Annotated in this window: 54 protein-coding genes and 1 riboswitch (2 of these 55 cut by a window edge); of the genes, 22 read left to right on the top strand and 32 right to left on the bottom strand. The window is 71.5% G+C overall.

Annotated features, from left to right (window positions below; genetic code table 11):
- The 3 genes from V6U88_RS18500 to V6U88_RS18490 form a co-directional block, all read right to left on the bottom strand.
- Positions 1–427, bottom strand: partial view of an LLM class flavin-dependent oxidoreductase gene (locus V6U88_RS18500; RefSeq protein WP_334454613.1) — the start only. Its footprint begins 605 nt before the window's first position; only the first 427 of its 1,032 coding nucleotides appear in the window; it begins with the start codon at positions 425–427; its stop codon lies beyond the left edge, outside the window.
- Complete coding sequence (locus V6U88_RS18495) at positions 417–809, bottom strand: SCO5389 family protein (RefSeq protein WP_334454611.1); 393 nt, start codon at positions 807–809, stop codon at positions 417–419. The genes V6U88_RS18500 and V6U88_RS18495 overlap by 11 nt, the downstream gene beginning before the upstream one ends.
- A 138-nt stretch (positions 810–947) precedes the next feature.
- The gene (locus tag V6U88_RS18490) at positions 948–1,388 is read right to left on the bottom strand and encodes a Fur family transcriptional regulator (RefSeq protein WP_334454610.1); all 441 of its coding nucleotides are present in this window, start codon (positions 1,386–1,388) and stop codon (positions 948–950) included.
- Between the two features lie 297 nt (positions 1,389–1,685).
- Between V6U88_RS18490 and V6U88_RS18485 the strand changes: the two genes are divergently transcribed.
- From V6U88_RS18485 to V6U88_RS18470, 4 genes are all read left to right on the top strand, one after another.
- The gene (locus tag V6U88_RS18485; protein ID WP_334454608.1) at positions 1,686–2,756 is read left to right on the top strand and encodes a permease; all 1,071 of its coding nucleotides are present in this window, start codon (positions 1,686–1,688) and stop codon (positions 2,754–2,756) included.
- Complete coding sequence (locus V6U88_RS18480) at positions 2,753–3,553, top strand: TIGR03943 family putative permease subunit (RefSeq protein WP_334454607.1); 801 nt, start codon at positions 2,753–2,755, stop codon at positions 3,551–3,553. Before V6U88_RS18485 ends, V6U88_RS18480 begins: the two co-directional genes overlap by 4 nt.
- Positions 3,554–3,893: 340 nt before the next feature.
- On the top strand, positions 3,894–4,415 hold the full coding sequence (locus V6U88_RS18475) for a SigE family RNA polymerase sigma factor (RefSeq protein ID WP_334454606.1): 522 nt from the start codon (positions 3,894–3,896) through the stop codon (positions 4,413–4,415).
- Complete coding sequence (locus tag V6U88_RS18470; RefSeq protein ID WP_334454604.1) at positions 4,412–5,347, top strand: hypothetical protein; 936 nt, start codon at positions 4,412–4,414, stop codon at positions 5,345–5,347. The genes V6U88_RS18475 and V6U88_RS18470 overlap by 4 nt, the downstream gene beginning before the upstream one ends.
- A gap of 194 nt (positions 5,348–5,541) precedes the next feature.
- Here the strand turns inward: V6U88_RS18470 and V6U88_RS18465 are convergent, their stop codons facing one another.
- On the bottom strand, positions 5,542–6,798 hold the full coding sequence (locus V6U88_RS18465; protein WP_334454603.1) for a hypothetical protein: 1,257 nt from the start codon (positions 6,796–6,798) through the stop codon (positions 5,542–5,544).
- Positions 6,799–7,017: 219 nt separating this feature from the next.
- On the opposite strand from V6U88_RS18465, the gene V6U88_RS18460 reads away from it, so the two are divergent.
- The gene (locus V6U88_RS18460; protein WP_334454601.1) at positions 7,018–7,185 is read left to right on the top strand and encodes a hypothetical protein; all 168 of its coding nucleotides are present in this window, start codon (positions 7,018–7,020) and stop codon (positions 7,183–7,185) included.
- A 406-nt stretch (positions 7,186–7,591) separates the two neighbouring features.
- Here V6U88_RS18460 and V6U88_RS18455 read toward each other — a convergent pair whose 3' ends face one another.
- The 4 genes from V6U88_RS18455 to V6U88_RS18440 all read right to left on the bottom strand — a co-directional run bounded on the left by V6U88_RS18455 (position 7,592) and on the right by V6U88_RS18440 (position 11,571).
- Positions 7,592–8,809, bottom strand: coding sequence for an MFS transporter (locus V6U88_RS18455; protein ID WP_334454600.1), 1,218 nt, complete (start codon positions 8,807–8,809; stop codon positions 7,592–7,594).
- A gap of 496 nt (positions 8,810–9,305) precedes the next feature.
- Complete coding sequence (locus V6U88_RS18450; protein WP_334454599.1) at positions 9,306–10,283, bottom strand: ABC transporter permease subunit; 978 nt, start codon at positions 10,281–10,283, stop codon at positions 9,306–9,308.
- Complete coding sequence (locus V6U88_RS18445; RefSeq protein WP_334454598.1) at positions 10,280–11,179, bottom strand: ABC transporter ATP-binding protein; 900 nt, start codon at positions 11,177–11,179, stop codon at positions 10,280–10,282. The genes V6U88_RS18450 and V6U88_RS18445 overlap by 4 nt, the downstream gene beginning before the upstream one ends.
- Positions 11,176–11,571 carry a GntR family transcriptional regulator gene (locus tag V6U88_RS18440; protein WP_053656509.1) on the bottom strand — a complete coding sequence of 132 codons (396 nt, stop codon included), beginning with the start codon at positions 11,569–11,571 and terminating at the stop codon, positions 11,176–11,178. Before V6U88_RS18440 ends, V6U88_RS18445 begins: the two co-directional genes overlap by 4 nt.
- Positions 11,572–11,765: 194 nt before the next feature.
- Here V6U88_RS18440 and V6U88_RS18435 point away from each other — a divergent pair, with 194 nt between their 5' ends.
- On the top strand, positions 11,766–12,074 hold the full coding sequence (locus V6U88_RS18435; RefSeq protein WP_334454591.1) for a hypothetical protein: 309 nt from the start codon (positions 11,766–11,768) through the stop codon (positions 12,072–12,074).
- A 1,279-nt stretch (positions 12,075–13,353) separates the two neighbouring features.
- Here the strand turns inward: V6U88_RS18435 and V6U88_RS18430 are convergent.
- Both V6U88_RS18430 and V6U88_RS18425 read right to left on the bottom strand, forming a co-directional pair.
- Positions 13,354–14,064, bottom strand: coding sequence for a phosphotransferase (locus tag V6U88_RS18430; protein ID WP_334454590.1), 711 nt, complete (start codon positions 14,062–14,064; stop codon positions 13,354–13,356).
- A 199-nt stretch (positions 14,065–14,263) separates the two neighbouring features.
- Complete coding sequence (locus V6U88_RS18425) at positions 14,264–15,502, bottom strand: PI-PLC domain-containing protein (RefSeq protein WP_334454589.1); 1,239 nt, start codon at positions 15,500–15,502, stop codon at positions 14,264–14,266.
- A 230-nt stretch (positions 15,503–15,732) separates the two neighbouring features.
- Between V6U88_RS18425 and V6U88_RS18420 the strand changes: the two genes are divergently transcribed.
- Positions 15,733–16,725 (top strand): 1-aminocyclopropane-1-carboxylate deaminase/D-cysteine desulfhydrase, encoded by a 993-nt coding sequence (locus tag V6U88_RS18420; protein ID WP_334454587.1) that lies wholly within the window; start codon positions 15,733–15,735, stop codon positions 16,723–16,725.
- Between the two features lie 530 nt (positions 16,726–17,255).
- A complete protein-coding gene (locus tag V6U88_RS18415) occupies positions 17,256–20,273 on the top strand; it encodes a M36 family metallopeptidase (RefSeq protein WP_334454585.1) in 3,018 nt (1,005 codons plus the stop codon).
- Between the two features lie 99 nt (positions 20,274–20,372).
- Here V6U88_RS18415 and V6U88_RS18410 read toward each other — a convergent pair whose 3' ends face one another.
- Positions 20,373–21,830, bottom strand: coding sequence for a serine/threonine-protein kinase (locus tag V6U88_RS18410; RefSeq protein WP_334454583.1), 1,458 nt, complete (start codon positions 21,828–21,830; stop codon positions 20,373–20,375).
- A gap of 189 nt (positions 21,831–22,019) precedes the next feature.
- A complete protein-coding gene (locus V6U88_RS18405; RefSeq protein ID WP_334454582.1) occupies positions 22,020–25,241 on the bottom strand; it encodes a S8 family peptidase in 3,222 nt (1,073 codons plus the stop codon).
- Between the two features lie 182 nt (positions 25,242–25,423).
- Here V6U88_RS18405 and V6U88_RS18400 point away from each other — a divergent pair, with 182 nt between their 5' ends.
- Positions 25,424–25,924 (top strand): SigE family RNA polymerase sigma factor, encoded by a 501-nt coding sequence (locus V6U88_RS18400; RefSeq protein WP_334454580.1) that lies wholly within the window; start codon positions 25,424–25,426, stop codon positions 25,922–25,924.
- Positions 25,917–26,630: a hypothetical protein gene (locus tag V6U88_RS18395; RefSeq protein ID WP_334454578.1), complete on the top strand. Its 714-nt coding sequence runs from the start codon at positions 25,917–25,919 to the stop codon at positions 26,628–26,630. The genes V6U88_RS18400 and V6U88_RS18395 overlap by 8 nt, the downstream gene beginning before the upstream one ends.
- A 64-nt stretch (positions 26,631–26,694) precedes the next feature.
- On the opposite strand, the gene V6U88_RS18390 is transcribed toward V6U88_RS18395, so the two are convergent.
- The 4 genes from V6U88_RS18390 to V6U88_RS18375 all read right to left on the bottom strand — a co-directional run bounded on the left by V6U88_RS18390 (position 26,695) and on the right by V6U88_RS18375 (position 31,713).
- Positions 26,695–26,850 carry a hypothetical protein gene (locus V6U88_RS18390; protein WP_334454576.1) on the bottom strand — a complete coding sequence of 52 codons (156 nt, stop codon included), beginning with the start codon at positions 26,848–26,850 and terminating at the stop codon, positions 26,695–26,697.
- Between the two features lie 349 nt (positions 26,851–27,199).
- Positions 27,200–29,074, bottom strand: coding sequence for an adenylyl cyclase (locus V6U88_RS18385; RefSeq protein WP_334454575.1), 1,875 nt, complete (start codon positions 29,072–29,074; stop codon positions 27,200–27,202).
- Positions 29,075–29,506: 432 nt separating this feature from the next.
- Complete coding sequence (locus tag V6U88_RS18380) at positions 29,507–30,160, bottom strand: fasciclin domain-containing protein (RefSeq protein ID WP_334454573.1); 654 nt, start codon at positions 30,158–30,160, stop codon at positions 29,507–29,509.
- A gap of 89 nt (positions 30,161–30,249) precedes the next feature.
- Positions 30,250–31,713: a pyridoxal phosphate-dependent decarboxylase family protein gene (locus V6U88_RS18375; protein WP_334454571.1), complete on the bottom strand. Its 1,464-nt coding sequence runs from the start codon at positions 31,711–31,713 to the stop codon at positions 30,250–30,252.
- Between the two features lie 390 nt (positions 31,714–32,103).
- Positions 32,104–32,215: riboswitch (SAM riboswitch) on the top strand.
- A 32-nt stretch (positions 32,216–32,247) separates the two neighbouring features.
- Here V6U88_RS18375 and V6U88_RS18370 point away from each other — a divergent pair.
- The 4 genes from V6U88_RS18370 (at position 32,248) to V6U88_RS18355 (ending at position 34,942) form a co-directional block, all read left to right on the top strand.
- The gene (locus V6U88_RS18370) at positions 32,248–32,397 is read left to right on the top strand and encodes a hypothetical protein (RefSeq protein WP_334454570.1); all 150 of its coding nucleotides are present in this window, start codon (positions 32,248–32,250) and stop codon (positions 32,395–32,397) included.
- Between the two features lie 102 nt (positions 32,398–32,499).
- Positions 32,500–33,360, top strand: a complete 861-nt coding sequence (locus V6U88_RS18365) for an ABC transporter substrate-binding protein (RefSeq protein WP_334454568.1) — start codon at positions 32,500–32,502, stop codon at positions 33,358–33,360.
- A 41-nt stretch (positions 33,361–33,401) separates the two neighbouring features.
- Positions 33,402–34,199 carry an amino acid ABC transporter permease gene (locus tag V6U88_RS18360; RefSeq protein WP_334454566.1) on the top strand — a complete coding sequence of 266 codons (798 nt, stop codon included), beginning with the start codon at positions 33,402–33,404 and terminating at the stop codon, positions 34,197–34,199.
- On the top strand, positions 34,196–34,942 hold the full coding sequence (locus V6U88_RS18355; RefSeq protein WP_334454564.1) for an amino acid ABC transporter ATP-binding protein: 747 nt from the start codon (positions 34,196–34,198) through the stop codon (positions 34,940–34,942). Before V6U88_RS18360 ends, V6U88_RS18355 begins: the two co-directional genes overlap by 4 nt.
- A gap of 201 nt (positions 34,943–35,143) precedes the next feature.
- On the opposite strand, the gene tatC is transcribed toward V6U88_RS18355, so the two are convergent.
- The 5 genes from tatC to V6U88_RS18330 all read right to left on the bottom strand — a co-directional run bounded on the left by tatC (position 35,144) and on the right by V6U88_RS18330 (position 38,920).
- On the bottom strand, positions 35,144–36,097 hold the full coding sequence (gene tatC / locus V6U88_RS18350; RefSeq protein WP_334454563.1) for a twin-arginine translocase subunit TatC: 954 nt from the start codon (positions 36,095–36,097) through the stop codon (positions 35,144–35,146).
- Between the two features lie 18 nt (positions 36,098–36,115).
- The gene (gene tatA / locus V6U88_RS18345; RefSeq protein WP_334454562.1) at positions 36,116–36,427 is read right to left on the bottom strand and encodes a Sec-independent protein translocase subunit TatA; all 312 of its coding nucleotides are present in this window, start codon (positions 36,425–36,427) and stop codon (positions 36,116–36,118) included.
- A 213-nt stretch (positions 36,428–36,640) separates the two neighbouring features.
- Positions 36,641–36,889 carry a hypothetical protein gene (locus tag V6U88_RS18340; RefSeq protein WP_334454561.1) on the bottom strand — a complete coding sequence of 83 codons (249 nt, stop codon included), beginning with the start codon at positions 36,887–36,889 and terminating at the stop codon, positions 36,641–36,643.
- A 10-nt stretch (positions 36,890–36,899) separates the two neighbouring features.
- Positions 36,900–37,925 (bottom strand): helix-turn-helix transcriptional regulator, encoded by a 1,026-nt coding sequence (locus V6U88_RS18335; RefSeq protein ID WP_334454559.1) that lies wholly within the window; start codon positions 37,923–37,925, stop codon positions 36,900–36,902.
- Positions 37,922–38,920 carry a helix-turn-helix transcriptional regulator gene (locus tag V6U88_RS18330; RefSeq protein WP_334454557.1) on the bottom strand — a complete coding sequence of 333 codons (999 nt, stop codon included), beginning with the start codon at positions 38,918–38,920 and terminating at the stop codon, positions 37,922–37,924. Before V6U88_RS18330 ends, V6U88_RS18335 begins: the two co-directional genes overlap by 4 nt.
- Before the next feature lie 120 nt (positions 38,921–39,040).
- Between V6U88_RS18330 and V6U88_RS18325 the strand changes: the two genes are divergently transcribed.
- The gene (locus V6U88_RS18325; protein WP_334454556.1) at positions 39,041–40,126 is read left to right on the top strand and encodes a DUF3866 family protein; all 1,086 of its coding nucleotides are present in this window, start codon (positions 39,041–39,043) and stop codon (positions 40,124–40,126) included.
- A gap of 24 nt (positions 40,127–40,150) precedes the next feature.
- Here the strand turns inward: V6U88_RS18325 and V6U88_RS18320 are convergent, their stop codons facing one another.
- From V6U88_RS18320 to rfbA, 4 genes are all read right to left on the bottom strand, one after another.
- On the bottom strand, positions 40,151–40,342 hold the full coding sequence (locus V6U88_RS18320) for a hypothetical protein (protein WP_334454554.1): 192 nt from the start codon (positions 40,340–40,342) through the stop codon (positions 40,151–40,153).
- A 59-nt stretch (positions 40,343–40,401) separates the two neighbouring features.
- Entirely contained in the window at positions 40,402–41,760 is a 1,359-nt protein-coding gene (pafA, locus tag V6U88_RS18315) for a Pup--protein ligase (protein ID WP_334454553.1), read from the bottom strand.
- 68 nt (positions 41,761–41,828) lie between these two features.
- Positions 41,829–42,452 (bottom strand): dTDP-4-dehydrorhamnose 3,5-epimerase family protein, encoded by a 624-nt coding sequence (locus V6U88_RS18310; RefSeq protein WP_334454551.1) that lies wholly within the window; start codon positions 42,450–42,452, stop codon positions 41,829–41,831.
- Positions 42,449–43,339, bottom strand: coding sequence for a glucose-1-phosphate thymidylyltransferase RfbA (gene rfbA / locus V6U88_RS18305; protein ID WP_334454549.1), 891 nt, complete (start codon positions 43,337–43,339; stop codon positions 42,449–42,451). The genes V6U88_RS18310 and rfbA overlap by 4 nt, the downstream gene beginning before the upstream one ends.
- Positions 43,340–43,427: 88 nt before the next feature.
- Between rfbA and rfbB the strand changes: the two genes are divergently transcribed.
- The 6 genes from rfbB to V6U88_RS18275 are packed head-to-tail and all read left to right on the top strand — an operon-like array spanning position 43,428 to position 48,722.
- Positions 43,428–44,429, top strand: coding sequence for a dTDP-glucose 4,6-dehydratase (gene rfbB / locus V6U88_RS18300; RefSeq protein ID WP_334454546.1), 1,002 nt, complete (start codon positions 43,428–43,430; stop codon positions 44,427–44,429).
- Positions 44,426–45,313 carry a dTDP-4-dehydrorhamnose reductase gene (rfbD, locus tag V6U88_RS18295; RefSeq protein ID WP_334454544.1) on the top strand — a complete coding sequence of 296 codons (888 nt, stop codon included), beginning with the start codon at positions 44,426–44,428 and terminating at the stop codon, positions 45,311–45,313. The genes rfbB and rfbD overlap by 4 nt, the downstream gene beginning before the upstream one ends.
- On the top strand, positions 45,310–45,696 hold the full coding sequence (locus tag V6U88_RS18290; RefSeq protein ID WP_334454542.1) for a DUF2304 domain-containing protein: 387 nt from the start codon (positions 45,310–45,312) through the stop codon (positions 45,694–45,696). The genes rfbD and V6U88_RS18290 overlap by 4 nt, the downstream gene beginning before the upstream one ends.
- On the top strand, positions 45,689–46,390 hold the full coding sequence (locus V6U88_RS18285; protein ID WP_088962295.1) for a glycosyltransferase family 2 protein: 702 nt from the start codon (positions 45,689–45,691) through the stop codon (positions 46,388–46,390). The genes V6U88_RS18290 and V6U88_RS18285 overlap by 8 nt, the downstream gene beginning before the upstream one ends.
- A complete protein-coding gene (locus V6U88_RS18280; protein WP_334454541.1) occupies positions 46,387–47,697 on the top strand; it encodes a polysaccharide biosynthesis protein in 1,311 nt (436 codons plus the stop codon). Before V6U88_RS18285 ends, V6U88_RS18280 begins: the two co-directional genes overlap by 4 nt.
- A complete protein-coding gene (locus tag V6U88_RS18275) occupies positions 47,694–48,722 on the top strand; it encodes a glycosyltransferase family 2 protein (protein ID WP_334454539.1) in 1,029 nt (342 codons plus the stop codon). The genes V6U88_RS18280 and V6U88_RS18275 overlap by 4 nt, the downstream gene beginning before the upstream one ends.
- A gap of 90 nt (positions 48,723–48,812) precedes the next feature.
- Here V6U88_RS18275 and V6U88_RS18270 read toward each other — a convergent pair whose 3' ends face one another.
- Positions 48,813–50,087, bottom strand: a complete 1,275-nt coding sequence (locus V6U88_RS18270) for an ArgE/DapE family deacylase (protein ID WP_334454538.1) — start codon at positions 50,085–50,087, stop codon at positions 48,813–48,815.
- 173 nt (positions 50,088–50,260) lie between these two features.
- On the opposite strand from V6U88_RS18270, the gene V6U88_RS18265 reads away from it, so the two are divergent.
- Positions 50,261–50,698, top strand: coding sequence for an Lrp/AsnC family transcriptional regulator (locus V6U88_RS18265; RefSeq protein ID WP_334454536.1), 438 nt, complete (start codon positions 50,261–50,263; stop codon positions 50,696–50,698).
- 82 nt (positions 50,699–50,780) lie between these two features.
- Here the strand turns inward: V6U88_RS18265 and prcA are convergent, their stop codons facing one another.
- From prcA to V6U88_RS18235, 6 genes are all read right to left on the bottom strand, one after another.
- Positions 50,781–51,614 carry a proteasome subunit alpha gene (gene prcA, locus V6U88_RS18260; RefSeq protein ID WP_334454535.1) on the bottom strand — a complete coding sequence of 278 codons (834 nt, stop codon included), beginning with the start codon at positions 51,612–51,614 and terminating at the stop codon, positions 50,781–50,783.
- A gap of 62 nt (positions 51,615–51,676) precedes the next feature.
- The gene (prcB, locus tag V6U88_RS18255) at positions 51,677–52,516 is read right to left on the bottom strand and encodes a proteasome subunit beta (RefSeq protein WP_334454534.1); all 840 of its coding nucleotides are present in this window, start codon (positions 52,514–52,516) and stop codon (positions 51,677–51,679) included.
- Complete coding sequence (locus V6U88_RS18250) at positions 52,435–52,671, bottom strand: endonuclease domain-containing protein (RefSeq protein ID WP_334454722.1); 237 nt, start codon at positions 52,669–52,671, stop codon at positions 52,435–52,437. Before V6U88_RS18250 ends, prcB begins: the two co-directional genes overlap by 82 nt.
- Positions 52,672–52,891: 220 nt before the next feature.
- On the bottom strand, positions 52,892–53,107 hold the full coding sequence (locus V6U88_RS18245; protein ID WP_238448154.1) for a ubiquitin-like protein Pup: 216 nt from the start codon (positions 53,105–53,107) through the stop codon (positions 52,892–52,894).
- 106 nt (positions 53,108–53,213) lie between these two features.
- Positions 53,214–54,731: a depupylase/deamidase Dop gene (dop, locus tag V6U88_RS18240; RefSeq protein WP_442934652.1), complete on the bottom strand. Its 1,518-nt coding sequence runs from the start codon at positions 54,729–54,731 to the stop codon at positions 53,214–53,216.
- Between the two features lie 58 nt (positions 54,732–54,789).
- Positions 54,790–56,639, bottom strand: the 3' portion of a protein-coding gene (locus tag V6U88_RS18235) for a hypothetical protein (RefSeq protein ID WP_334454530.1). 223 nt of this gene lie beyond the right edge of the window; 1,850 of the gene's 2,073 nt are visible here — the last part of the coding sequence; the start codon falls outside the window, past its right edge; the stop codon is at positions 54,790–54,792.

The raw sequence follows: 56,639 nt of genomic DNA, 5'->3' as shown, positions 1-56,639 counted from the left end.
GGAAGCCGTTGTCGAAGCGGTCCAGGCCGGTGCCGAACACCTCCAGGTCCACCCACGGGCCGCCCCGGCCGACACCGAGCCGGAACCGGCCGCCGGACAACTCGTCGAGCAGCGCGGCCTCCTCACCGAGGGCGACGGGGTGGCGGTTCGACAGGATGCAGGCGGCGGTGCCGACCGTGATGCTCCGGGTGGCGCCGAGCAGGTGCGCGGCGAAGGTGATCACCGAGGGACACACGCCGTAGGAGATGAAGTGGTGCTCGGCGATCCAGACTCCGGCGTACCCGGCGGCTTCCGCGGCGCGGCCGTACCGGTGGGCGTCGGCGATAGCCGTGGCATGAGTTGCGCCCAGCCGGTGCCCGGCGAGCAGGAACAGATGGACGTCCGTGTCCGGGCCTGCTCGCCGGGCGGTGACCGGGTCAGCAGTCACGCAGCTCGGGAGACTGGTTGAGCAGTTGACCACGGACGGACACGAAGCGGCGGTAGGTGTCGGAGTCGACGGCGGAGAGGCGGAACGCCGCGACGCGGTGGCAGTTCTGGAAGGCCAGCTTGACGCCGAAGTGGCGCTCGAGGCCGGCCCGGATGGCGTCGCTGGCCAGGGCGCGCAGGAGCTGACCCCGCTCGGCCTCGCTCGGCGGTGGGATGACGTTGTCGGCGAACTCGGCGTCGGACGACTCCAGGTCCGCCGCCACGCGGCCGACGACCTGCCAGGCGTACGGCAGCGAATCGCGGATGCAGGACACGAAGGCCTCGTCGTCGACGGGGCCCGACTCGGCGGCCTGCAACAGGCTCGGCGGCACGGTGAGAGACATGCTCCTCCTCATAGACGGCAACGATCACGGTTGTCGTTAGCGTTGCGCCATGAGCACACCACGCACGCTCAGTGGCGTCAATGGCACAGCCCGTGTTCGATTGAGACCGGGAAGGCTTACCCGCGGTGCACCGTGGGCCTATCGGGTGGTGCAGTCCGCGCACGTCCCCGTGATCTCGAGCGTGTGGTCGACGGCGGTGAAGCCGTGCTGGGCCGCTGTCCGGCTCGCCCATGACTCCACGGCGGGGCCGACGATCTCCACCGTACGGCCGCAGTGCCGGCAGACGAGGTGGTGATGGTGGCTGCGGCTGCACCGGCGGAACATCTGCTCACCCGACGGCAGGCGCATCATGTCGACCTCACCGGCGTCCACGAGAGCCTGCAGGGTGCGGTAGACGGTGGTGAGACCGACCGCGGCGCCCCGGTCGCGCAGCTGGGCGTGCAGGCCTTGCGCGCTGCGGAACTCGTCGGACTCCTCGAGCAGCGTGATGACCTCGGCGCGCTGCCGGGTGTTGCGAGCAGCGCCGGGGATCGACTTCACCACCGGACCCCTCTCGTCGACGGTGCGCCGCGCGGTCACGGCAGCAACGGGGACGGTCCGCCGGGTCGAACTGTCCCTGTTGTACTGCGGCTCGTCGCGGCGTTCATGGTAGCGGCAGCGCCGGTCGGGCCGGGCGAGCTGTCGTGGCGGTCGACGGTCGGCCCGCTCCCCCGCTCTACCGCACCGCCACGGCCACACGCCAGAAACGGGTATGCCTGCAGCCACCCCGACGAACGGCGCACTTCAATACACTCATCCGCACCAGCAGCCCGGAAGGCGCCCGGAGCGGGCCATGCTGTCAATCGCTGACACTGAGAAGACTGAAACGGAGTCGGTGTGACCGCACCCGAGCGCATCGCCCCAACAGGTGAAGAGCCGCCCGGCGGGTTTCCCGCCAGCCCCGATGCGCCGCACGAGCCGCCACACTCTCGCGGTGCTGCCGTCCGGGCAGCGATCGCCGACCGGATCAGCAGCGTCGAGGTGCTCGCCGCGCTGCTGATCCTCCTGATCGTTCTGCGGGACCCGCTCGCCGGCCTGTTGTCCGCGCCGTCCCTGACGACCTGGACGACGGTCTTCGTCTCGGTGATGGTGCAGGCGGTCCCGTTCCTGGTGTTCGGCGTGCTGCTGTCGGCCGTGATCGCGGTTTTCGTACCGCGGTCCTTCTGGGCGCGTGCCCTGCCGAAGCATCCGGCCCTCGCCGTGCCGGTGGCCGGCGCCGCCGGTGTCGTCCTGCCCGGATGTGAGTGCGGTGCCGTACCGATCGCCGGGTCCCTGATCCGCCGTGGCGTCACCCCCGCGGCGGCGCTGGCGTTCCTGCTCGCCGCACCGGCGATCAACCCGATCGTGCTCGTCGCCACCGCGGTCGCCTTCCCCAACAACCCCGAGATGGTCCCCGCCCGCGCCGTCGCGAGTCTCGTCGTCGCCGTGGTGATGGGCTGGCTGTGGCTACGCCTGGGACGCGCGGACTGGATCCGGCTACCACGCCGCCCCGAGCTCGACGGCCTTCGACGGGGTGAGGCGTTCTGGTCCGCCGTCCGGCACGACGTGGTGCACGCCGGTGGCTTCCTCGTCGTCGGCGCAATGGCCGCGGCCAGCATCAACGTCCTGGTTCCGGAACGGTGGCTGCAGACCCTCGCCGACCATCAGGTGCTCTCCGTGCTGGCGCTTGCCGTGCTGGCCGTCCTGCTGTCCATCTGTTCGGAGGCAGACGCGTTCGTCGCCGCCTCGCTGTCGCAGTTCTCCCTCACCTCCCGGCTCGCCTTCCTCGTGGTGGGTCCCATGGTCGACCTCAAGCTCATCTCCATGCAGGCCGGAGTCTTCGGCCGCCGCTTCGCCGCCCGGTTCGCACCCGCCACGTTCACGGTCGCGGTCACGGTCGCCGTCGTCACCGGGGCGGTGCTGCTGTGAACCGCCAAGCCCAGGCCTGCATCATGATCCTCCTCGGCGGCGCGGTCCTGCGGGCCAGCCTCACCGACCTGTATCTGCGCTACGTCAAGGAAGAGCTTCGCCCCTTCCTCATCGGCGCCAGCCTGCTGCTGGTCGTCACCGCCGTGATGACCCTCTGGTACGAACTACGACCGGCAGCCGCCGCCGCACCCGGCGCAGCGAACGCGCAACAGCCACCCGCCCCGGCCCATCCTGACGGCACGGTGAGCCTGCCTGCGGCCATCGCGCCCGAGCACGACGACCATGGACACCACGACCATCACGGACCGCGCGTGGCCTGGCTGCTCCTCCTGCCCGTCCTCGGGCTTCTCCTGGTCGCCCCGCCCGCGCTCGGCTCGTACGCCGCCGGCCAAGCCGGCACCGCGCTCAGCGCCGAGCAGGACTACGACTATTCCCCGCTGCCCGCCGGTGATCCGGCGCCGATCTCGGTCATCGACTATGCCGCCCTGGCCCTGTTCGACAAGGGCCGGTCGCTTGATGGCCGTCGCGTCCAGCTGACCGGCTTCATCACTTCCGGCGCCGGCGGCGAGCCGATCCTCGCCCGGATGATCATGTCGTGCTGCGCGGCGGACGGCCGACCGGTCAAGGTCGGCATGACCGGCGATGCGCCCACCGGCCTGGCCGACGACACCTGGATCGAGGTCACCGGCCGATACACCGACCGCCTCGGCCGCGATCCGGTCAACGACGAGGAGATCCCCTTCCTCAATGTCGAGTCCTGGCGGCAGGTAAACCCGCCTGCCAACCCCTACGGATAGCCCGGTCGAGGCCGCCTGCGCCTCGACCGGCGCCAGGCCTGGAACATCCCGTCCGCCGGATCTCAAGTATCGATGTCCGGCGATTGCAACGCCTCAACGTCGGGTGGCGGCAACCGGTGATGAGCGGCGAAGTGACAAGCCCAGTTCGGGTGCTCGGTCATCTCCGGGAAGCACAACTGGCTCGGCGGCGATCGGGTGAAGTCGCGGTTGACCAGATCGCTGGTGGTGGGGGTCGCGACCGCGACCGTGGGTGCGCGAGGTCGGGGGCCCGAGAAAAGTCGCTGGCCAGTCAACCTTCGGGCTGCACCCGTCGTCCTTGGTGGGGACGGAAGGAGATCGGGTGCGGCGGAAGAAACGCTTCGACGGGTTGGACGTCCTCGTCGCCGAACGCGGCGGTGCCCTCCTCGCGACGGCGGTACTGCTGACCGGCAGCCGGGTCGCTGGGGAGGACCTGTTGCAGGTGGCGCTGGAGCGGCTGATGCGCAACTGGAGCCGGGTACAGGGCGACAAGGAGGGGTACCTGCGTCGCACGCTGTACCACCTTGCGGTTGACCGGTGGCGGCTCCGCAGGCGCCGGCCGGAGGTGTTGGCCGAGATTGAGCCGCCGGGCCAGGCGGATGGTACCGAGGCGCTGCACCTTCGGCAGGCACTCATCCAGGCGCTGGCCCTGCTGCCGCCGCGGCAGCGGGCCGTGCTGGTGCTCCGCTACTGGGAGCAGTTCAGCGAATCCGAAGCCGCCGAGATGCTCGGCTGCTCGGTCGGCACCGTCAAGTCGACCGCCTCCCGGGGGCTCGCCCGGCTACGCGAGCTCACGGCCGCCTGGGCGCTCGAAGGCGCAGGAATGAACGGAGTAGGTAGATGACCACCGACCTGGAAGAACAGCTGACCGTCGGGATGCGGGATGAGGTCGCCGGCTTGACGTTCACCCGTGACGTACTGGGGGAGGCCGCTCGACGGCACCGGCGGCGCACCGCCTTGCACCGCACCGCGTTCGCCGCCGGCGTCGTCGGCATGGTCGGGGCGCTGGCCGCGGCCATGACGGTGAGCACAGGCGGCGCGGCAGTCTCGCCCGGGCCGGTTGCCGAGCGGCCCACGGCGACGACGGCCGACACGCCGCAGCTACGTCTTGCCGCAGCTGCCGCGGCCAGCGAGAACATCAGTTACCGGGTGAAGGTCACGACAACCGTGAAGGACAAGCTCCCGCCGAAGGATGAACTCCCCGAGCCGGTGAGCGCGAGTTGGGTCACGGAAGGAGCGTTCGATCCGGCGACGGCCACCGGGTACCTGGACTCGCCGTACACGGGTCTGCGTCCCGTGGTCGCCGCGGGTTTCGAACATGAGCGGCTGGTCAACGGCGTCCGGTACATCGGCGGCCGGGACGGCTCCGCGCCCGACAACGGTAAGATCGTTTGGAGTCGATACCCGGGCCGCCAGGACAACCTGGACTACGACCTCGCGTTGCGCGGTGGCCTGACCGCTTCGGCGAATCCCCAGGAGCTGTTCGGTGCCCTGCGGCGGGCCGGGGCCAAGGTCACCGAGACCCGCGGTGGCGCCTACCACTTCGAGGTCGAGGTGAAGGACGATCCCTCGCGGGGCGTCGTCGACCGTCTCGTGGGCGAGGTGACGCTCGGCGCGGACAAGCGGATCGCGAAGGTGGCCTACGACCGTACGGCGTCCGTCACCAGGGGTGAGGTCTACACCTACCACCTGCACGTGGTCACCGAACTGTCCGACTACGGCACGCCAGTGAAGGTCAAACCGCCGGCCCACGCCCATACGTGGCCGTCCAAGTAACCAATTCGGAACGAAGCGCCTCGGCGGCGACGACGGCCGTACCCGCGGCGAGCGACCGAGCGCCCTGAGATGCGGTCGTCACGGTGCGCCCGGCGACTGGCGGTGGCGGGACCCGTACTGCCCGGTTGGTGGCCGATGTAGTCATCAGAATTTCACGTCGGTGTGGGCCGTGCTGCGGCCCACACCGACGCGCTCTACTCGATGGTGTGGAGCGCGCCTTCGGCGAGCACGTGCGCCGCCTTGATGCCGTCCGGCACACCGGGAGCCTTCAGCCACTCCGGCTCCAGCCGATCTGCCCAGCCGACGATCTCCGTCGCGAGTGCAAGCGCCCGCTCGTCGCGGCCGTGCACGATTTCTAGGGCGAGCCGCAGGTACGCGCCCTGCTGCGTCCCGTCGAGCTCGGCGGCCAGGGCGGCGATCCCGTCGGCGGCCCGCACCCCGTGGCCAGGATGTTGTGCGGCGAGGACGGCGAGCACGAATCGGATCCCCTGCGGCTCGGCGTCCCACCGGTCCAGCAGCACTGGAACCTGGTCGCCGACGGTCCGGAAGACCTCCTCCGTCCAGGCGCCCGGCTGGAGCGGCTCCCCCTCGTCCTGGGCAAGCTCGGCGAACCCGACCAGGTTGTCGTTGCGGCGGCCACCGGCGACCATCAGCCACAGATAGAGATCGCGCCGCTGCGGCGCCGGCACCACGTCAGCGACGATCAGCTCCGTCAGGAACGGCAGCGCCGGGGCAGTGGCCTCGTAGCAGTCGCCCTGGTGCAGTAGGTTGTCGCCGAACAGCTCGTCGAGGACCCCGTCCCATTCCTGCGTCCCGCCCGCCAACTCGCGCAGCAGGTCGGGCACGTCGTCGGCGGAGCCGTGCGCGTGCTCCAGATCGGCCCACGGCACGTCGTCGAGCCCGGTCAGCTCCGCGGTCCCGGGCGCGGAGAAGTCCGGCGTGAGCGCCAAGGGCTCCAGGGGCGGCGCCGGGACGACGGTGACCTCCGGGACCGGTGGACGCGCCTTGGCGCCGATCACCTCGATCGGGGCGGTCCAGGTGCGATACTCGGCGATCCGGCTGACGTCGAACCGGCTGCCACCACTGGGCCGTCCGCAGTGCGCTCGCGCGATCGCCGCCGCTTCACGGCTCACCGCCTCGATCTGTCGGTGGCCCACGGTGTCGACCGGATAGGGGCCCTCGTCGAGCGCCATCACCAGCCAGCCGCCGTCCGGGTGCGGGCGGGCGAGGACGCGCGGGAACCCGTACGCCGCGAGCTCCTCAGCCGACGCCTGTGCGGCTGCCTCGTCCGGCACGACGAAGTCGTGCATTCCCGCCATCGCGCTCCAGCCCGCCACGTGCGCGTCTCCGTCCTGCCGCCGTTGCTTCTCCCTGCCAGCCTGCCAGTTCGGCCGTCCCGGTACGCCCGGCGGTCCCCGATTACAAGCCTCGGCGGTCGCGTTCAGAGCCATCAAGATCGATCTTTGAGCTACCCCACCCCAGTTGACGAGCTGCTCGACCGCAGACGTCCGTCTCCGCTCGCCTCGGTCGTCACCCGGTCAGTCACTCAGTCGACAGACAGGCGTCCGCCTCTCCTTGTCTGCGTAGGTTCTAATGGCCTCGTGCCTAAGCCCTCCGCCCCTTCACTTCTCTACTACCTGCGGTTCCCCTTGTGGCTCTTCATGTTGCCCGTGCTGCTGTTCGCCGGTCTTCCTGCCTTGATGTTGGCTGGTCAGGGCGACTTTGGCGCAGCTGCACTGATCTTGGCCAGCAACGTCTACGCGGTCATCCTCGGCCGCCTGCTCCTCGCTAAAACCCTTCTCGCGAAGGGGAGGGTGAAGCCCGAGGACTTGGCCTGACGGCTTCACCAGTTCGTCCCCCGCGTGCGCTTGCTAGCCATCCCGGAGTGCCCGAGGACCTCGCCGGAGGCACCGCCCTTGCAAGGAGGAACTCCCAAGCCCCGGATCTGCCAGCAACTGAGGCGGCCCGGGGCTTCTTCGCATGTCGCGCCGCCGACGGGGCGCTACCGCTGGCCGCCGGGAGCAAAGCGGCAAGGCATTCGTGGCTTCACTTGATGCGTGACACGATGCCCTGGCTCGTTGGCTACCCGCTGTCGCGGGGCGGCCGGAGAGACTGGCGCATCCGCTTCTGCGAGAAGCGGACGCGGGGACTGCGCACGAGGGCGTCTTGGCGGGTTCGACTCCGGAGCGCTACGAGCGCCACGTGCGAATGTCGCGCGGTTGAGGGAGGTTTCGCTGCGGTCCGTTACAGCGCCGTCCGTCCCGGCGAAGCGATCACGAGTGGGCCCCGACGTCCCAGCGCCCACACCGTGAGCGCGAAGCAGCAGAGCGCCGTTCCCGCGATCGTGACAGCTGTCCAGCCGCCCGCGGACCAGAGCGCGGCCGCGGCGGCGGAGCCGATAGCAGCGCCGATGAAGTTGCCGGTGCCCAGCGCCGTGTTGAGCCGGCTGCGGGCCTCGTGGGAAAGAGCGAACAGCCGCGCCCGGTTGAGGAGGGCCTGCGTCTGGAGAGCAACATCGATCATGATGATCACGATGATGATAAGTGCGACGGACCGGCCGGCGAACGCCGCGACGACGAAGGCGCCGAGGGCCAGTACCCAGGCCGCGCCGGTGGCCGGGAGCGACCAACCGCGGTCGTGCAGACGACCGCCGTGCAGTCCGGAAAGGACACTAGCGAGGCCAGCCAACCCGAACAACCCGATCACCGCTACCGGGTACCGGAACGGTGGGCCGCTGAGCAGGAACGTCAGCGCCGTCCAGAACAGCGAGAACGCGGCGAACCCTGTGGCGGCCAGGACCAGCGTCCATCGGGCCGCCCGCTCGCGCATGACCACCGCGCCGACCGAGGCGATAAGCTGCGGGTACGGCATGCGCGTCCGCGGTGCCATCGGTGGAATAGCGCGATAGAGCAGGACCGCGAGCAGGACGGCGACGACCGCGGCGAGGGCAAAGATCGCACGCCACCCGGCGGCATCGGCGACGAACCCGCTGATCGTGCGGGAGGCCAGGATACCGGTGAGGGTCCCGGACCCGACGGCGCCGACAACCCGGCCACGGTGGGCGTCGCCAGCCAGGTCCCCGGCGAGCGGTGTGAGGACCTGCCCGGAAATCGTCGTCACGCCGAGCACGCCGAGTGCGAGGAGGAGTACGCCGATCGACGGCGCCAGCGCGCACAGCAGCAGTGCGGCGGCCGAGGTCAGCAGCATCACCGGAACGAACCGGCGGCGGTCGAGGACGTCGCCGAGCGGCACGAGCAGCAGCACGCCGACGGCGTACCCGACCTGCGTCGCTGTGACGAGCCAGCCGGCCGTCGCGGTCGCGGCGCGCAGGTCGCCTGCAATGAAGCTGAGTAGCGGCTGCGCCCAGTACAGGTTGCCGATGGCCACTCCCGCCGCCACTGCGAACAGGAACGTCAGCCGGCGGCTCATCTCCGACGGCGGTGCCATGCGGTCTGCTGCCATCCCTGCCACGCTAAGGCGCCGGATCAAGGCGCGGGGCCCAGCGAGGGCCTTCGCGTGGCGGGGTCGCACCCGCCGAGATGTCCACATCTCGGCCGGCACCCCCCTTCAGGCGTGCCCGGACGGGTCAACACGGCAGGCAACGACATTCCCGCTGGGTCGCAGTAGGGCACCACGCTGTCTTGGCGATCGCGCGGGTATGGCTCGTCGCGTTCGCCGGCCAGCGGGCGACGCCGTTGCCTTGGCATGATCGGGTGCGCACATCTGCCGCTGACCGCGCGCCTCTGACGGGCCGTCGAGTCCGCCCGGCTGAGTAGCACTCGATGTAACAACGGCAGCACATCGCGCGGAAACCCGTAACGCGTCAAGTGGAACCAATGTGTCACGCATCAAGCGCAGCCCAGCTCTGCCATCCGCACAGCGTGGACGTCGACACGCCGCCCGGCCGACAAGCCGAACAGCGTGTCAACCAACACCGTGAACGTTTGTGGTCAGGGCACTAGATCATACGGCGCCGTACCCGCCACACCAACACACCGATCAGGACCGCCGCGACGGCGATGAACAGGGCCGCCTCGATGAGCTGGAAGGTCCAGAACCGGTCGGCCGGGTGGTAGACCCCGAACTGCTGGATGCCCCGCGCGTGCAGGAACTGGTTGAGGTTGGTGCCGGCCCGGTTGGCGGCGCCCTCGAGCTCGTAGTACTCGGTCCAGCTCAGCCTGCGCCCGGTGGCGTCTGCGTAGCCGTGTTCGATCATCCAGTCAGCGAAGCTGGGCACGGGCCGGTGCCCCGCCTGGTCCTTCGAGCCGCCGACGGGGACCGGCTCCATGGTGGTGAGCGGCGTGGCGTACGCGGGACGGGCCAACAGCGCCACCGGCATCCGGGCGGCGAGGAACGCCCCGAACGCGACGCCGAACGCGGGCAGGCTGCGCCGCAGGATCGCCCCCGCGGCGGTGGCGACGCCGAACGCGAACAGCGCGTACGCCACCGGAACAAGTCCCTCCACGTCGAAGGCGTCGTACTGGAACCGCCCTTCCCACGCGTCGAATGGCTGACGGAACCAGGTGAGCACCGCGGTGAACATCCCGGTGAGCGTGACGGTGACGCTGGCCAGTGCCGCGAGCTTGGCCGCCAGCCAGCGCATCCGCGGCACGGCCTGCGTCCAGGCGAGCTGCCAGGTGCCGTCCTCCAGTTCGCGCGCGAGCAGCGGCGCACCGAGGAACGCACCGATGACGACGGGGACCAGATAGAAGCCCGCCAGGAGGTTCTCGACGTACCCGTACTCCTCGTCGAGCCGGCGGAAGGAGGCCGCGCAGGCCGCGTTGATACCGGCCTCTCCCGCACACCGGGCGGGACCGCCGGGGAACAGGTCGTGGGCCTGCGTCCCGAGCACGAGCAGGGCAATGCCGAACATGCCGACAAGCAAACCCAGGACGCAGACCTCGGTCCGGTGCTGGCGCCAGATCAACCACGTCATGCCGCCACCCCCGACGTGACTGCGGCGCTCGGCTCGGACGGCCGGCGCAGGTACGCCAGCACCAGGTCCTCCAGCGCGACCGGCTGGGCCTGCCACCCAGGCGCGGCCGGGATCGCGCCGTCGCGTACCAGCAGGGTCGTGTGCCGGTCGCTGTGGACGGCCTCCACGACGGCGCCGGCCCGGTCGAGGTCGGTGGCCGTGCGCGGGCCGACGAGCAGCCGGTGCTCGGCGAGGAGGGTGTCGATGTCACCGGTGAGCGTGACCCGGCCGTGGTTAAGCACGACCAGGTGGTCGCAGACGCGCTCCAGCTCGTGCACGACGTGGGAGGAGAACAGGACGGTCACCCCGCCTTCGGCCACCGCGCCCATGAGGACCTGCAGGAACTCGTGCCGGGCCAGCGGGTCGAGGCTGGCCACCGGCTCGTCGAGGACAAGCAGGTCCGGCCGCTTCGCCAGGGCCAGAGCCAACGCGACCTGGGCCTGCTGCCCGCCGGAGAGCGTACCGGCCTTGCGGTCGAGCGGGATGCCCAGCTTCGCCAGCCGGCGCTCGGCCAGCCCCTGGTCGAACCGCAGGTTGCAGGCCCGGCCGAAGCGGAGCATCTCGGCGACGGTGAAGCGCTTGTACAGCGGGTGGTCCTGGGCCAGGAACCCGACCCGGGACAGAGTTTGCGGGGTGCTCGCGGTGACGTCGTGGCCGAGGACCTCCACCGTGCCGGTGCTCGGTGCCAGCAACCCGACGACCAGGCGCAGCAGCGTGGTCTTGCCCGCGCCGTTCGGCCCGACCAGGGCGATCACGCCGCCCGCCGGCAGGGCCAGGGTGCAGTCGCGCAGCGCCCAGCCCCTCCGGTACCGCTTGCCCACACCGTCGGTGCGCAGCGCGAACTCGGTCCCTGTCACGCCACGTCCTCATTCCTCGTCTGCTGGTGGACGGAAGTAAAAAGCGCGTTGACCGCCTGCTCGTCGAGGCCGGCCGCGTAGGCGCGGCGCAACCAGGTCGCCAGGCCGCGGCGCAGCGACGTGTACGTCGATGCCGACATCGCGGCCGACTGCTGTTCATTGACGAACGTGCCCTGGCCGGGCCGGCCGGTGACCAGGTTCTCCTGCTCCATCTGCCGGTACGCCTTGGCGACGGTGTTCGGATTGATCGCCAGGTCCTCGACCACCTCGCGGATGAGCGGGAGGCGGTCACCGGGTTGGAGGAAGCCCAGCAGCACCGCCTGGCGGACCTGCTGGACGAGTTGCAGGTACGGCGGCACGCCGGAGTGGGTGTCGAGCCGGAAGACGAACACGGTAGCCCCTTGCTGCTTTACTAGTGCCATAGTAAAGCAGCAAGTTGGCGGTCAAGAGAGCCGACGCGCCCGCACGACCGCAGCCAGGGCAGCCGGCTGCGAGCGTCGTACGGTCCTGGCACCCTCGGTTCATGATTCGAGGGACGTTGATTTGCGAGAGCCTGCGCCCGGATGCTGATCTCAGGGTGACGGGGGTGAGCATCACCCGGGTCAGGCGGGAGGACGTATCGGGCTCGGCGTCGGAAGTACAGCCACCGGTATGGACCCTTCTCGACTTTGAAGCGGCGGATGAGGTGGCCGATGAGCTTTCTCAGGCTCTCGCCCAGTCGCTGGCGAGCGATGGCGGCTGGTACACGGACTTCACCGTCGGCGGTGACCGTGTGGTGGTTTTCGCTAACCGGATCTTCCGGTACCGCCGAGACGACCACGCAAGTCGGGATGAGGCCACCGAATATGGCAGGACAGTGGGTGTTCCCGAGCACCAGTTGGACTGGGGCGACTGAGCGTGGACGGGGTTACGGCGGGTTGACGTGCCGGCACCCGGTGCTACTTGGCGAGTCGCGTACGCCAGCGCGGCCTTCGCGCCGGATCGCTGGACTCGGCTTCGAGAAGCTGACGGTCTTCCTGCCGCTGATGTGGGTCAGCCCACCGGCCCTCGATCGCGCCGGGCCGCTGTGCCGGTCACCCCGAATCCGCTGAGCGGCACAGCACGGCCTTTGCCGTCCACGATGGCCCGGATTCGCTGACTCCAACGGGTGGCGGAAGCCTGCGGCGATCCCGCCGGAGGCCGACGAGCAGGCTCCTCCATCCCCACCGGCCTCCCCACCAGGCCGTCAAAAACAGCCAGGGGCCATCAGTTCCCTTGGGCGGAAGTGGCACGCAGAGCTTCCGCCTCCGGCATGAGTCGCCGTCCTCGGCGGTGCCAGGAGACACCACGAGCGTCACCAGCGGACGGCGCTCCGCGAGCTGTGGCGGATCGTTCCCGTCCCTGTCACCCCTTGAGGAGAGAAAGGCATGCCCACCGCTCGACCTGCATCGGCCCGGCGGCGCCGTCGGCCGCGACGCCCAGGCCATGTTCCGCCCCGCCGCCCCGTTCTTCTTCGGCTGGCTGGAGCACACCCGATCCGCCTCATGGACGTTGACACGAGCAGCGAGACTGACGGCGTGGATGCCTGGGTGACCCTTATCGCGGCCGTTTCTGGTGCTGGGATTGCGATCTTGGGACAACACGTGATTCGGCGAGGTGAGAGCAACGCTAGGCTGGCCGAGCTCATGCTCGAGCAGTGCGCTCGACTCTTGTCAATGTCCGAGGATTTCCGGAATCGAGTGTGGGAGGAACGAGAGCTAGGGCTTCCCGGACGTGTGGACGGCTGGGACCTCGGCGAGTTTCGGCTAGCCGCAGCACGGCTGCGCATCCTCAGCACCGAGTATTCTCGTCCGTGACCGTCCGCCCCTGCTCGCCAGCTTGGCTGCTTGGATGGCTGCTCCTCCCGCTAAGCCATGAGCCGCCTCGACCGCCACGGAGAATCAGCAGCTGGGAACCAGGCGTCGTTAGCGAGCCTCACCCACGCCGTCGAGACCGTCGCCGGTCGCGGTAGGGCCGGTCCTTGATCATCCGCCCTGACGGTTCGATGCAGTGTACGCCAACTTGGGCACCCTCAAGGCAGTGGCCAACTTCGCTCCCCCGGCCCTCAGGGTAAGGGCTGGCGTGAGCTAGGGCCGCCAACTCGATCAGAACCTCGGCCAGGTCGGAGGGCTCCGCCTGTCCGCAGAACTCTTCGATCAGCGGCCAGGCCGCCTACCGGCGGATTGTGCGTGTGCCGCCCGTCGTCTTCCCTCTATCTGACCGGTGATGAGGACGGCAGCGGCGTCGAGCCGCTCCCGCTCATTGGGGGTGAGTGCCGGATCGTTGCGCCGCATCGCTACGGCTTGGTCCAGCACGGTCAGCAGGTTGCCGCCGACGCAGTCGATGAAGGCGTCCAGCAGCATTGCGGCTGGCGATGCCAGAGGGTGCGCCTGCTCGACGGCCACTTGGGCAAGGATGACCGCGGAGAGCGCGACATCGAGGTCTGCTGGTCCCTCGGTGGCGTTGCGCCAGTCGATGACGACCGGCCCCCGCGACGTCAGCATGACGTTCTCCGGGTGCAGGTCGAGGTGCAGGATCCGGACGTCCTCGCACTCGCTGAGCCGGGGCGGCAATGCGTGGAGTCGGTGATGCAGATCTGCCAGACAGCTGGCGGCTTGCCTGGCATGGAGCTCACCGGCGAGGAGCGCCGACAGCATGGTTGGCCCGTCCAGTCGTTCCATGACGAGATCGGCCCCGCGCGCCTGATACACCCTGGGCACAGGGAAACCATGACTCGCCACGTAGGCCATGACTGCCGCCTCAGCCGTCACGTCTCCACCCTCGCGGTAGCGGCGCAGGACACGCCGATCGTCGAGGGCGAAGACGTCAGCATCTCGGCCCGACGCCAGAGGAGCCGGATCCACCACGCCGCGACAGTAACGGAAGCAGCCACCCGCGTAGTGCCCGCCGCCGGCGCTCTTGAGCTTCTGCCGCCTCCGGTCCCGGCCGCGCCCGGCGGCCAGTCGGACCACCTATGCGACTACGGGTTACGTACCACCCGGCACGGGCAGCGGAGCCCGAGCGGCCTCACCGATGTCGTGGGCATCTTCCACCAGGACCGGCCGGTCACCAGTAGTTGTTGAGGGCGGCGACGGCGGCGGTGGCGTCGCCGAGGTCGTAGCGGTCGACCGCCACGAAGTTCGGCTTCTTGCGAGCCGCCGGCTGGCAGAATCGCTGCGCCCGGTTGAGCAGTCGGCTGTTGTCCGCCGCAGCGGTAACCGGCACCGGGGCGTCCCGGAAGTGGTTCATCACGAACAACGGTCGGAACGCGGAGCCGTCGCCGAGGGTGAGCGGCAACTCGGGCCACCGGCTCACGCAGGTCCAGTCGCTCTGGCCGATTCCCGCTCCCATGGACCAGTAGTTCTCCACCGTCCACTCGCGCTGGTAGAGCACCCCGAAGGTGTCCCGGGTAAGGCCACCCGCCTGGTCGTCCTCCCGCCGACGGTCGGAGAAGATCAGCAGTCGCCGGTCGCGATCACGCAGTTCGCGCAGCCGTGGCCAGCCGGCGGCGTGGACGCCCTCCAGGTCCGGCCGGTACAGCAGGTCGGTCAAGCCGGATACGCGGGCCAGCTCGGCTCGGAGCACCGGGGCGTTGACGTAGTCCTCGAGGAACACGGTCACGAATTCACGCGGGTTGCGTCGCAGGAAGTCCACGATCCGTTGCAGGTCGACCCAGAGCGCCACTGGCCGGGACACCAGAAAGCAGCTGTTGTGGCAGAGGATGGCGCCGTCGCGGGTCTGGTGGATGTCGAGCTGGAAGCCGCGTACCCCGTCGGCGAGCTGCCGCTCGATGCCTCGCGCCTGGTTCGGAAGGAGGTTGACCAGCGGTGGGGCGAAGCCGCCGTCGAGCCCGTTGGCGTACGCGTTGTGTGCGGTCAAGAAGGTCACCTGGTCGAGGCGACGCTCGTCCTCGGGCGGCAGCGGGCGGGTCACCGGCTCGACCGGGGTGAGGTACCAGCTCGCCCCGGGCGGCTCCAGGGTCAGCCCCGCCCGCCCCGGAACAGCGGTAAGGACACGGCCGGTCCCGGGCTCGCCGATGGCGTACCTCTCGGGTCCGGTGGCGGTGACGATCCACCGGGCGGCCGGTTCGGCGCAGCCGACTGCCACGGCTGCGGCGTCCCGACGGCCCAGGCACCATCCCGGGGCGACGGTGTTCTCCAGCAGGTGCCCCTCGGCCGTGGTGCGCAGTCGCCATTGCTGCCGATCCTCGTCGCCGCGCGGGGACCGCTGCACGACGACGCCGGCGTGCTCCGCCGCGTTCAGCCCGGTGACGACGCTCTGCACGTAGTACTGCCCATCGGGCACGGGCACGGCGTCTGTGGCCGCGGCGGGTGCCGCTGCGCCGATGACGCAGCCAAGGACGACCGCTGTCGTAGTCGCCAGGTTTCGACGTCCTGCCATCTGGGCCTCCCGCAGCGCGCCGAAACCGACATCGATCGCTCGGCGTCTATGCTAAGAGAGGCTTGTGAACAGATGTCAATCCGCTATGGCCGGACCGGACGGTCCTGGCGAACGCGGCGAGTAGGACGGATGAGATGGCCCTGCCCCGCGTGCATGCCCGCTATCCGTCGATTGTGCCGCGGCTGCCCTTCCTGCCGCTGGGTGCCGGCCCGACCGGCGTGCGTCGGATCGACCAGAACGATCTGTGGATCAAGGATGACAGCCGGTACGGCCATCTGTACGGCGGGAACAAGGTGCGCAAGCTCGAATGGAGTCTGGCGGATCTCTTGCGGCGGCGGTGCCGTGTAGTGGTGACCGGGGGCGGTACGGGTAGCCACCATGCGGTAGCGGTGGCCCGCTACGCCACCGCCGCCGGAATACCAGCCCACATCGTCGCGGTCGAGCAGCCCTACGACCAACATGTCGAAGCGCAGATGGCGGCGGTGCGGGCGGCCGGCGCGACGATGTACCGCGTCGACAGCGTGGCGGCGGCGTACGCGACGGCAGGTCGTCTCCTGGTCGGCGCGGCCGTGACCGGGCGGCGTCCGGGCCTGTTACCGGTTGGCGGATCCAACCCACACGGCTGCCTGGGCTTCGTCGAGGCGGCCTTCGAACTCGCCGAGCAGGTCGCCGCCGGAACGCTGCCTGCTCCGCGGCGGATCGTCGTGCCGGTCGGCTCGGGTGGCACCGCCGCCGGCCTGATCCTCGGGGTGGCGCTGGCCGGGCTACCCACCGAGGTGGTGGGAATCCTCGTCAACGACAAGACTCGCGTGGGCCCGACGCAGGTTCGCCGGATGGCCACGGCGACGGCTGCACTGCTGCGCCGCCACGGTGCGCCCGTTCCGGACCCGGTTTCCCTCGCGCCCTTGCAGGTGCGCCGCGAGTGGCTGGGGCCCGGGTACGGGACACCCTCGGCGGCCAGCGTCGACGCGGCACAATGGCTCCAGCACCACACCGGTCTGGTCGCCGACCCGGTGTACACCGCCAAGGCGGCAGCGGCTCTTCGTGAGTTGTGCCGTGGACGTGTGGTGGAGGGGCCGACGCTCTACTGGCACACCGCACCCGCCGCTACCCGATCTCCTGCCTGACAGGCCGGAAACGGGCGACGGGTCACGCAGGCGGCACGCAGAGCCGACACGCCCTAGGTAGGCGAAGCCGACGCGGCTGGCGGTGCAGGTACGACGGTGCTCGAGCTCTCGCGCCGAGAAGCTTCAGTGGCCGCGCCGGGGAGCGGCCGAGCTACTCGGCCGAGCAACGCCGGGCCTGACCGCTACGGGTCTGCAGCAACCGAGGGGCGGGACCGCGGCGGCAAGACGCCGGAACTGGTTTCGCCAGCTGGCGGCTACCTCGAAGCTTCGGCGAAACGCGCCGGCGGAAGTGCTGGTTGTTGCGCGTCGGCCGGTCGCGGCGATGTCCATTGCAAGGGCTACCACCTCCGGCATGACGCAGGCATGATCCAACCCCCAGAGGAGCTTCCATGCGTATCCGTCCACCTCTCGCGGTCGGGGCGGCCTTCGCCCTCGTGTTGACGCTCAGTCCGTCGGTTGCTTCGGCCGTCGTGGATGTCGGGTCGCCTCCGGGCGTTGATCGGATCGACGTGCGCCGTGCGCCGGGATCAGTGCGGCCCACCGACGCGCAACTCGCCGCGGTGCGCGAGTTGGTCGCGGCTGCGGGCGCGGGCACGCGGGTCAGCTGGGACGGGCGGTTCGGCACGCCCCGCACGATCCGCAAGGACGGCGGATGGCTCACCGGCCCGCGCTCGGGCAAGCCGGTCGAGGTGGCGCGGTCCTTCATCGACGCCAACCGGGAGACGTTCGGCCTGTCCACGACGGACGTCGCGGAGCTGACGGTCGTTCGTGACCACGAGCTAGTCGGCACTGGCACCCACGTGGTCAACTTCGCGCAGACGTACGCCGGCCTGCCGGCGGTGCGCGGCGGTCGGCTGGGAGTGACGGTCGCCAAGGACGGACGAGTTCTCTCCTACGCCGGCACGTCGGCCCGCAGCGGCGGGCTGGTCGCCGCGCACACGCGGTCAGCGGGCCAGGCGTTGCAGGGGGTGGTCGGCCGGCTCGCCGCCGGTATCGGCTACACCGCGCAGCCGACCGGGCAACGCGCCGGCTTCCAGGTCTTCGCGAAGGGGCCCTTCGCGGGTGACTCCTACGTGCAGAAGGGTGCCTTCCCGACCCGTGACGGCGTCCGACCGGCCTACCGGGTGCTCTTCGTCAAGGCGCTGGACCAGGCGTGGGACGTCGTTGTCGACGCGGCGACCGGTGAGACGCTGTACCAGGCCTCCCTGGTAGCGCACGACGCCGAAGGCACCGTCTACGAGAACCACCCCGGCGCTCCGGCCGGCGGTACCCCGGTCATCAAGTCGTTCGGGCCGACCGCCCAGTCACCGTCGGGATACGTCGACCCCAGCGGGCTGGCCGGCGTCCCCGGGCCGACGACCGTCGGCAACAACGCGAACACGTACGCCAACTACTCGAACTTCCTGGTCCCCGCCGACCAGGCACCGCGCCCGGTAAGCCCGACCGCCCAGTTCAACTACGCGTACGCGGCCAACTGGGCGCGCAGCAACGGGCAGACGGTGCCGCCGAGCTACGCCCAGGACCTCGATCCGGCGGCGACCAACCTGTTCTGGCACCACAACCGCATCCACGACGAGTTCCGAGCCCTCGGCTTTACCGAATCGGGCGGGAACTTCCAGACCACCAACGGCGCCAACGGCGGTCAGGGCGGCGACCCCATCCTCGGGCTGGTCCACGCCGGCGCGGTGACCGGCGGCGCACCCACCTACACCGGCCGGGACAACGCCTACATGCTCACCCTGCCCGACGGCATCCCGGCGTGGAGCGGCATGTTCCTGTGGGAGCCGATCAACGACACGTTCGAGGGGCCGTACGCCGACGGCAACTTCGACGCCTCCGTCATCGAGCACGAGTACGCGCACGGGCTGTCCAACCGCTACGTCAGCGCCGAGGACAACGCCCTGACCACCCACCAGGCCGGTTCCATGGGCGAGGGCTGGGGCGACTGGTACGCGCTGAACTACCTCTACGGCAAGAAGCTCGCCACCACCGCCGTGGTCGGGCAGCACGTCACCGGCAACAGCCAGCGTGGCATCCGGAACTGGAGCTACGACCAGAACCCCACCGGCTTCGGTGACATCGGCTACGACCTCGGCGGCGCCGAGGTCCACTCCGACGGCGAGATCTGGACGACGATCCTGTGGGCCATGCGCAAGGGTCTCGTCGCCCGCTACGGCGAAGCTGCCGGCGGTGACATGGCCGCACGGCTCGTCACCGACGCGATGCCGCTGTCCCCGGCCGACCCCTCCTTCATCGACATGCGCGACGCGATCCGCACCGCGCTGGACAACCGCTACCACAGCAGGTCGGACTACACCGCGATCGTGGACGTGGTCTACGGCGCCTTCGCCAAGCGCGGCCTGGGCCTGCACGCCGCCAGCAACGGCAGCGACGACATCGACCCCATCCCGTCCTACGAGCACGTCAACCCGGCCCGCAACGGCACCCTGACCGGCACCGTCGTCAACGCCGCCACCGGCAAACCTGTCCCCGGCGCCCGCATCATCATCGGCGTCTTCGAAGCGCGGGTCACTGCGCTGCGGACGTCGTCCACGGACGGCGGTTTCTCCGCACCGGTGACCGCCGGCACCTACCCGGTGACGATCGCCGCCGAGGGATTCGGCTCCCGAACTTTCCCAGCCGTGAAGATCACCGCCGGTAAGACCTCCGCCCTGCGATTCGCGCTGGCACCCAACCTGGCGTCCGCCGCCAACGGCGCCACCGTCGTCTCGGCCACGGCGACCGGTGCCGCACGGCTGATCGACGACACCGAGGCAAGTAGCTGGAAGGCCCCTGCGGACACCGGCAACGCCGTGATCAAACTAGCCGCACCGGCGCAGATCTCCTCGGTCCAGGTCAGCGCGTTCACCACCTCCCGATTCGAGGGCCTGCGCGGGTTCACCCTGCAGACCTCCACCGACGGGACGAACTGGCAGACCGTCCTGACCCGGGCGGACGCATTCGGCTACCAGACGCCCCGCCCCACCGCACCCGACCTGCACTACAAGCAGTTCACGCTGTCGAAGCCGGTGCAGGCCCAGTACGTGCGGTTCTGGACCGACACCGCGCTCGGCGAGACGAAGAGCGACGTGCAGACCGCTGAGCTGCAGGTCTTCTCGCAGACCGCCACCGGGGTGGAGCCGCTGCCCCCGTCGCCGCCGGACGCCCCGGTGACCGAAACCGGGTTGATCGTCACCGGCAACCCGACCACCGGCACGGCCGACGACACCACCGGTGTGACCGCCACCGCGTTCAAGTCCACCTGCGCGGTGCCCGCGGCACCAGCGCAGGGCGCGGACGGCTGGGTCACGAAACTGCCGGACAGCTTCGGCGACGGAGCCCACCGGGTACAGGTACGCGGCGACACCGTCACCCCGTACGACTTCGACCTGTACTTCTACGACGAGTCGTGCACCCTGCTCGGCTCCGCGGCGTCGGAGGCCGCCGACGAGTCCGGCACGATCCCGAGCGGGACACGCTACGTCCTCACCCATCTGTGGCTAGGCGCCGCGGTGCCGTTCACCCTCACCGCGACGGACACGAGGTGATGCAGACCCACCGACCGCCGGTGTCCCGAAGCCGGCCGTAACGCATCCCAGGGTGGTGGCTGCCGTACCCGGCAGCCACCACCCTGGCCTGTACGTCGGCTAGACGCGACGCCCTGCGGTCACCCCGGCTGCCGACTCCTCCGCCGTTGGTTCCCCGGTCGGGTCCGTCGTCGGTTCCTCGGTTGGTTCCTCGGTCGGGTCCGCCGTTGGTTCCTCCGTCGGCTGCACGGTCGGTGCTGCCGTCGTTCCGCCCGTCGGCGCTGCCGTCGGTGCCTGGGTGGCGCTTTCGGAGATGGTGGGGCGGGGTGCACCCACACTGCTCCCACCTGAAGGCGCAGATTTGCCCGCCGTCCTCTCGGCTGCTGGACGGGTGGCCGTCGGGGTAGCGGATCCGGGCGCTCGAACCGGCATGCCGGCAGAATCGCGGGTGGCCGGTTCGCCGCCACCGGCGCCAGGGCTAGGTCCCCCCTGCGGTGACGGCACCGATGACGGCGCCGCGGGAGGCACCGACGGTCGCCCGGTCGGGCCCGACATCACCCCGGTGGGATCAGCGAGCACCAGGACGGCAGCCACGGCGGCCAGCGATCCGAGAAGCACCGCGTGCGTCGTTTTTCCACGACTGACGGCCCGGCTCGACGCACCACCGAGGGCCGGCTGCCGGGCGGCCAGGTGCACGGTTTGCCGCCCCGCCCAGGCCGCCCCGGCAGCGGCCTGCACCTGCCGGCCGGACGCGTCCGCGAGGTCCTGCGCCGCGGTGGCCATGGCCGCCGCCGTCGGAAACCGGTGAGTCGGCTCCTTGGCCATCGCGGTGGCCACCAGCTGCCGAACCTCCGCCGGGACGTCCTCAGGCAGCGGCGGCGGTTCGTCCTCGATATGCCGCAGGGCCACCGCGACGGCGTTGTCACCCTGGTACGGGGGTCCACCGGCGAGGCAGTGATAGACGACGGCGCCCAGCGCGTAGATGTCGATCGCCGGGGTGGTCTCGTTCTTGGACACCTGCTCGGGCGCCATGTACAGGGCAGTGCCGACGACCTCGTTCGCTCCAGTCAGGCTCGCCGCTTCCTGCGTGACGGCAACGCCGAAATCAACGAGTACGACGTGCCCGTCGGGCTCGATGATCAGATTGTTGGGCTTGACGTCACGGTGGACGACGCCAGCGTCATGCGCGGCCTGCAGGGCCCGGGCGGTCTGCGCGGCGACCGACATCGTCTCGGCCGTGCCCAGCCGGCCGACCTCGGCGATCCGCTCCGACAAGGGCTGTCCCTGCACACATTCCATCACTATGTAGGCGAGGACCGGCGCTCCGGGCCGGGACATTTCGCCGTAGTCGTAGACCTGGGCGACACCCGGGTGACGCAGGGCCGCCATCGCGCGTGCCTCGCGGCGGAACCGTTCGCCGAAGCCGGCGTCGGTGACCAGGCCGGACTGCAGCATCTTGACCGCCACGCAGCGGTCCAGAGTTTCGTCGACGGCCCGCCACACGTCGCCCATACCGCCGCTGGCGATCTTTTCGACCAGGCGGTAACGGTCTCCGACGAGTTGCCCCACATTCGGCATAAGCTCCCGATACCCCGGACTCGCGGACCTCAAGCACCGCAGCACCGACGGGGTCCTGCGCACCTTTCGCGACTTTCGCCGGGCCCTGCGTCCAGGAGACGACGCGTACGTGGAATGCGGCTGATCGGCGACGCGGCGGTCCGGGGGCGGCGCCGACGCGCAGGCGCCGCCCCCGAACTCGGCCGTTGGTCAGGCGATCCGGTAGGCCCGCTGGATCGTCTGCGTCACCGTGTTGCCGGCGGTGTCGGTGGCCGTCAGGCGCAGCGACACGAAGCCGGGCTGCCGCGGATGGGTGATGCGGGCGACGCCCCGGGCGACCGGCAACGCCACCCACGTCCGGCCGTCGTCGAAGGACGCGGAGACACCGAGCGTGCGGTTCGGCCCGGCCGACGAGCCCGCCTGCCGGTCCAGCGCCACGGGGATGGTCATCGTCCGACCCGCCCGTGCCGTGTTGGTGTCGTCGAGTACGGGCATCGGCCGGGCCGTCGTCAGGGGCAGCCGCTGCGGCGTCGACGTGTGCGCCGAGGTGAAGGTCCAGGCCACCGAGACCGACGTCGACAGGGTGTCCGGTGCGCCGCGGGTGGCGGTCGCCTCCAGGGTGTAGGTGGCTTCGGCCGCCGGCACCTGGAACTCGGCGAACGGGCCGTCCGCGGTGGCGATCTCCTCACCGTTTCGCGACAACCGGAAGTGGACCGGCACGTCGTAACGGCTGCCGGGGCGGCCGGTCGCGTCGCCGAACAGGGGCGGCTCGACGGAGATGATGTCGCCGTCGCGGCCCGCGTACCCCAGCGACGCCAAGGCCGGGGCCCCGCCCATGGTGGGCCCGAAGGGAGCCGCGTTCCAGGTCTGGGTGTACGTCCGGCCCGGCTGGAAGGTGAACTCCTGCGTGGTGAGGTTCTCGCCCTCCAGGAACGTGGACGTCCAGACGAGTCCACCGTCGGTGTTGTAGTACTCGGTGGCGTGGAACGGCAGGTCGAACGACGTGCTCGAACCGATCGGGCCGCCGGCGGGGGACGCCGCCCGGTGGAAGCGGACGGCGGTCGCGGTGGTCGACTGGCTCCGGTAGGTCGCCTTGACGGTGGCGAGGTTCTCCGGTGAGAGCATCCTGGTCAGGCCCGTGAACATGTCGCCCTGGCGCACGTACGCCAGGTCGTAGGTGTAGGGGCTGTTCCGGAAGGTCCGGTCGGGGCCGGGGCGGGCGAGCCCGATGCCCAGCATCGAGGTGAACTCGGGGGCCGCGACGGCGGGCCCGATCCGGCCGAAGAAGACGTCCGCGAACGACGCTCCGCTGAGCTGAACGCCGGGGTAGCGGAAGCCGTCGTCCCAGTTCGCGCTCACGTTGATCGACAGCGGTGCGGCGTCGGGGTGGGGCACGGTCAGCGAGACCGGCCGGGCCGTACGGGCGTCCAGCGCCTCGGTGACCGGGCCGCGTACGTCCAGAACCGGCTGCACGAGCAGGGTGGAGGCGGCGCCGTCGTGGATGGTGCTGTACAGCGCGTAGCGGCCCTTGGGCAGCCGCATCGTGCCGCCGCCCGGTTGCCCGGCCAGTTTGGTGAACTCGCCGGTGCTCAGGTTCGCCGCCGTGGTCTCGTACTCGGTGGCCGGTGCGCCGTCGCGCCCGGTGTGGTCGAGCCGGACGTCGTAGCTCTCGATCTCCCGGTTGAGCGCGAACGGCGTCCGCACCCGCAGGTCCCCGGCGCCGGTCGCGGTGAGCGCGCCCTGGTAGACGCCGTCGGGGGCGTCCACCCGGGTGTCCACGGTGATCGTCGCCTCGGCGTTGCCGCCGGCCGGAACCACCAGCGTGGTCGGGCTGACGGTGATCATGCCGGCCGGGGTCGGGCCGACGGCCAGCGACAGGGTGACCGGCGTGGTGCCGGTGTTGCGGTAGCCGACGACCTGCGTGATCGGGGTGTCGTCGGCGTGGGGCCAGCGCTGCACCGGGAAGTCGATGGCGGCGGTGTCGGAGACGATCGGCTGGGCGGCCGCGCGGCCGATGTCCAGCCGGCCCGCGCCCTGCTCGTAGAGGCTGTCGTCGCCGGCCGGCTTGGCCGAGTTCATCAGGGCGGCCTTGAGCTGCCGGCCGGACCAGTCCGGGTGCTGCCCGGCGAGGATCGCGGCGGAGCCCGCCACGTGCGGGGTCGCCATCGACGTGCCGGACAGGGTGGTGTAGCCACCGCCGGGAGCGGCCGCCTCGATGTCCACACCCGGCGCGCTGATCTCGGGCTTGATGTGGTTGTCGCCGACGCGGGGACCCCGGCTGGAGAAGTACGCCCGCTGGTCGTCGGCGTCGACCGCGGCGACGGCGAGGGCGTCGTCCGCGGAGGCCGGCGAGGAGACCGACTTCGGCTTGCCCTCGTTGCCGGCGGCGGCCACGAAGAGCGTGCCGTAGCGGCGGCTCAGGTCCTGGACCGCGGTCTCCAGCGGGTCCAGACCCGGCGTGTCGACGCCGCCCACGCTCATGTTGACCACCCGGGCCTGCGACGCGGCCCACTCCATCCCGGCGATGATGTCCGAGTCCAGGCAGTCGTAGGTGGCGCAGACCTTGCCGACGACCAGCTTCGCGCCCGGCGCCACGCCGCGGTTCCTGCCGCCGGAGGCGGCGCCGCTGCCCATGATGGTCGACGCCACATGGGTGCCGTGGCCGACGGCGTCCCCGGGGTCGCCTCCGCCGGTGAAGTCCTTGACCGCGGTGAGGTGACCGGCGAAGTCGGGGTGGCCGGCGTCGATCCCGGTGTCCAGCACGCCGACCGTGACGCCGCTGCCGTCGAAGCCGGCCTGCCAGGCCGCCGGGGCGCCGATGTGCGGCACGCTGTGCTCCAGGGCGACCCGGCGCTTGCCGTCCAGCCAGACCCGGGTGATCCCGGCGGCGAGCGTGCGCTGCGACGGCGTACCGCGGGTCAGGGACGACCAGAGCGCGGCCCGTTCGTCCAGGCCCGCCCGCACGGCCAGCGCATCGGCGGCGGGCAGGTCGGCCCGCACCCGGGCGGCGTCGTCGGCGGCGGACCGCGCCTGCGCCGGCTTGTTCTCCGGGTACGCGACCAGCAGCGGCAGCTCCGCCGTCCGGTCGTCGTAGCCGAACTCGCCGAGCGTGGTGAGGTCGAACAGCCGCCGGTCGAGTCGCCCGTCGCGCAGCAGCGGCACCGCGTCGACCGGGATCACGTACCGGTGTCCCCCCTCCCGGCTGGTCACGAACCGCATGCCGGCCCGTCCCGGTGCCCGCTGGATGTCCAGGTGACCGCCGGCGTCGAGCGACACCCGATCTCCCGTGATCAACGTGAAGGTGCCGCGCGGCCCGGAGACCGCCGCCTCCGGCCGCTCCTGCGCGTCCGCTCGGGAGGCCGTCAGGCCGGCCGCCGCCAGCGCGGTCGCGAGCACACCGGCTGTCAGGGCGCGTCGTTGCCGTCGTCGCACATCGTCCTCTCCGCCACGGGCCTCTCCCGGGACGGCACGATGACGCCTGGACCAGTCGGCCGGTTGATCAATCTTTGTGTGACGCCAGTCACAACTCTGCCCCGCGCTGCTGCTACCAGCAATCCCGGCCGGGTTGCATGCGGCGGTGATCACGGGACGACACGTCAGGGGGCACCGGTCAGATGCGTGACGCCGAGGAGTTCGACGCCCTCTACGCGGCCTGCGCGGGACGGGTCGTGGGTCACGTCTATGCACTGACCGGTAACCGCGGCGAGGCGGAGGACGCCGTCGCCGAGGCTTTCATGCGGGCCTGGCAGCGCTGGCAGACGGTGCGGGAGGCCGACAGCCCGGAGGCGTGGGTCCGCCGGGTCGCCTCCCGCATCGCGGTGAGCAGCTGGCGCAAGACGTTCAACCGGATACGCGCACACCACCGGGCCGCCGTCGACCAGAGCGTGCCTGGACTCAACGAGGACCACGTCGCCCTGCTACAGGCGCTGCAACGGCTGAGCGCCAACGAGCGCCGCGCCGTCGTGCTGCACCACCTGAACGATCTCAGCGTCGCCCAGGTGGCAGCCGAGATGCAGGCGCCCATCGGGACCGTCAAGACCTACCTTGCCCGCGGCCGGAGAGCGATGGCCGGGATGCTGACCGACGCGCACCAGGAGGAAACCTCCCATGGCTGATCCGCACGATGACCTCACGGCCATCGCCGACGCGGTCCGGCAAGTCACGAAACTCCCCGCAGCACAGACGTTGCGCCGCCGCAGCGATCAGCGCCGGCGGCGCCGGGCGGCCGTCACTGGCGCGGGGCTGGCCGTGCTGGTCGTGACCGCTGGCGCCACCCTGCTGCAGGCACGGGACCACATCGAGACGCCGGACGGGGCAATCAGCCCGGCGGGCGAGGTCCCGCCGTCGGTCGTCGCGTCCGTGACCGCGTCTGCGGGACCGCAGGAGATCCTCGGCGGCCGGCGGCAGGTACTCATCGTGGTGCCCGGCATGGGTGGAGCCGCGCTGGCAATGGGCCGTGACGACGACCGGGTGCGAGCCACCACCGAACGGGGCGTCAACGACCGGACCCTGTGGGTCCTCCACCCCGAGGGGGGCAAATTCCGGATCATGCTGGCCGCGCCGCGCGGCGCCAGCCGGCTCTGCATGACCGTCGTGCACGACGCCCCGCCGGGCAGCGTCCGCGGCCAGGTGTGCGACCGGACCGCGCAGACACAGCTCTTCAAGATCGAGCAGGTGGCCAGCGGGAGCTATTCGATCTTTCAGGGTAAGCGCTACGTCCAGGTGGTGGACGGCACGAATGCCCTGGTCCCTGATCTGCCCGAGGGCCTGACCACCACCTACGAGTTCGAGGACCGGGGTCCGGCCGCCGGGAGCGGTTAGACGCCGTCCCGACGAGCACGTCTCGGTGTCGCCATCGGGCGGGCGGCGACCAGTGGCGCCTTGTTCAGGCGGCCGACTTCACCTCGTCGGGCAGTTTGACGCTCGGCTGCCCGGCCGCCACGGCGGCCCGGCGTACCGCGAGCGTCTCCCGGATCCGCCGCCGGGCCGCCCGGCATCGTTGCTCGTCGCCGTAGCTGCGGTGAGCTCCCCGAAAAATCATGGCCGACTCCTGAACGACACGGGGCGCGGTAGGCATCCGGACTTGCGGAACGGCAACGGAGCCCGGTCCGGCTGCGCGGAGATTCACTCGCACGACGGCCGGAGCCAAGCCCGCAACGATTCCTAGATACCCTTGCTTGACGAAGCAAAATTAGCCCCGATCGCGCCGCCGAGCAAGCATCCCCCGTATGGCCACGGTCACAGACCGTAGGCACCCGCCGAACACCACGGCAGCGTCGGACCCCAATCCTGCGTGCCCGCACCGAACGGAGACGGCCGCAGGATCCTTCCTGCGGCCGTCTCCTGGTCCCCATCCCCCGGCGACGGGTGCGCCGGGCGCGTCGGTGCCGTTACGGGGTCGGGTACTCCGTGACGTAGACCGGGGCGCCGACCCGGGTCGTGTCGGCCGGGTCACCCACGCCGTTGACCACGTGGTCGATCGTGCCGGCGCTGAGGTTGACGGTCATGATGTGGCGCAGCTTGACGCCCGGCGTCACCGGGACCTCGAAGCCGTTCTCGGTGTGGATCGACGGGTTGTTCTGGTTGAAGACGTACACGCCGCCGCCGTGGAGGGTGTGGTGCTTCACCCGGTCGTCGACCTTGTAGCCGGCCCACCCCTCGACGTCGCCGTTCATCCAGTCGGCCTGCGTCGGCGGGTCGTACGGCAGCTCGTTCTGGTACAGGACCGTCGTGCCGTGCTCGCCGTTCCAGACCGTGTTGTACCGCTGGAAGTGCTCGACGAACAGCCCGGTCGCCGTCACGTGGTCGCCGTTGATGACGGCACCGTAGCGACCGGTGTTGGTCCGCCAGCGCTCGGTGTCACCGTTGACGCCCTCGGTGAAGCCCTCGACGCCGTGGTCGCCGCGCCAGACCCAGGTGTGGTCGATGAGGACGTGGTCGCTGTTCACCTCGAGCGCGATGTTCGTCCGGCCGATGTGCGGCCCGCCGACCCGGAAGTACACGTCGGACAGCGTCGTCGGGTTGTGCGGGGTGCTGGCGTTGTGGCCGTGCTTCCGGCCCACCCGCAGCAGGACCGGCGACTCCGTGGGGCCGGCGTCGATCGTGACGCCGGCCACGACGACGCCGGGGACGCCGGCGACGTCCAACGGGACGGCGCCGTTCACGGCGGTGAGGGTGGCGTGGCCCAGGCCCAGGACCACCGTGTCGGGACGCCTGACCTCGATGCTGCGTGCGATGTCGTACACGCCGGGCGTGAGCAGCAGGTGCTTGCCCCGCGCGAGCTGGCTGTTGATGACGTGCACCGGGTCGGACGGCTTGGCGATGAAGAAGTCGTGGATCGGAATGGTCCGGCCCGGCGTCATGCCGCCGGCCCAGGAGACGCCGCGGCTGTCGCGCTGCACGGCGGGCACGCGGACGTTGTACCGGCCCCTCGCGTCGACGTACAGGTAGGGCTTCTCCCGGCTGAGCGGGGTGGTGTCGAGCGTGGTGTACGGCGGGTTCGGGAACCCGGCGTCGTCCGGAGCGCCCACGACGCCGGCGAAGACCTGGTTCCACACGGCGTTGGACCAGTTGGCGACCTCACTGTTGCGGGTCAGCCACTGCTGCTGGGAGCCGTTGACGGTGGCGGGCAGCCGCGAGTCGGCGATGAAGCCGCCGCTGGCGTACTGGGGGCCGGCGGTGCAGTAGTCCATCAGCGACAGCCCGCCGCCGCTGATGTCGAGCCGACGCATCGACACGGCCTGGGACACCGCCCAGAAGTTCGCCGACGACCGGCAGCCGTCCTGGCCGGTCGCGTTGATGTTGATCGACAGGTTGGACAGGGTGCGCCAGAAGTTGACCAGCGCGAGGCAGTTGCTCGTGCCGCCGCCCTCGAGGCAGCGGTTGTAGACCTCGACCTTGCCGTTGATGTCCACGTCCGTGGGTGAGGCCCCGAGACCGGAGATCTCGGTGTAGTAGCCGACCTTGACCTGCAGCGGCTGCTCGGCGGTGCCGTAGCTACCCGGCTTGAAAAGGTAGGCGTACCGCTCGGTGCCCATCTCGTTGCCGACCTGCCGGGCGTGCGTCGCGTCCAGCGTGGCCTGGATCTCGTCGATCGGGGTGCTCGGGTCGAAGATCTTGACGTTGGGCCCGAAGTCCGGCGTACCGTACCGCGGCGGACCCGCGGCTGCCGCCGTGTTCGTCGCGGTGGCAGCCACGGTCAGCACGAGACCGAACGCGAGCGCCCGGCCGATTCGCCGCCGCACACCAGGGGACTGCGTCGTCATGTGATTCGTCCTCTCCGCTGGCCGGAACGCGTTCCGGACGCAGCGAGGCGGGGTGGGAACATGCGTTCGACGAGGACAGGGGCGCCTCGCGCCACACTGCGTGAGAGCGCTCTCTGGCCCGGTCGACTTCTATCACGCTGTGAAAGAAGGGTTTACATGTTTCTACCCTCTAAGCGGCCGACGCGCTACGGCCGGGACGGTGATTCTTCGCCGGCCGGGTTCGGCTCACCATGAAGGACGGTCCCAGGCCACGGCTGTCTCGACCGTGAGCGGCTCAGGGCGGGCCGATGCAGCAGGACGTCAAGATGCCGTGCAGGGAACAGATGTCAGCAGACCAGGGTGGCGAATCTTTCCTCACGCCGCGCTCCCGGCGGGCACGCACGCGCACGGCGCCCGGCAGGAGCCGGGCGCCGTGGCGTCGTCAGTGCCGGGTCAGGGCAGGTCGATCGGGCGCAGCACCCGGTCGACGGCGTGCGCGATCTGCCGGTTGCCCTTGTTGATGTCGTACGCGACGACCCGCGCGTCGCGGTCGCTGGTGTCGGCGTCGATCAGCCGTACCTGGCGGAAGTGCCACCAGCGCCGCACGTCCACCTCGACGGTGGCGCCCAGCGCGTTGGTCAGCTCCGCGCCGTCGGCCTTGACCGCCGCGCGCCGGTCGATGGTCGCGCCCGGCACCACGTGGTAGAGCAGCACGTTCTCCACGGTGTCGATGCCGAGCCCGGCGACGGCCGTGAACGCCGCCTGCTCGCTGGGGAGCCGGTGGGCGTGCGTGATGTCCCGGACCAGTTCCCGGAACGCGGCGTCGGTGGGGACGAACGCGGTCAGCGCGACCGTGCCGTCGGCGAGCACCTTCACCGGGGAGTTCGGCTTGGCCTCCAGCACGGCGAGCACGGCCGCGGTGAGCACGTCGAAGTCCCGCGAGTTGTGGTCGAAGCCGCTGGTGTCCTTGGTGAGCACCTCGGCCAGGCTGCGAGTGCCCGGCTGCTTGCCGGAGGCCTGGGCGGCGGGCACCGCGACGGCGGCGGTGGCCAGCACGGTGGCCATGGTGCCCACGGCCAGGCGGGCGGCGAGTCGTGCGATCTTCATCGGCGAACCCTTCATCGGTGCGACCAGATCCGTGACTGTCGTCACGACCATTGCTTCGCCCCGACGCCTGCTGGTGGATGCACCTCTCCTCAACCCAGTTCGGCGACCACCTTCGCGGCGAGTTCACGGACCACGTCCACCAGCAGGTCGACGTCGGCCTCGGTGGTGCGCCAGTTGACGATCGCCGGGCGCAGCGCCACCCGTCCGTCGTGGACGGTGGTGCCGGCGTACACCCGGCCGTCGGCGAGCAGGGCCGCGCCGAGCCGCCGGTTGACCTCGTCGAGCGCCGCTTCGGGTACGCCCGCCGGGCGGGCCCGGAAGCAGACGATGCAGAGCGGCACCTCGGCGAGGCGTTCCAGCTCGGGCGTCTCGTCGACCCGGCGGGCGAGGCGCTGGGCCAGGTCGAGGTGGCGTTCCACCATGGCCCGGTAGCCGTCGCGCCCGTACGCGGCCAGCGTCGCCCAGATCGGCAGGGACCGGGCCCGGCGCGAGGAGTCCGGCCCGAGCAGGGCGTAGTCCGCGCCCTCGCCGGGTGTCGGCAGGGCGCTGCCCTCCCCCGGCAGGTACGCCGCGCCCGGCATCCCGAACGCGGCCGGCAGCCGGGACGGGTCCCTGAGGAAGGCGAAGCCGTTCTCGTACGGCACGTTGAGCCACTTGTGCCCGTCACCGGCGATCGAGTCGGCCCGCCCGATCCCGGCGACCAGCCCGGCAGTACGCGGGGAGAGCGCGGCGAAGATCCCGAACGCGCCGTCGACGTGCAGCCAGGCGCCGTGCCGTTCCGCGATGTCCGCGAGGTCGGCCAGCGGGTCGAAGTCGCCGGTGTCCACCTCGCCGGCGCTGGCGATGACCACCGCCGGGGCGGCCAGCTCGGCCAGGCGCCGGTCGAGGGCGACGAGGTCGACCCGGCCCGCGCCGTCGCGGGCGTGGATCTCGACCGTGTTGCGGCCGTGGCCGAGCAGTTGCAGCGCCTTGCGGTCGCTGGGGTGCAGGTACCCGCCGGAAAGCACCGGCATCCGGGGCAGCCCGGCCAGCCCGTCGGCGGCGACGTCGACGCCGTGTCGTTCGCCCCACCAGTGGGTGGCGGCGGCGAGGCCGGTGACGTTGGCGAAGGTGGCGCTGGTGACCAGCGCGCCGCCGAACGTCGCGGGCAGCCCGAACAGCTCCCGCAGCCAGGTCAACGCGATCGTCTCGACCTCGCTGGCCAGCCGCGACGAGGCGCGGAACGCGGCGTTCTGATCCAGCAGGGCGGCGGTCCAGTCGGCGGCGAGAGCGGCCGGGGTCGTCCCACCGATGATGAAGTGGAAGAAGCGCGGACCCGCCGAGTGGGTGGCCGCGGCCGTGCCGACCCGCAGCAACCGCTCCAGCGCGGCGACCGCGCCCTCGCCCCGCTCGGGCAGCCCGCCGCCGGCCGGCGACCAGAGCTGGCCGAGCAGCGCCAGGCTGTCCGGGTCGTGCACCGGCCGGTCCGCCAGCGACGACAGGTACGGCCCGGACGCCTCGTACACCCGGCGTAGCGCCTCGGTCCCGTCGGCGTCCCCCAGCGGATCGGTCATCGCGGTGCCCTCCTCGGCGACTCGGTGGCGGTCGGAGCAACGGCCGTCAGAACGGCACCCAGTGGAGTCGCAGCCCGGGTGACGCGGTGCGGCTGGGCGCGCCGGTGTCCCCCACCCTGGCACCGGCTGGCGCGGCGCGCTCCGGCCAATTCCGCCGTGGTGGCCTGCGCCGCCGAGGGCGGTGGTGGTGTGCGCGGCGGTAGCGAGCTCGGTGGCCCCGAACGCGGGCGGCGCCGAACGCGGGGGTGGCGAGGGCGACGGTGGTGCACTCCCCCACCGACGCGCCGGCTGACGACGCCGGGTGCCCTGTCGACGCCGGTAAGGGGCGGACGTGAGGGCCGTCATAACGGCTGGACGATCTGCCCGGCGGTGCTGCTAGCCTTCTGGGCAGGTCATGAGCGCCAGCGTCAAGCCCCGGCTCGCTGGCCGGCAACCCTCCTCCACGGTGGGGTGCTCCGGGTGAGGACCAGGCACCGGTGTGGCACCGGTGCAAGCGTGGCCTGGTTCCCAGGTCAACACGGACCCAGGAGAACCATGTCTGCACACCTTCTCGCCCCGCCCGTCGGCGGCGCCGCGCCCGCGGCCCTGCCGGACGTACCGGTGACCGCCCCGATGCTGGTCAAGCGGCGACACGTCGACCTGATGCGGGTCTGCAGCGACGGCTGTCGCCGCCCGACCGCGTAGTCGACGACCCCTTTCCTCGTACCACCGCAGCGGTGTGCCGGTCGGGCACGCCGTCTCCCGGCGTGCCCGTGTGCCCGCCGACCGATCAATCCGGAGACACCTGTGCGATTCCTTCCCGCTCTGTCCAAGGTGGCCGCGCTCGGCACCGCCGCCGTCCTCGCCGCAACCGCGCTGACCGCCTGCGGCGGCGACTCGTCCGAGGCCGCCGAGAACCCGTACGGCCTGATCCAGCCGGGCGTGCTGCGCGCCGGCACGCTGACCGACGCGCCGCCGAACGTGTACCTGAAGGACGGCCGGTTCACCGGCTTCGACAACGACCTGCTCGCCGCGGCGGCCGCGAAGGTCGGCCTGAAGGTGGAGTTCGTCGGCACCGACTTCTCCGCGCTGCTCTCCCAGGTCAACAACCGCAAGTTCGACGTCGGCAGCTCCTCGATCACGATCACCGAGGCGCGCAAGAAGACTGTGGACTTCGGCAACGGCTACGACTTCGGCTACTTCGGTCTCGACGTGCCCGCCGGTTCCCCGATCACCAGCTTCGACCAGCTCTCCGGCAAGCGGGTCGTGGTCGTGCAGGGCACGGTGCAGGACGACTATGCCACCGGCAGGAACCTCGACCCGGTGCGGGTGCCCGACTACAACGGCGCGATCAACCAGCTCAAGGCCGGCACCGCCGACGCGTGGATCGCCCCCGCCGAGATCGGCGAGAAGTCCGCCGCGGACAGCAACGGCAAGATCACGGTGGCGGCCAAGCAGCTCAGCCCCGCCCCGACCGCGTACGCGTTCGCCAAGGGCAACGACAAGCTGCGCGAGGCGCTGAACAAGGCCCTCGACGAGGTCATCGCCGACGGCACCTGGACCCGGCTCCAGGCGCAGTACTACCCGGGCCGGCCGATCCCGGCCGACTTCAGGCCCGGTAGCGGCACCGTCGCGGCGCCGTCGGCGTCAGCGTCGACCTCTTCCTGAGTACGGATGACGAGCGAGCGGGGCGGACGGGGACGAGACTGATGGACACCTGGAGCACCCTGTGGGAGACCTTCTTCGACGGGGACTCGATGCGCGAGGCGCTGCCCGAGATGCTGACCGTCGGGCTGCCCAACACGCTGATCCTGGCGATCTCCGCCGCCCTGCTCGGCTCCGTGCTCGGCATGGCGCTGGCTGTCGCGGGCATCTCGCCTACCCGATGGTTGCGGTGGCCGGCGCGGGTCTACACGGACATCTTCCGCGGCCTGCCGGCCGCGGCGACCATCCTGCTGATCGGGGTCGGCCTGGCCCCACTGGGCATGGAGGTCTGGGGACCGAACCCCTACCCGCTGGGCATCCTGGCGCTGTCGCTGATCGCCGGCGCCTACATCGGCGAGATCTTCCGGTCCGGCATCCAGAGCGTCGAGGCCGCGCAGCTGGAGGGGGCGCGGGCGCTCGGCTTCTCCTGGGGTGAGGCGATGCGGCTGGTGATCATCCCGCAGGGGGTGCGCCGGGTGCTGCCGGCCTGGGTCAACCAGCTGATCGCGCTGATCAAGGACTCCAGCCTGGTCTACTTCCTCGGCCTGGTGGCCAGCCAGCGGGAACTGTTCCGGATCGGCCAGGACTACGCCGCCACCACCGGCAACGAGTCGGCGCTGCTGCTGGCCGGCCTCTTCTATCTGGCGCTGACCGTGCCGCTGACCCACGCGGTCAACTGGATCGACCGGCGCCTGCGCCAGGGCCGGTCGGTGACCGTCGACCCCGACGACGACGGCGGCCTGGCCCTGGCCGGCGAGACCGCCCTGCCCCCGAGCCCCACCGCCGGAAGGGACCAGCGATGACCGACACCGCCACCACCACCTCGGTCAGCCTCACCGTCCGGGACGTCCACCTCGCCTTCGGGGCGAACAAGGTGCTGCGCGGCGCCGACCTGGACGTCGCGCGCGGCGGCACCGCCTGTGTGATCGGCCCCTCCGGCTCCGGCAAGTCCACGCTGCTGCGCACCATCAACCGGCTCATCGAGCCGGACCGGGGCGACGTGCTGCTCGACGGGCGCAGCGTGCTACGCGACGACCCGGACGCGCTGCGCCAGCGGGTCGGCATGGTCTTCCAGCAGTTCAACCTCTTCCCGCACATGAGCGTGCTGCGCAACATCACCCTGGCGCTGCGCCGGATCAGGAAGCTCTCCGAGGACGAGGCGACCTCGGTCGCCCGCGCCCAGCTGGAGCTGGTCGGGCTGGCCGCCAAGGCGGACTCCCGGCCGGCGCACCTGTCCGGCGGTCAGCAGCAGCGGGTGGCCATCGCCCGGGCGCTGGCGCTGCAACCGCAGGTGATGCTCTTCGACGAGGCCACCTCGGCGCTCGACCCGGAACTGGTCAAGGGCGTCCTCGCGGTGATGGCCGACCTGTCCGCCGGCGGCATGACCATGGTGGTGGTCACCCACGAGATGGGCTTCGCCCGCGAGGTCGCCGACACCGTCGCCTTCATGGACCACGGCGTGGTCCTGGAGGCCGGCGAGCCGGCCGCGATCTTCGAGGCGCCGGAGCATCCCCGGCTGCGCCGCTTCCTGTCGCAGGTGCTCTGATCCGCTGATCGCCTGCATCTCCCAGCGGGGTGACCGGCGGGCCGCACATGATCCAGTCGCATTCTCCGACACTGCCGTCGGCGTGTCGCGTCGGTAGCTGCGACCCGATCATCGGGTTCGCCGGGGCGAGGCCGGGAACGAGGCGACGCCGCCCCCGGCTGGCGGGAGCGGCGTCGTCGAGACCCGGGGCGCGGACGCCCGTCAGGTCATGTCGTCGAAGCGGCGGTCGATCGGGGCGGGCGCGGCCACCGGCTCCGGGGCCCCGACCGGCCCGGAGAAGTCGACCCGCGGGGTCGCCTCGACCGGCTCGTTGTCCAGTTGCAGCGGCGACACCTCGTCGTCGCTGAGGTCGGAGTAGATCTCCTTGCCCCGACCCCGGCGCTTGTCGTTGATGAAGGCCACCCCCACCGCGGCGAAGTAGAGCGCCGAGAGGCAGAGCGCCAACGCGGTCATGCCGAACGGGTCGGGGGTCGGCGTGACCACCGCCGCGAAGGCGAAGAACACGAAGACCGCCACCCGCCACCAGCTCAGCAGCTTCTTGGCGCTGGCCAGGCCGGCGAAGTTGAGCATCAGCACGACCAGCGGGAACTCGAACGCCACCCCGAACAGCAGGATCAGGTTGGTGACGAACGAGATGTACCGGGTGATGTCGAGCGTGGTGGTGATGTCGCCGCCGCCGGAGACGTTGAGCAGGAACTCCAGTCCCTTGGCGGTGACGAAGTACGCCAGCACCGCACCGGCGGCGAACAGCGGTGCCGCCAGGGCGGTGAAGAAGTAGGCGTACCGCCGCTCGTGCCGGTGCAGGCCCGGGGCGATGAACGCCCACAGCTGGTAGAGCCAGACCGGCGCGGCGATGATCAGACCCACCCAGAGGCCGACCTTCAGCTGGAGCAGGAACAGGTCGGCCGGACCGAGCTGGACGAAGTTGCACGACCCGTTGACCAGGCGCGCCTTCGGCAGATCGCAGTACGGCTGCTGCAACAGGTGCAGCACCGGACCGGAGAGCCAGATGCCGAACCCGAAGCCGACCAGGATCGCCAGCGAGGCGCGGAAGAGACGGTTACGCAGCTCACGAATGTGCTCGATGAGCGTCATCGACCCGTCGGCGGCCCGTTGGAAGTCGCTCGGACCGCGCTTACGAAGCGCGAAGGCCACGGTGGTCGGGCCCTTCGATCAGTTGTCGCGGACGCGCTGCACCGGGTCGACCGGCGGGGCGACCGGCTGCTGCGGAGCCTGCTGCGGGGCGAACTGCTGCTGCGCGTACGGCTGCTGACCGGTGTGCGGCGGCAGCGGCTGGTAGCCGGCCTGCGCGTCGGCCTTCTCGGCCAGGTCGCGGTCGTCGTCCTGCAGGCTCTTGGTCTCCGCCTTGATGATCCGCAGCGAGCGGCCCAGCGAGCGGGCCGCGTCGGGGAGCCGCTTCGCGCCGAAGAGCAGGATCAGCACGACCACGAGTACGGCGATGTGCCACGGCTTGAGGGCACCCATGGGAAGCTCCAGTCGCTCTGTGTCGAAGGGTGTGTCGCAGCCCATCGTACGTGCGTCGAGAGCCGTTGCCACCCGCCGGGCCGCTGGTGACGCGTCCGGCCGGTGAAGTCTTGACCACCCTCGCGGGTCCCGTCAACCACCTACCGGCGTTCATCGGTGCGCGAAAGGGGCACCGATCGCGCAGCCAGCGTGCGGTTCACCGACCGAGGTCGATCACTTACCCCGCTTGGCCTTGATCAGTTCCACCCGCTGCGTGGTGGTCTCGACCTGCTGCTGGAGCGTCTCGGCCCGCTCGGAGAGCGCCTCGGCGGCCTCGCGCAGCGCCTCCGCGTCGGCTTGGCGCCGCTGCAGCGCCAGCGCCGCCCGACGCAGCCGGGGCAGCCGCGCCAGCACCGGCCGGACCGCCAGGGCCAGCACGACGAGCGCGAACAGCACCACCGCGAGAACGATCCACTTCACCACGGCGGTCAGCCTACTGGGTGACGGCCCCCACCGCCGGGTCGGCCGACGTCGCCGCGCCGAGCACCGGTGTGCCGTACGCCTCCAGCGCCGCGAGCGCCTGCGCGCGCACCTGGTCGGCCAGTTCGGCGGGGGCGACCACGCTGACCTCCGGCCCCAGCCCGAGCACGAACCGGCGGGCCCAGCCCAGGTCGGTCACCCGCAGCGAGACCAGCCACTGGTCGCCGTCGCCGGCCTCCACCCGCTCGCACGGGTAGTACTCGGTGATCCACCGCTCGCCCCGGCCGATGCGCAGGGTGATCAGCGGCAGGTCCGGCGAGGGGCGGAACACCCCGTCGGTGAGGTCGTGCGGGCGCGCCTGCGGCGGCACCACGGCCGGCTCGTCCAGCTCGGTGACCGCGTCGATCCGGTCGGCCCGGAACAGCCGGACCGCCTCGGCCCGGCGGCACCACGCCTCCACGTACGCCCGGCCGCCGACCATCAGCATCCGCAGCGGGTCGATGGTGCGCTCGGTGGTCTCGTCCCGCGCCGCCGTGTAGTAGGTGATCCGCAGCGCCCGGCCGCCCTCGACCGCCGAGCGCAGCGCCTCGACCTGCCGGGTGTCGCCGGGCAGCCGCACCGCCACCGGCGCGCCGACCAGGTCGCCGGCCGCGTTCTCGATCTTCGCCAGGGCCCGCTCCACGGCCTCCCGGTTGGCCACCCCGGGCGTTTCCGCGAGCATCCGCAGCGCCACCACCAGGGCCAGCGCCTCGTCGGGGGTGAGCCGCAGCGGCCGGTCGATGCCGGCGTCGTAGGTGATGGTCACCCGGTCGCCGTCGAAGGCCATGTCGATCAGGTCACCCGGGCCGTACCCGGGCAGCCCGCAGACCCAGAGCAGCTCCAGGTCCTCGCGCAGCTGCCGCTCGGTGACGCCCAGGTCACCGGCCGCCTCGGCGATCTCGATGCCGGGGCGGGCCAGCAGGTAGGGCACGAGGTTGAGCAGCCGGGCCAGCCGGTCGGCGGAGGTGCGGGAGCCGCCCCGGGCGGCGGGACGGGTCACCGGGGACCTCCGGCCACGGCCAGGTCGTCCTGCCGGACGGCGATCTCCTTGAGCCGCTGGATCACCGCGTCGCGTACCTCCGGCGGCTCCAGCACCCGCACGTCCGGGCCGTAGCCGACGAGGTGCCCGGCGAGGGAGTCCGGGTCGGCGTACGGCAGGACCAGCCGGTCGCCGTCGGGACCCGGCACGGTCTGCACGGCCCAGCGCCGCAGGCCGGCGGCCCGGCCCGGGGCGGCCAGCACGGTGGCCCGCCCGGTGCGCTCGACCGGCCCGGACCAGCGGGCCACGTGGCTGATCAGGTCGACCCCGGCCGGCGGCTCGTAGCCGCCCGGCTCGCCGGTCACCCGGACCGCGCCCACCACCCGGGACAGCCGGAAGCAGCGGGTCGCCGCCCGGTCCAGGTCGTGGCCGACGACGTACCACCGGCCGCGCCAGCAGACCACGCCCCACGGCTGCAACCGGCGGCGCGTCGGCGCGTCGCGGTCGGGTACCCGGTAGTCGAAGCCCACCTCGCGCCGGTCCCGCGCGGCGGCGGTCAGCGGCGCGAACGCCGGGTCGACCGTGACCATCGGCTCCAGGCCCAGCGTGGCCTGCGGGTCCACGTCGACACCGGCCGCGCGCAGCTTCGCCAGCCCGGAGGAGGCAGCGGCGGCCAGCCCGGCGTGCTGCCAGAGCCGCGCGGCGATGCCCACCGCGGCGGCCTCGTCGGGTTCCAGGGGAATCTCCGGCAGCGCGTACTCCCGGTGGGCGATCCGGTAGCCGGGCTCGGCGTCGAAGACGCTCGCCGTGCCGGTCTCCAGCGGCACGCCCAGCTCACGCAGCTCGGCCTTGTCCCGCTCGAACTTGCGCTGGAACGCCTCGTGCTCCTTGGCGTCGTCCGGATCGTGCTCGTAACCGGGCACGGTCGCGGCGATCTGCGCGGCGGTCAGGAACCGTCGCGTGGAGAGGAGACAGATCACCAGGTTGACCAGGCGTTCGGTACGGCTCCGCGACACGTGTGAACGCTAGCAGCCCGCGCGCCGCCGCCGTGCACCCGCGCGGGCGCGGCGCGGCACACCTGCGACCGCCCCGACCCCGGCGCGGCGCCGCGGCCGGGCGCGGATAGCGTGCCCGGCATGGTGCGATGGCGGTCGGGAACGGTCACGACGGTACGACGGCGCTGGGCCGGCGCGGCGGAACTCGACGTCGCCCTGCCCGACGGCACGACCATGCGCGCCCTCGCCTACCCGGAGCTGGTCGGCGACCCGGTGCCCGGCGACCGGGTGCTGCTCAACGCCGGGGCCCTGCTGATGGGGCTCGGCACCGGGGGTTATGCCCTGGTCGTGGCGCTGCCCGACCGGCTGCCGCCGGACCCGCCGCAGGCCGGTGACACCCGCGACGCCGGGCACCTGGTCAAGGCCCGCTACACCCCGCTGCAGGCGATCATGCTGGGGGTGGACGAGGAGGCGTCGGAGCACCACGAGCTGCTGGCCGGGGCGGAGAGCGTGGACGGGCTGCCCGTGGTCACCGCCGACCTGCACTCGGCGCTGCCCGCGATCCTGGCCGGCGTACGCGCCGACGCGCCCGACGCCCGGGTGGCGTACCTGCTCACCGACGGCGGCGCGCTGCCGGCCTGGTTCTCCCGCACCCTCGCCGGGCTGCGCGGGCAGCTGGTGGGCACGGTCACGGTCGGGCAGGCGTTCGGCGGCGACCTGGAGGCCACCACCCTGCACAGCGGTCTGCTGGCCGCCCGGCACGTGCTCCGCGCCGACGTGGCGATCGTCGCCCAGGGGCCGGGGAACCTGGGCACCGGGACCACCTGGGGCTTCTCCGGGGTCGCCGTCGGCGAGGCGGTCAACGCGGTGGCCGTCCTCGGCGGCCGTCCGGTCGGCTCACTGCGGATCTCCGACGCCGACCCGCGCCCCCGGCACCGTGGCGTATCGCACCACAGCCTCACCGCGTACGGCCGGGTGGCGCTGGCCCCGGCGGACCTCGTCGTGCCGGACGGCCTGGAGGCCGCGCTGGCCGGCGAGGTGGACGCCGCCCTGGCACCGCTGGCGTCGCGGCACCGGATCGTCCGGGTGGCCACCGACGGTCTGGACGCGGCGCTGCGCGCCCTGCCGGTGGGGCTGTCCACCATGGGCCGCGGCCTGGACGCCGACCACGCCTACTTCCTGGCGGCGGCCGCCGCCGGCCGCCACGCGGCCCGCCTGATCACCTGAGCGCCCGAGGTCGGCGGCGCGGGCTCAGCCGACCAGGAAGATCAACGCGAGCCAGCCGCCGACGATGGCCACCAGCGCGACCGCCAGCACCCAGGTGGGCACGGTGTACTCGCCCCGGCGGTTGCGCTCGATCTCGGCGCGGATCTTCTCCCGGCGGCGCTCGATCCAGTTCAGCTTCTCGGTGCCGCGGTCGCGGTCGGAGGGTGACGTATTCATCGCGACGCCAGCGTACCGGTGGGTCGGCGGCCGGTGCCCGGCACCGGCCGCCGATCCGCTCACATGCTGGCGATCAGGCGTTCCACCCGCTCGTCGTACGCCCGGAACGGGTCCTTGCAGAGCACGGTGCGCTGCGCCTGGTCGTTGAGCTTCAGGTGCACCCAGTCGACGGTGAAGTCGCGCCGCTTCTCCTGGGCGTGCCGGATGAACTCGCCGCGCAGCCGGGCCCGGGTGGTCTGCGGCGGGGTCTCCTTCGCCTCGAAGATCTCCGGGTCGGTGGCGACCCGGTCGACCTGCCCGCGCCGCTCCAGCAGCCCGTAGAGGCCCCGGCCGCGACGCAGGTCGTGGTAGGCGAGGTCCATCTGGGCGACTCGCGGGTGCGACAGCGGCAGGTCGTGCTTGCGCTGGTAACGCTCGATCAGCCGCAGCTTGGTCACCCAGTCGATCTCGCGGGCCACCGGCTCCAGGTCGCCGGACTCCACGGCGCTGAGCACCCGGCCCCACAGCTCCACCACCCGCTTGGCGGTCTGGTCACCGCCCCGGCGCTCCACGAACTCGGTCGCCTTGGCCAGGTATTCCTGCTGGATCTCCAGCGCGCTGACCTCCTTGCCGTTGGCCAGCCGCACCTTGCGCCGGCCGGTGATGTCGTGCGACACCTCCCGGATGGCCCGGATCGGGTTCTCCAGCGTCAGGTCGCGCATCACCACCCCGGCCTCGATCATCCGCAGCACGATGTCGGCGCTGCCGACCTTCAGCAGCGTGGTGACCTCGTTCATGTTCGAGTCGCCGACGATCACGTGCAGCCGCCGGTAGCGCTCGGCGTCGGCGTGCGGCTCGTCGCGGGTGTTGATGATCGGACGGCTGCGGGTGGTCGCCGAGGAGACGCCCTCCCAGATGTGCTCCGCCCGCTGCGACAGGCAGTACACCGCGCCGCGCGGGGTCTGCAGCACCTTGCCGGCGCCGCAGATCAACTGGCGGGTGACCAGGAACGGGATGAGCACGTCGGCCAGCCGGCCGAACTCCCCGTGCCGGGAGACCAGGTAGTTCTCGTGGCAGCCGTAGGAGTTGCCCGCCGAGTCGGTGTTGTTCTTGAACAGGTAGATCTCACCGGCGATGCCCTCGTCGTGCAGCCGCTTCTCGGCGTCGACGAGCAGACCCTCCAGGATCCGCTCGCCGGCCCGGTCGTGGGCCACCAGGTCCACCACCGAGTCGCACTCCGGCGTGGCGTACTCCGGGTGCGAGCCGACGTCCAGGTAGAGCCGGGCTCCGTTGCGCAGGAACACGTTGCTCGACCGGCCCCACGACACGACGCGGCGGAAGAGGTACCGGGCGACCTCGTCAGGGGACAGCCGACGCTGCCCGCGGTAGGTACAGGTGACGCCGTACTCGGTCTCGAGGCCGAAGATTCGCCGCTCCATGATGTGACATTAGCCGCCCGGAGGCCCCGTTCGTCACTGTCACGGCCCAGGCGGTGCTCCCCGGTCGATCACAAACCGTCCGAGTACGACATTCCGTCCGGCCGCAGACTCGCCGTGAACTCCCGGCAGGCGTCGTAGCGCGGCAGCAGACCGGACTCGCGGGCCTGCGCCAAGGTGGGCGCGGCGGCGTCGCGGGCCGAGAGCTGCGGGGCCTCGGCCGGCCACTCGATACCCAGGTCCGCGTCGAGCGGGTGCACCGCGTGCTCGCCGGTGGGGTTGTAGGTGGTCGAGCAGAGGTAGCTCAGCGTCGCGTCGTCGGTCAGCGCGCAGAAGCCGTGCCCCAGCCCCTCGCTCAGGTAGACCGCGCGCCGGTCCACGTCGTCGAGGCGCACGCCCTCCCACCGGCCGAACGTCGGCGAGCCGACCCGCAGGTCCACGATCAGGTCCAGCACCGCGCCGCGTACGCAGGTGACGTACTTGGCCTGGCCGGGCGGCACGTCGGCGAAGTGGATGCCGCGCACCACGCCGCGCGCGGAGACCGACAGGTTCGCCTGGGCCAGCCGCAGCGGATGCCCGACCGCCTCGGCCAGCCGGTCGAAGCGGTACCACTCCATGAACAGCCCGCGCGGGTCGCCGTGCTGCTGCGGGCTGATCTCCCAGGCGCCCTCGATGCCCAGCTGCCGGATCTTCACGAGCGGGGAACCACCTCTCCGTGCTTCTCCGCCAGCAGGCCGAGCAGGTAGTCGCCGTAGCCGCTCTTGGTCAGCGGCTCGGCCAGCGTGCGCAGCTGCTCGTCGTCGATCAGGCCGGCCCGCCAGGCCACCTCCTCGACACAGCCGATCTTCATGCCCTGGCGCTCCTCGATCACCCGGACGAACTCGCCGGCCTGCATCATCGAGGCGAAGGTGCCGGTGTCCAGCCAGGCGGTGCCCCGGTCCAGCACGGTCACCGACAGCTCCCCGGCCTCCCGGTACGCCTCGTTGACCGCGGTGATCTCCAGCTCGCCCCGGGCGCTGGGCTTGAGGTCGCGGGCGATGCCCACCACCCGGTTGTCGTAGAAGTACAGCCCCGGCACCGCGTACCGGGACTTCGGCTTCTCCGGCTTCTCCTCGATCGAGAGCACCTTGCCGTCGTCGTCGAAGTCGACCACGCCGTACGCCTCCGGATTGGCCACCGGGTACGCGAACACCCGCCCGCCGACCGGGTCGCCGTCCGCGGCGAGCTGCCGGCCCAGGCCGGCGCCGTGGAAGATGTTGTCGCCCAGGATCAGCGCCACCGACTCGTCGCCGATGAAGTCCGCGCCGAGCACGAACGCCTGCGCGATGCCCTCCGGGCGGGCCTGGGTGACGTACTCCAGCCGCAGGCCCCACTGGCTGCCGTCGCCGAGCAGCCGCTCGAACTGGGACTGGTCCTCCGGCGTCGTGATCACCAGGATCTCCCGCACGCCGGACATCACCAGCGTCGACAGCGGGTAGTAGACCATCGGCTTGTCGAAGATCGGCATCAGCTGCTTGGAGACCGCCCGGGTGATCGGCCAGAGCCGGGAACCGGTGCCACCAGCGAGAAGGATTCCACGCACCCGGGGAGACTACCTGCACCGGCGCCAACCGGACAGCGGGGTCGCCGTCCCCCGGTGCTCGGAAGGATTCGCGTACACTTCCGGACCCGTGAGGATTCTCGTCACCGGCGGAGCCGGATTCATCGGGTCGGAGTACGTACGGATGCTGCTGGGCGTGCCCGGCGGCGACGCTGCCGGGGTGCCCGCCGTCGAGCCCACCGCGGTGACGGTGCTGGACAAGCTGACCTACTCAGGCAACCTGAACAACCTGGCGCCCGTGCGCGAGGACGCCCGGCTGCGCTTCGTGCAGGGCGACATCTGCGACCCGGCCCTGGTCGACGAGGTCGTCGCCGGTCACGACGTGATCGTGCACTTCGCCGCCGAGTCGCACGTCGACCGTTCGATCGCCGGCGCCGCGCCGTTCGTCACCACCAACGTGCTGGGCACCCAGACCCTGCTGGACGCCGCGCTGCGCCACGGCACCGGCCGGTTCGTGCACGTCTCCACCGACGAGGTGTACGGCTCGATCGACGAGGGCTCCTGGACGGAGACCTGGCCGCTGGCCCCGAACTCCCCGTACTCGGCCTCCAAGGCCGGCTCGGACCTGCTCGCCCTGGCCTACCACCGCACCCACGGCATGGACGTGGTGGTCACCCGCTGCTCCAACAACTACGGGCCGTACCAGTTCCCGGAGAAGGTCATCCCGCTGTTCGTGACCAACCTGCTCGACGGCGGCACCGTTCCGCTCTACGGCGACGGCGGCAACGTCCGCGACTGGCTGCACGTGCACGACCACTGCCGGGGCATCGCCCTGGTGCAGCAGAAGGGCCGCGCCGGCGAGGTCTACAACATCGGCGGCGGCACCGAGCTGAGCAACAAGGAGCTCACCGGCCGGCTGCTCGAGGCCTGCGGCGCCGACTGGGACCGGGTCGTCCCGGTCGCCGACCGCAAGGGCCACGACCGCCGCTACTCGCTGGACATCAGCAAGATCAGCGCCGAGCTGGGGTACGCCCCGAGCATTGACCTGGACCGCGGCCTGGCCGAGACGGTCCAGTGGTACCGGGACAACCGGGCCTGGTGGGAGCCGCTGAAGGCGACCAAGGCCGCATGAGCCGCGTGCTCGTCACCGGCGCGGGCGGCATGCTCGGCCGGGACCTGCTGGCCGTGCTGGCCACCCGGCCGGACCTGAAGGTGACCGCTGTCACCCGCGCCGAGCTCGATATCACCGACGCCGAGGCGGTCCACGCCGCCGTCGCCGGGCACGACGTGGTGTTCAACACCGCCGCGTGGACCGACGTCGACGGCGCGGAGCGGGACGAGGCGGCCGCCACCGCGGTCAACGGCGACGCCGTCGCGCACCTCGCGCGGGCCTGCGCCGCCACCGGCGCCCGGCTGGTGCACATCTCCACCGACTACGTCTTCCCCGGCGACGCCACCCAGCCGTACGCCGAGGACGCGCCGACCGACCCGGTCAACGCGTACGGCCGCAGCAAGCTGGCCGGGGAGCGGGCGGTGGTCCGATTCCTCCCCGAAACCGGTTACGTCGTGCGCACCGCGTGGCTCTACGGCGCGCACGGGTCGAACTTCGTGGCCACCATGCTGCGCCTCGCCGAGCAGCGCGAACAGCTCGACGTGGTCGACGACCAGCAGGGCCAGCCCACCTGGTCGTACGCGCTGGCCACCCAACTGGTGGCGCTGGCCGACGCGGCGCTGGCCGGCCGCGCCCCGGCCGGGATCTACCACGGCACCTGCTCCGGCAGGACCACCTGGTGCGGCCTGGCCCGCGCCACCTTCACCCTGGCCGGGCTCGACCCGGAACGGGTCCGACCCACCACCAGCGACCGGTTCCCCCGTCCGGCCGCGCGACCGGCGTACAGTGTGCTAGGGCACGACCGCTGGGCGGCCGCTGGACTACCGCCGCTGCCGAACTGGCGTGACACACTGTCCGACGCCTTCGCCTCCCCCACTCCACCCGCCCCGTGGAAGGTCGTATGAAGCTCACCCTGGTCACCGGTCTGACCGGCCTGATCCTGCTGGTCACCATCGTCGAGCTGCTGCGCCGCCGGCAGCTCCGCGAGAAGTACGGCATGCTCTGGCTGGCGGTCCTGCTGATCGTCATCCCGCTGTCGCTGTTCCCCCGCCTGCTGGACAACGTGGCCGGCTTCTTCGGAGTGGTCTCCGGCGTCAGCCTCGTACTCTTCCTCGGCATCGTCTTCCTGCTGCTGGTGTGCGTGCACCTCAGCTGGGAGGTCAGCGCCCTGGAGGAAGAGACCCGCACCCTGGCCGAAGACTTCGCCCTGCTCCGTGCCCAGGTCGACGCCGACCGCGCGGCCCGCATCGAATCAGCCCGAGACGAACTGGTGTCCCACGATGGTTAACGGCAAGCGCGTCCTGATCATCATCCCCGCGCTCAACGAGTCCGGCTCGATCGCCGACGTCGTCGGCGAGGTCCGCGGCGAACTGCCCGGCGTCGACGTGCTGGTCGTCGACGACGGCTCCACCGACCGCACCGCCGCGGTGGCCGCCGCCGCCGGCGCCCGGGTCGCGAAGCTGCCGTACAACCTCGGCGTCGGCGGGGCCATGCGGCTCGGCTACCGCTACGCGCGCGACAACGACTACGACGTCGCCATCCAGATCGACGCCGACGGCCAGCACGACCCGCGCTACGTGCCGAAGCTGGTCGACCTGCTCGACGACACCGACCTGGTCATCGGCGCCCGGTTCGCCGGCGAGGGCGACTACACCGTCCGCGGCCCCCGCCGCTGGGCCATGGTCATGCTCTCCGCCGTGCTCTCCAAGGTCGCGAAGACCAAGCTCACCGACACCACCTCCGGCTTCCGCGCCGCCAACCGGCGGGTCATCGAGATGTTCGCCGGCTGGTACCCGGCCGAGTACCTCGGCGACACCGTGGAGACGCTGGTGCACACCGCCCGCCGCGGCTACAAGATCCGGCAGGTGCCGGTGGCCATGCGCAAGCGGATGGCCGGCACCCCCAGCCACTCCCCCGCCAAGGCGATGATCTACCTGGGTCGCGCGTTCGCGGTGCTCACGCTGGCGCTCATCCGCAGGTGATCCGGCGCCTGCTCCAACTCGTCCCGCCCGGCACCCTCGCCGTGGGTGCCGGGCTGGCCCTGCTCGGGCTGGCCTCCTACGTCCACCTCGCGGTGGCCGGGCACAGCCTCACCGAAGCCGACTACTCCTCCCTGTCGGTGCTCTGGTCGATCGTCTTCACCCTGGGCATCGGTGTGTTCATGCCCGTCGAGCAGGAGGTCGCCCGGGTCGTCGCGGCCCGGCGCAGCCAGGGGCTGCCGCCCGGTCCCGTGCTGGCCCGGGGCGCCGTCCTCGCCGCCGGGGTGCTCGCCGCCATGGTCGTGGTGATCCTCGCCGCGCGGGGACCGCTCACCGACCGGCTCTTCGCCGGCGACGCCGCCATGGTCAGCGTGCTGATCGGCGCGCTCGTCGCGATGGCCGTCGCCTACACCACCCGCGGCGTCCTCTCCGGCCTGCAGCTCTTCCCCTGGTACGGCACCCAGCTCGGCGTCGACGGCGGACTGCGCATCGCCATGGTCGCCCTGCTCGGGCTCACCGGGGTCACCTCACCGCTGTGGTACGGCCTGGTGCTGGTGATCGCCCCGCTGGCCAGCGTCCTGCTCACCCTCCCGCCGGTGCTGCGCGCCGCCGGGGGCGGCGTACCGGTGGCCTGGGCGGCGCTGCTGCGCGGCCTCGGCCTGCTCACCGTCTCCAGCCTGCTCTCCCAGGTCGTGGTGAACGTCGGCGTGATCAACGTGCGGCTGCTCGACCCGTCCGACGTCACCACCGCCGGCGCGCTGCTCTCCGCGCTGGTGCTGGTACGCATCCCGCTGTTCGTCTTCGCCTCCCTGCAGGCGTCGCTGCTGCCCGGCCTGGCCACCTCCGCCACCACCGGCGACCTGCGCGGCTTCCACAGCCTGCTGCGCCGGGCGCTCGGCATCGTCACCGCGCTCGGTGTCCTCGGCGCGATCGGCGCGATCGCCCTGGGCCCCTGGCTGGTCGGCACCCTCTTCGACGCCGCCGGCGTGCTCGGCCACGGCGACTTCGCCTGGCTGGCCGTGGCCACCCTGGCCTACCTGTGGGCCATGGTCCTCGGTCAGGCGCTGCTGGCCCTCGACCGGCACCGCGCCCAAGCGCTCGCCTGGGCTGTCGGCGTGGCCGCCCTGATCGCCGTGACGCTCACCCCGGCGTCGGTCGCGCTCCGCGTCGAGCTGGCCTACACGGTCGGCTCCGTCGTGGTGGCCGCCGCCATGGCGCTGCTGCTGCGGCGCCGCTCCCGCCCCACCCCCACCCCCACCCGGTCCCTCGACGACGCCCTGGCGACCGGAGTATCCGGAGGCATCCGATGAACCGCCCGCAGGTGACCGCGGTGATGCTGGCCTACGGCGCCGAGCCGTACCTGGTCGACGCCGCCCGGGCCGTGCTGGACAGCACCGACGTCGACATCGAGCTGATCGTGGTCGACAACGGCTGCACCGGCGACGGCATCGACGTCGTCAAGGGCTTCCCCGGCGTCCGGGTGATCCGCCCCGAGGAGAACACCGGCTACTCCGGCGGCTGCCGCGTCGGCGCCGCCGAGGCCACCGGCGAATGGCTGGCCTTCGTCAACTCCGACGCGATCGTCGCCCCCGACGCCCTCGCCAAGGTCGTCGCCGTGGCCGGCGAACCGGGAGTCGGCGCGGCCATGGCCTCCATCCGGCTCGCCGACAACCCCGAGCTGATCAACACCTCCGGCAACCCGCTGCACTTCACCGGCCTGTCCTGGGCCGGCGGCAACGGCGAGCCGGCCAGCGCCCACGCCGTCCGCACCACCGTGCCGTCGCTCAGCGGCTGCTGCTTCGTGATCAACCGGGCGCTGTGGCGGGAGCTGGACGGGTTCGCCGCCGAGTACTTCGCCTACCACGAGGACACCGAGCTCAGCCTGCGCCTCTGGCAGCGCGGGCTGCGGCTGGAGTACGTCCCGGACGCCGTCGTGCGGCACCACTACGAGTTCTCCCGCAACGCCCTCAAGCTCTACCTGGTCGAACGCAACCGGCTGGTCACGCTGCTCACCGCGTACGAGACCCGCACGCTGGTGGTGCTCGCCCCGGTCCTGCTGCTCACCGAGGCGGCCATGCTCGCCGCCGCGCTCGCGGGCGGCTGGACGAAGCAGAAGTTCCGTGGCTGGGGCTGGCTCTGGACCAACCGGGCCTGGCTGAAGTCCCGCCGTCGGCAGTTGCAGAGCGAGCGGTCCGTGCCCGACGGGGTCGTCGCCGAGCTGATGACCGCCCGGGTCGCCCCGTCGAACGTCGACTCGCCCCCCGGCATGGGCGTCTTCAACGCCATCGCCGCCGGCTACTGGGCCCTGGCCAAGCCGCTGCTGCGCAAGCGCTGACGCCACCGCGGGTGACACGGCCGTCCGGCAACGCCGGGCGGCCGTCGCCGTATCCGGGCCCGGGCTGTCATTCCCGAGCCCTGCCGGCTGCTACCTGACACCGGCCGCGCGCAGCGTCGCGAGCACGAGCACGCGGGTCGCGGCGACGACCTCGCTCACACTGACCTGCTCGCGTGGTCCATGCGCAAGGCGTACGTCGCCGGGCCCGAAGTGCAGGGTCGGCACTCCGGCCCCGCTGTACAGCCTGAGGTCGCTTCCGTACGGCGCGCCGCGTTCGGCCAGCCGCGGGCCGCCGACGGCATCGGCGTGCGCGTCGCGCACCAGATCCCGCAGCGGGCTGCCGGGCGCCAGGCGGCCACTGGCGAACTGACCCCCCGGCCAGGTCACGGTGGGCGGATGCTCGCGTAGCCACGCGTTGGCGGCGGCGGCCTCGGCGACGCAGGCTTCGAGCGCGGCCCGCGCCTGCGCCGGGTCCTCGTCCAGCCGTACCCCCAACCTGCCCTCGGCCACGAGCAGGTCGGGCACGCTACTGGCCCAGTCGCCCGAACGGAGCCTGCCCACCGACAACGCGTACGGGATCGCGTGGTCGCGCATCAGCGGGTCGGGCGCGGTGTTGCGCCGCGCCTCCAGGCGGGCCAGCGCCGCGTGGATCGGCAGGTACGCGTCGATCGCGCTGATCCCCGCGTCACGGGTGCTGGCGTGGGTCGCCTTGCCGGCCACCTCGATCCGGAAGGTCAACGCACCGGCGTTGGCGGTGACCAGGGCGCCGCTGGTCGGCTCGGTGATGATGCAGGCGTCGCCGGTGTGGCCGCGCCGTAGCGTGCCGAACGCTCCGAGCCCGCCGTCCTCCTCGCTGACGGCGAAGTGGGCCGCGATCCGGCCGCGCAGCCTGGCGCCGCTGGCGCGGATCGCGGCGAGCGCGGCGAGGTTGGCGACCAGTCCGGCCTTCATGTCACAGGCGCCCCGAGCATGGACCACGTCCCCGACGACTCTCGGGACGAACGGGTCCCCACGCCACTGGGCTGGGTCGCCGGGCGGCACGACGTCCACGTGACCCTGCAGGACCAGAGTCGGCCCGTCGCCCCCGCCCGGGGTGACGGCGGCCAGCCCCCACGCCTCATCCCGCGGCGCCTCGGTACCCGGAAACTCGGGATCGGCGCGTAGCGCGGGCAAATCCATCGCCCACAGGTCGACCTCAAGCCCCAGCGCGTCCAGGCGCCGGGCCAGGACGTGCTGCAGCTCGGATTCGGCGGCGCTGCCGGTGACGCTCGGGACAGCCAGCAGTTCCAGCAGCGTACGGGCGATGCCCGCTTCGTCGACCGCGGCCAGGGCGTCGGCCTCCGTGGCAGTGAGCGTGCTGGTCATGTGCGCCCGCCTCTTCCGTGATCAGCGACGATGTGGCGCAGTGAATCTATACAGGGCGCCACTGCGCAAACAATCGCCAAAACTTGCTGGTCACGTACGATCCTTTGCATAGATCGCCAGGCATAGACGATTTTTTGCACAGCAGTGCCGCATCACGGGAGGAGGTCGGTGCCGTGGACCGTATCGACGAGGAGATCATCCGCTGCGTCGTCGCCAACGCACGCAGCACGTACGCCGAGATCGGCAAGGCGGCCGGGCTGTCCCCGTCGGCGGCCAAACGACGGCTCGACCGCCTGGTCGCCGTCGGCGCCATCCGTGGGTTCACCGCAGTCATCGACCCACAGGCGCTGGCCTGGCGCACCGAGGCGTATGTCCAGATCCACTGTGCCGGCAGCCCGACTCCCGCTGAGCTCCGGCATGAGCTCGAGAAGATCCCCGAAGTGATCGAGGCGTGCACGATCTCCGGCGCGGCCGACGCGATGGTCCACCTACAGGCCGAGGACATCGCTCACCTCGAGCAGGCCATCCAACGAATGCGGACCTCCGCCGTCATCGGGGGCACCGAGAGCGTCATCGCGCTCTCCCGACTCATCAGCCGCCCCCGGATGTGAGGGCGCCGCCCGGCGGCCCGCCCGTACCCGGAGACGCCGCGGGGGCCGGGGAAGCTCCCCGACCCCCGCGACACACGAACCGCTACGCCTCCGGCGTCTGCTCCGGGTGACCCTCCAGGTCCGCCGAGCCGGCCGAGGTGGTCGGCTTGTGCGCCTCCTCGGTCGGCACCGTCGGCGTCTTCGCCCGGCCACCGGCCGGGGCGGCGTCGCCCGCCGCGTCCCCGTCGAGCAGCGCGGTCAGCGCCGCCCCGGTGACCCGCCGGAAGGTACGCCCCATCCGGCGCCGGTCCAGGACCGCCACCTCCAGCTGGTTGGCGGCGATCGTCCGGGCCGCCCCGCCCTCACCGCCGACGGTGCTGAGCGCCTGCACGGCCACCCGCACCGCCTCGCTCAGCGACATGTCCGGCCGGTGCTGCGCCTTGAGCACCCCGGTGATCGCCTCGGCCTGACCGCCCATGGCCATCCGGCCCGGCTCGTCGTTGACCGAACCGTCGTAGGTGATCCGGTACAGCTCGTCGTCCTCGGCGGTGCCGCCGACCTGCGCGACGCAGATCTCCACCTCGAACGGCTTGGACTGCTCGGTGAAGATGGAGCCCAGGGTCTGCGCGAACGCGTTCGCCAGGGCCCGCCCGGTGACGTCGCGCCGGTCGTAGCTCAGGCCGTTCAGGTCGGCCATCCGCACCCCGGCCCGGCGCAGGTTCTCGAACTCGTTGTAACGGCCGACGGCGGCGAAGCCGATCCGGTCGTAGATCTCGCTGACCTTGTGCAGGGCGCTGGAGAGGTTCTCCGCGACGAAGAGCACCCCGCCCTCATAGCTCAGGACCACCGCGCTGCGGCCCCGAGCGACGCCCTTGCGGGCCAGCTCGGAGCGGTCGCGCATGATCTGCTCGGGCGAGGCGTAGAACTGCATGGCCACGGCGGCGGTTCTCCTTCGGGCGCTGTGCTGACGACTGCTGACTGTGAGGTGGGAGCGGGGCCTCAGCCGCCCGGGTTCTCCATCCGCGCGGCCACGACCGCCTCGGCGATCGCCGCCGTCTCGGCGTCGGTGAGCCGGTGGGTGCCCTCGGCCGTCGCCGTCATCACCACCGGGTAGATCCGGCGGGTCAGGTCCGGGCCGCCGGTGGCGGTGTCGTCGTCCGCGGCGTCGTAGAGCGCCTCGACGGCGAGCCGGACCGCGTCGTCGAGGGAGATCCCGGCGCGGAAGCGCTTCTTCAGGGCGGACTTGGCGAAGAGCGAGCCCGAGCCGATCGCGTCGTAGCCGGTCTCCTCGTAGGGGCCGCCGGTGACGTCGAAGCTGAAGATCCGACCGGCCGTCGCCGGGTCCTTCGCGGCCAGGTCGAAGCCCGCGAAGAGCGGGACGACCGCGAGCCCCTGCATGGCCGCGCCGAGGTTGCCGCGGATCATCGAGGCGAGCCGGTTGGCCTTGCCGTCGAGCGAGAGCATCGCGCCCTCGATCTTCTCGTAGTGCTCCAGCTCCACCTGGAACAGTCGCATCAGCTCGATGCCGATGCCGGCCGTGCCCGCGATGCCGACCAGCGAGTACGCGTCGGCCGGGTGCACCTTCTCGATGTCGCGCTGGGCGATCAGGTTGCCCATGGTGGCCCGCCGGTCGCCGGCCATCACCACGCCACCGGCGGCCGAGATGGCCACGATGGTCGTCGCGTGCGGCGCCATGTCGGCGGCCATGCCCGGCGGCAGCGGCCGTCGGCCGGGCAGCATCTCGGGGGCCACCCTGCTCAGGAACGAGGTGAAGGAGGACGTCCCCGCGTTGGTGAACACATCTGGTAGACGCCCGGATGGATCAAAGCCCGCTGCCACGTGGTTCCTCTCAGGTACGTGATCGCCCTGGCCAGCCTCGTGGGACTGTCACGGAACTGGCCAAGACCACCGTTGCAGTTGAAGCAGAGTATCTTGCGCACCCATCCGGTGCGATGATCGTGGTCCAGGTGTTGCGGGTCGGCGCCGCCACAGATCGCGCAGACGCCGCCCTGCTCGGCCAGGAGCTCCTGGAACCCGAGCTCTTCTCGATGCCGCGCCTGCAGCTCGCCTCCGACCGGGCGGTCGCGCAGGCCTTGCAGGAGAAGGCCAGCCCGTCCACCCGTCGGCGGTCGCGGTGGAACTCAGTGCGGGGAAGGGGCCGCTTGCACTGGGCGCACAGCTTGTCCAATTCATGGAGCGAATCGGACATATGCCTCACTGGCCGCCCTTCTGCACATATCCTCTCACGAACTCTTCTGCGTTCTCCTCCAGGACGGAGTCGATCTCGTCGAGCAGGTCGTCGACGTCCTCGGTGATCTCGGCGTGCCGCTCGGCGACCTCCGGGTTCGCCTCGGTGGTGACGTCCTCGATCTCCTCGCCCTGACGGGCCTTGTCCGACTGCGACTGCCCGCCGCTGTCACGAGTGGCCATGGCTGCCTCCTCCACGATCGTCTGCGATGAACTTACCTCGCCTGAGCGACGAAAAGCCCGTCGCGCGCCGGGTCACGGCACCCGACGGGCGTACGTCGGGGGACGGTCAGCCGCCGGTGAGCGTCTCCAGCAGGTCCTTGGCGCTCTCGCACCGGTCGAACAGCGCCCCGACGTGCTTGCGGGTGCCTCGCTCCGGCTCCATCATCGGCACCCGGACCAGCGACTCCCGGCCGACGTCGAAGATGACCGAGTCCCAGCTGGCGGCGACCACCTCGGAGGCGTACTGGGCCAGGCAGCGGCCCCGGAAGTAGGCGCGGGTGTCCTCCGGCGGCTGGACCATCGCGGTGCGGGTCTGCTCGTCGTCGAGCAGCGTCTTCATCGACCCGCGCGACACCAGTCGGTGGTAGAGGCCCTTCTCCGGGCGCACGTCGGAGTACTGCAGGTCGACCAGCTGGAGCTTGTGCGAGCCCCAGCCCAGCTTCTCCCGCTCCCGGTAGCCCTCCAGCAGCCGCAGCTTGGCCACCCAGTCCAGCTCGTCGGCGCAGAGGAACGCGTCGCGGCCGAGCCGGTCGAGCACGCTCTCCCACCGGTCCAGCACGTCGACGGTTTGCTCGTCAACGTCGTCGCCGTACCGGTCGTCGACAAAGGACCGGACCCGCTCCAGGTACGCCCACTGGACGTCCAGGGCGGTCAGCCGGCGGCCGTCGCGCATCCGCATACGGTGCGTCAGCGACGGGTCGTGGCTGACCGCGCGCAGCTCGCTGACCGGGTCGGCGATGCCCAGGTCGGCGCCGAGCGCCTTCTCCTCGATCATGGTGAGGATCAGCGCGGTGGTGCCGAGCTTGAGGTAGGTGGAGATCTCCGAGAGGTTGGCGTCGCCGATGATGACGTGCAGCCGCCGGTACTTGTCGGCGTCGGCGTGCGGCTCGTCCCGGGTGTTGATGATGGGCCGCTTGAGGGTGGTCTCCAGGCCGACCTCGACCTCGAAGAAGTCGGCCCGCTGGGAGATCTGGAAGCCGCTCTGGCCGCCGTCCTGGCCGATGCCGACCCGGCCGGCGCCGCAGACGATCTGCCGGGTGACGAAGAACGGCGTCAGGTACGCAACGATGTCGGCGAACGGCGTCTGCCGGCGCATGAGGTAGTTCTCGTGCGCGCCGTAGCTGGCGCCCTTGTTGTCGGTGTTGTTCTTGTAGAGGTGGATCGGGTGGGTGCCCGGGATGGTGGCGGCGCGGCGGGCGGCCTCGGCCATCACCCGCTCCCCGGCCTTGTCCCAGCGCACCAGGTCCAGCGGGTTGGTCACCTCGGGGGTGGAGTACTCGGGGTGGGCGTGGTCGACGTAGAGCCGCGCGCCGTTGGTGAGTATCACGTTGGCCAGGCCGAGGTCCTCGTCGGCGAGCGCCTCGGCGGGGTCGTACGCGGCTCCGGAGTAGGTGAAACCGCGAGCGTCGCGCAGGGGCGACTCCTCCTCGTAGTCCCACCGCGCCCGGCCGCCCCGGTTGAGTTCCGGGCGCGCCCCGTAGGCGTTGACCACCTGGGAGGAGGTGACCATCGGGTTGGCTCCGGCCTGGCCGGGCACGGAGATCCCGTACTCGACCTCGGTGCCCATGATCCGTCTTACGCTCATCGACCTACCCGCTTCGCTCGCCCGACCCGGTCCCCCGTCACGTCGAGCGTAGTCCGCCTCAGGGCGTAGGGGGGCACGCCGGCACAGGCGGCGCGGGTGTCGCGGGCGGGGCGCCGGGCGTGGGGGGCGGCTCGTCGGGGAGCACGTCGCACTCGGGGACGGTGAGGGAGACGAAGCTGACCCGGTGCCGCAGCGACGGGTCCTTCCTGATCAGCCGCTGGACCCGGCGCTCCGCGCGGGGGTCGGCGGTGATGAAGCGGATGGGCCCGGAGACCCGCCGGACGATCTGGTCGGTCCGGTCGGGTTCCATGAAGTCCAGGTTGTAGACGCCGGCCTCGGTGCGCGCGGTGGTGCCGTGCAGGGCGTCGAAGCAGAGGGTCTCGACGTAGCCGCGGTAGGGGCCGCGGTCGAGGAGGATGGTCGTGGTGTCGGGCAGGTCGGGGTAGCGCTGCTGGGCGGTGGCGCAGACCCAGGCCTCTTTGGACGGCAGGTGCAGGTCCTGGTGGACCCAGCGCTGCGTCCAGGTCCTCTCGTTGGCGATGAGCAGGCTGGGGTGCCAGCCGGTGACGCCGCAGAGGGCCACCGCGACGACCATGACGACGACGCCGGTGAGCACGCCGGCGGCGATGGAGCCGACGCCGCGCAGCGACCGGGCGGGCCGGGGTACGGGCAGCAGCCGGACCACGGCGGCGGCGCCGACCACGAGCAGCGCGGTGGCCAGGTGGGTGGACTTGATGAAGTAGTAGCCGGGCTCGACGCCGGAGGTGGTGTTGTACTGCGCGATGCCCAGCGGCAGGGCGACGCCGACCGCCGAGACGAGCAGCCAGCGCCGCCAGGTGGGGTCGGCGCGGCGAACCTGGACGAGCAGGGCCACGCCGACGATGCCGCCCAGCCAGATGAGGGCGCGCCAGGCTTCGATGCGGGCCTCGATCCCGCCGTTGACGGCCAGCGCCTCGGTCTGCTTGGCCCGCAGCACGCCGAGCAGGGGGGCGACCAGGGCGAGGGGTGCGGTGACGAGGCCGACGGCGAGGACGGTGAACCAGCGGCGCAGCGCCTCCCGCCAGTGCCCGAGCGCCCAGCAGAGCACCAGCACGGCGGCGGGCGGGAGGAACAGGTAGTACGTGAAGCCGATCGCGACGAGCAGCGCGGCGAGCACGACGACCTGTTCGCGGGTGCCGGCGAGCGGGCGGCCGACGAGCGCGGCGAGGATCACGGTGAGGGCGAGCCCGAGGACCTCGGTGGGGTAGCCGGAGACGAGCAGGCGGGGCAGTTGGGTGCCGAGGATCAGCGCGCCGACGACGACGGTGAGCACGGTGCGTTGCAGCGGGTGGATGGGGCCGGAGATGCGGTGCGCGGCCCAGAGCAGCACCAGCACGAGGAAGCCGAAGCCGGCCATGATCCAGCCGGCGTAGTGGTCGACGGCGGCCGGGCCGCGCGGCGCGGTGCCGACGGGGGTGAGGAATCCGTCGAGCATGGCGGTCGCCAGGTGCCAGCCCTGCGGGTAGTAGAGCAGTTGGGAGATGATCTGGTCCTTGGCGGCGGCGGGGTCGACGTAGGCGTAGCCGCCGAGGCGGCCGATGACGTCGAAGAGCGCGAGGTGCCGCCAGTTGTCCTCGCCGCGGGCGAGGATGGTCAGCTGGTCCGCGAGGTCGCTGGCGCGCTGCCAGGGCGCGGAGAAGTAGATCAGCAGCGCGGCGGTGCCGGCGACGGGAAACAGGTCGACTGCGCCGGGGCGCGGCAGGTGGGGGCGTCGGCCCAGCGCGGCGGCGGTGAGGACGACCACGGTGAGCGCGAGGCCGGTCAGCGGCACCGGCCGCAGGCCCCAGGGCCAGACGGCGAAGATCAGCCCGCCGGCGGTGGTGGCGCCGAGCAGCAGGGCGAGCGCGAGGACGAGCCGGTCGAGCAGGG

The sequence above is a fragment of the Micromonospora sp. CPCC 205739 genome, assembly GCF_036906795.1.
In the GTDB taxonomy this organism is placed as follows: Bacteria; Actinomycetota; Actinomycetes; order Mycobacteriales; family Micromonosporaceae; genus Micromonospora.
This window is presented reverse-complemented; position numbering and strand designations above follow the sequence as displayed.

What these genes read in the sequence shown, in the direction of transcription:
- V6U88_RS18495 (WP_334454611.1), bottom strand. Translation starts at nt 809, where the DNA reads ATGTCTCTCACCGTGCCGCCGAGCCTGTTGCAGGCCGCCGAGTCGGGC.
- V6U88_RS18470 (WP_334454604.1), top strand. Translation starts at nt 4,412, where the DNA reads ATGACCACCGACCTGGAAGAACAGCTGACCGTCGGGATGCGGGATGAG.
- V6U88_RS18465 (WP_334454603.1), bottom strand. Translation starts at nt 6,798, where the DNA reads ATGGCTCTGAACGCGACCGCCGAGGCTTGTAATCGGGGACCGCCGGGC.
- V6U88_RS18455 (WP_334454600.1), bottom strand. Translation starts at nt 8,809, where the DNA reads ATGGCAGCAGACCGCATGGCACCGCCGTCGGAGATGAGCCGCCGGCTG.
- V6U88_RS18450 (WP_334454599.1), bottom strand. Translation starts at nt 10,283, where the DNA reads ATGACGTGGTTGATCTGGCGCCAGCACCGGACCGAGGTCTGCGTCCTG.
- V6U88_RS18420 (WP_334454587.1), top strand. Translation starts at nt 15,733, where the DNA reads ATGGCCCTGCCCCGCGTGCATGCCCGCTATCCGTCGATTGTGCCGCGG.
- V6U88_RS18410 (WP_334454583.1), bottom strand. Translation starts at nt 21,830, where the DNA reads ATGCCGAATGTGGGGCAACTCGTCGGAGACCGTTACCGCCTGGTCGAA.
- V6U88_RS18400 (WP_334454580.1), top strand. Translation starts at nt 25,424, where the DNA reads ATGCGTGACGCCGAGGAGTTCGACGCCCTCTACGCGGCCTGCGCGGGA.
- V6U88_RS18395 (WP_334454578.1), top strand. Translation starts at nt 25,917, where the DNA reads ATGGCTGATCCGCACGATGACCTCACGGCCATCGCCGACGCGGTCCGG.
- V6U88_RS18390 (WP_334454576.1), bottom strand. Translation starts at nt 26,850, where the DNA reads ATGATTTTTCGGGGAGCTCACCGCAGCTACGGCGACGAGCAACGATGC.
- V6U88_RS18385 (WP_334454575.1), bottom strand. Translation starts at nt 29,074, where the DNA reads ATGACGACGCAGTCCCCTGGTGTGCGGCGGCGAATCGGCCGGGCGCTC.
- V6U88_RS18380 (WP_334454573.1), bottom strand. Translation starts at nt 30,160, where the DNA reads ATGAAGATCGCACGACTCGCCGCCCGCCTGGCCGTGGGCACCATGGCC.
- V6U88_RS18375 (WP_334454571.1), bottom strand. Translation starts at nt 31,713, where the DNA reads ATGACCGATCCGCTGGGGGACGCCGACGGGACCGAGGCGCTACGCCGG.
- V6U88_RS18370 (WP_334454570.1), top strand. Translation starts at nt 32,248, where the DNA reads ATGTCTGCACACCTTCTCGCCCCGCCCGTCGGCGGCGCCGCGCCCGCG.
- V6U88_RS18360 (WP_334454566.1), top strand. Translation starts at nt 33,402, where the DNA reads ATGGACACCTGGAGCACCCTGTGGGAGACCTTCTTCGACGGGGACTCG.
- V6U88_RS18355 (WP_334454564.1), top strand. Translation starts at nt 34,196, where the DNA reads ATGACCGACACCGCCACCACCACCTCGGTCAGCCTCACCGTCCGGGAC.
- tatA (WP_334454562.1), bottom strand. Translation starts at nt 36,427, where the DNA reads ATGGGTGCCCTCAAGCCGTGGCACATCGCCGTACTCGTGGTCGTGCTG.
- V6U88_RS18325 (WP_334454556.1), top strand. Translation starts at nt 39,041, where the DNA reads ATGGTGCGATGGCGGTCGGGAACGGTCACGACGGTACGACGGCGCTGG.
- V6U88_RS18320 (WP_334454554.1), bottom strand. Translation starts at nt 40,342, where the DNA reads ATGAATACGTCACCCTCCGACCGCGACCGCGGCACCGAGAAGCTGAAC.
- pafA (WP_334454553.1), bottom strand. Translation starts at nt 41,760, where the DNA reads ATGGAGCGGCGAATCTTCGGCCTCGAGACCGAGTACGGCGTCACCTGT.
- rfbD (WP_334454544.1), top strand. Translation starts at nt 44,426, where the DNA reads ATGAGCCGCGTGCTCGTCACCGGCGCGGGCGGCATGCTCGGCCGGGAC.
- V6U88_RS18290 (WP_334454542.1), top strand. Translation starts at nt 45,310, where the DNA reads ATGAAGCTCACCCTGGTCACCGGTCTGACCGGCCTGATCCTGCTGGTC.
- V6U88_RS18285 (WP_088962295.1), top strand. Translation starts at nt 45,689, where the DNA reads ATGGTTAACGGCAAGCGCGTCCTGATCATCATCCCCGCGCTCAACGAG.
- V6U88_RS18275 (WP_334454539.1), top strand. Translation starts at nt 47,694, where the DNA reads ATGAACCGCCCGCAGGTGACCGCGGTGATGCTGGCCTACGGCGCCGAG.
- V6U88_RS18270 (WP_334454538.1), bottom strand. Translation starts at nt 50,087, where the DNA reads ATGACCAGCACGCTCACTGCCACGGAGGCCGACGCCCTGGCCGCGGTC.
- V6U88_RS18245 (WP_238448154.1), bottom strand. Translation starts at nt 53,107, where the DNA reads ATGGCCACTCGTGACAGCGGCGGGCAGTCGCAGTCGGACAAGGCCCGT.
- dop (WP_442934652.1), bottom strand. Translation starts at nt 54,731, where the DNA reads ATGAGCGTAAGACGGATCATGGGCACCGAGGTCGAGTACGGGATCTCC.